Raw genomic sequence first — 55,615 nt, 5'->3', positions numbered from 1 at the left:
ACGCCGTCGACCCCCGCTACGGCTCCGTGCCGCAGCGCGCCGCCGCGACACCGGACCCGGTCTCGCTGATCGGCCTGCTCACCGAGGTCGAGGGCATCCTCGGGCAGAGCTGCGCCCGCTACGCCGCGCTGGCCGCCGACGGCGCCGTCCGCTCACTGTTCGTCAGCGTCGCCTCCGTCGAGGCGCAGCACGGCTCGGAACTGCTGCTCGCCCGGCTGCTGCCGACCGATGGCGCCACCGCGCTCGCCCTCCCGGAGTCGACCGGCACCGCCGGCATCCCGCACACCGCCTACCCCACCGCGCAGGCCTCCGCCATCGGCGAGGGGGCGGTGCGGTGAGCGGGCCCACCCGGCGCACGCTGCTGCTGGGCCTGGCCGGTGCCGGCACCGGCATCGCGGGCACCGGCCTCGGCCTGTACGCCTTCGGCCGGGCTCCCGGCCCGGGCGGCTCGGCCCGAGCCCCGCAGCGCTACTCGGGCGAGCTGCGGACCGTCGCCCTCGCCGCCGCCCTGGAGAACCAGGCGGTGAGCGTCCATCAGGCCGCCCGCGCCGCCCTGCACTCCGGCCGGCTCGGCCCGCTGCCCCCGGCGCTGTCCGCCTTCGTGCAGGCCGCCACCGCCCACCACACGGCGCACGCGGCGACCTGGAACGCGATCCTGCGGGCGGCCGGCGAGCCCCCCGTCACCACCGTCCCGCTCACCACCCACGCGCAGGCGCTGGACGCGGTCCGGGCGGCCCGGAGCCCCGCCGAGCTCGCCGCCGCCCTGCAACGCACCGAGGCCCAGGCCGCGCAGACCCACACCCTCGCCGCCGCCGGCCTGCCTCCCGGCACCCCCGCCCTCACCGCCGCCGCCACCATCGCCCCGGTCGAGGCGATGCACGCCGCCACGCTGGCCTGCCTGCTCGGCGGCCGCTCCACGGTGGCCGACTTCCTGGCCACGGAGGACGCGGTGCCGGTGACGGCGCTGACGGTGTGACAGCCCAGCACCACCTCCGCCCAGGAAGGGAACCCATGAAGCAGGAGTTCGTCCCCGCGATGCGGGCGTTCAAGAAGGTCATGACCGAGCAGCCGACCGCCGACGCGCTGCGCCTCAAGCAGCAGCTGGCCGGTCCGGTGTTCGGGGGCGACACGGGGTGGACCACCCGGCCCGACGACTGGGTCGCCGAGCGCGTCTCCGACTGGGCGGACCGCGGCGAGAAGGGGAACACGGCGGCCGTGCAGGCGTTCGCCTTCCTGCTGGGCGCCAACGGCAGCGCGGCCGGCGAGGCGCGCTTCGTCGAGTTGTTCGCCGGCCTCGCCAAGAACTGGCGCGCGCGGGCCGAGCCCGCCGGCGGCGACAAGGCCACGGCGAAGCCGACGGCGGCCACGGACGCCGACCTCCAGAAGCAGGCCGAACAGCTGCGCAAGGAGATAGCCGAGGTCTACCTCCAGACCATCAAGGACACCACACAGGTCCTCGTCCAGATGCTCGACCACATCAAGAAGTACGAGGAGCTGGAGTTCGTCCGGAGCACCGTCGGGATCGCGGACTTCGGCTTCCTGCTGCACCGCAGCGCCCTGAAGGACCTGGGCAAGGCCATGGTGCAGCACGAGGCGGCGCTGGGTGCCGCCGTCAAGGAGCTCCAGGACTCCGCGGCCGCGGGGAAGCCCCGGCTGGAGAAGGCGGTGGCGGCGGCCGCGCTCGCCCTCAAGAAGTACCTCGCCGACCGGGGCGAACTCGCCAGGGCGACCAACGCCGTGCAGGGGCGGATGACGGCCACCATCACCGGCAAGATGCTCGACGCCCACGCCTTCGGCGAGGTGCACGAGATCCGGAAGAACATCAAGGAGGCCCAGGCGGTGGCCGGCTTCGGCCTGCAGCTCACCGAGACGCTGGCCAAGTCCAGCGTGCACATCGGGACCTTCGTGCGGCTCGGGGAGTTCCTGAGCGTCCTCGTCGGCAAGGTCGACACCGAACTCGCCGTCCGCAAGGCCGAGAACGCGTTCGACCGGGAGAAGCCGACCGTCGCGCTCTTCCAGGCCTTCGACGCGAAGCCGGAGCTGCTCTACAAGCGGATGCAGGCCAACCAGCGGGTGGCGCTCGAACTGTTCGTCTCCGCCCTGGGAACCACGCTCTCCGGTGCGCTGTCCGTCGTCCCCGGGGCGGGCGAGATCGGCATGGCGGTGTTCGACGGGCTGTCCGGCCTGGTCACGGCGGCCGTCGACGGCTACCTGGCCAAGCGGGCGGACCTCGCCATGGAAGCGATCAAGAAGCTGGGCGACTCCAAGTACAAGGACCAGGAGAAGGCCGGGAACGAGGGCTTCTGGGCTGACGCCGGCGCCCTGTGGGACGCCGGCCTCCAGTCGGCCGGCGACGTCGTGAAGGCGAACCTGGTCGACGGCATCGACAAGCTCGTCCAGCAGGAGGCCCCGGACCACCTGGAGATCGCCGGCCTGCTCCAGCAGTGGGCCGTGCCACCGGTCACCAAGTTCGTGCTGCGCTTCATCCAGATCAAACCGGCGGAGTTCTTCACCGGCGAGCAACTCGCCAAGAAGATCTCGGACATCAACCTCGCCATCCTGCCCCCGAACATCACCGTGGCGGCCCCGGGCGCGAACAAGGTCGCGCCGCCCGTCCCCGTGCGGCGCGAGGGCGGGATGCCGAAGACCGTCAAGGACTGCCCGGTCATCGCCACCGACCGCAACCGCAGCCGGGTCGACGGCGATCCGCGGACCCATGTCGTCCGCGTCGCGCTGCAGTTGAAGAGCGGGGACAAGATATGGGGGGACTGGGCGCCGCACACCGACACCTGGGAGGCCGTCAGCCCGTACGAGTTCGCCGACTGGAGCCGGATCTCGCTGGACGGCAAGACCCAGATCAGCCTCGGCGCCACCAAGCTGACCGGCTCCTGGCACGGCGTGCTGGGCCAGGACGGCGTCGTCTCGGTCGGCTTCAAGACCGCGGGCGGGCGGTGGCTGATGGGCCACCGCGGCGACAAGGTGCAGGGTGGTCCCAGCGGCGCGAACTACCTGCTCGGCGCCCAGACCGAGAAGTTCTGGGGACAGCCCAAGGACATCAGGAACCTGTTCCGGATCTGACGGGCGAGAACGGCAGGGAAGGAGGAGCAGCCTGTGCTGCGCGACGCGGACCTCTCGCTGGCCGCCTGGCTCGCCGGTGTGCTGCCGGCCGGGACGGGGGTCAGGTTCGACGCGCCGGGTGCCGCCTGGGATTCCACGGGGCCGGCCGACGGCCCGTGCATCAGCGCGTTCCTCTGCGAGGTGCGCCGGGACGGGCGGGACGCGGCCCCGGCCGGGTGGTCACAGGTGCGGGACGGGGCGGGACGGCTGGTGGGCCGTCAGCTGCCGACCCGGCACTACCGGCTCCGGTACGCGGTCACCGCCTGGGCGGGCGCCGCTGACGATCCGTCACAGCGGGCGCTCGCCGAGCACGGCCTGCTGGGCCTGCTGATCGACGCCTGCGCCGCCGCCGACACGCTCGGCGACGAGCAGCTGACGGGAGCCCTGGCCGCGGCCGGGCTCCCGGTCCAGGTGCGCTGCGCGGGGGACGAGCCGGGCGGGCCGACGGCGCAGAGCCTGTGGGCCGGGTTCGGGATCGCCCCGCGCGCCGTCCTGCTGCTGGAGCTCGCGGTCCCCGTGGTGCCGCCACTGGTCACCGACCTCGCCGCGCCCGTGCGCGAGATCGTGCTGGGCGGGCACCTGCTGCCGGGCGGCGCAGGGCCACGGGGAACGGTCACCGAGCACTGAGCAGTCGAACAGCCTGACGTGCCGACAGGAGGCACCCCAACCGGGGCGCCTCCTGTCGGCACGTCAGCCCGCCGTCACCACCGTGTTCGTGGTGATGAACCGCGCGGTGCCCGGCTTCTCCAGCACCGGATCCGGCACCGGGCCGGCCGGGGTCGGCTGGGTGGCCGGCGTCTCCACGGTGAACAGCGCGGGAAAGCTGCCACCCCGGACCAGCAGCGGCTTGCCCCCGTTGCGGGTCTGCACGGTGAGGTTGTCGGGGAGCACGGTGACGGTCAGCGTGCCCGTGCCGGGGATCGTGAACGGCGGTGCGGTGTACGGCATCGGCTCGCGCAGTTCCGGCGGCAGCTCGTCGCCCGCGAGGCAGGCCGGCAGGCCGGCGACGGTCACGTCGGTGCTCGACCCCGTCAGCGGGACCGGCGCTTCGAGCAGCGGGACGATCGGCTCGGGAACGATGACCTCCAGCAGGTCACCGGTCCGGATCAGGTAGTCGGGCACGCGGCGGGACCCCTCTCCTAGCTGTTCCGATCGTCAGATCTTCAGGCCGAAGAACTCGACCTCGGCGACGGCCGCCGTGGGGTCGGCGCCGACGGTGTCCGGGTAGAGGCCGTCGACTTCCAGGGTCAGGCTGCTCACCGGGGTGAGGTGATCGATGTGGATGGTCTGCGCCTCGCCCGTGTTCTGCGGCGTGATGACCCGGGAGTTGCCGTCCGAGTACCTCAGCTTCAGCACGCTCGGCCGCGCGCCCGGCTGGCAGGCGCCGTCCGTGCGCAGCGTCAGGATCAGGTCCTTCACCACCATCCGGGACGAGAAGGTGAACGTGAGCGTCGGCTTCGGCGCGTCCGGCGCGGCGGGCACCGGGGCCAGCCAGCAGGTGGTGCTGATCCCGTCCGTGGCGTTGGCCGCGGGCCCGGCGGGGAGCGAGGAGTTGGCGGTCGTGGTGGCGGCGTAGAACTGGCCCGGCTTGACCAGCCACTCGGTGACCCGGGTCTGCAGAGCGCGCTCACGGTGGTCGACACTGGTGCGGAAGGCCGGGTAGACGCCGTAGAGCGCGCCGCTGGCGAGGACCAGGACCCCGACCACGACGCGGGCCTTGCGGTAGAACTGCCGGAGCCTGAACCTCAGATCGAGGCGGGACCGCCCGAGCCGGGCACCCTTCGCGCCGTCCTTCCCACCGCCCTTGCCGGCGCCCGGCGCGGCCTGGTCGAGGCGGACCACCTTCGGGCCGCGCCTGGGCACGAGCCGGCGCAGCAGCCGGCGCCACCACCGCTCCCTGACCACCGCGGCCCGCACCAGCGAGGTGCCGCAGCGGCTGCAGAACTTGCGGGCGCCCGGGTTGCCCTCCCCGCACGCGTCGCACACCAGGTCGCCCGGCAGCAGCCGGCGGCTCGGCGCGGTCCTGGTCACCGGGACGGCCCGGGCCCGGGCGGCGCGCGGCGCCTGCTCCTGGATCTCCACGGGGGCGCGGAGCTCGGCGGGTTCGTCCAGCGGCTGTTCTGGCGGCTCCGACGGCTCCGGTTCGCCAAACTCCTCGACCGGCGCGACCAGCGCCGCGGCGTCGCTCAGCCGGGGCGGCGGCGGATCCTCCGCGAACCCGGCGGTGTCGACGGGCTCGGCCGGCTGCGTCAGTTCGGCGAAGAGCTTCGCCAACTCCGCTTCGCTGTCGTCGGCTTGACCTTCCTCCCGGGTGACGTCGGCCGGCTCGGCGTCGTCGGACCCGAAGTAGTCCAGCTCGAACGCCGGCGGCGAAGGCTCGGGCGCCGCCGCGAAGAAGTCCTCCAACGGCTCCCCCGGCTCGTCCTCCTCCTGCTCCGCCTCCGTCTCCACCTCCTCCTCAGCCGGCTCGGCATCAGCTGACTCACCGTCAGCTTCCGCCTCCGGCTGCGGCCCGGCGATCAGGTGGTTCGCCGCCTGGATCGCCCGCTGGACCAGGCCGGCCCGCGGCGCGGCGGCCGCCGCCCGCCGCTCCTCCTCGACCTGCTCGACGACCTTCCGGGCGACCTTCGCGGGCTGCTTCTCCCCGGTCCATTCGAGGAAGCTCCCGCAGGAGCCGCAGAACGCGTCGTCCTCCAGGTTCCGGAACCCGCACTTGCGACACACGATCACTGTTTCACGACCTCCAACCGGTGCGGGACGTGCGCGGGCTTCTCCGCGCTGATCAGCTCCTCCAGGGCCGCAACGTCGACGGCCGAGGGGTCCGGGACCGCGACCTTGACGGAGAACCAGGCCCGGTCCTCGCCCGGCAGCGGGGTGTTCGGCGCGGCGGACCAGCGGATCCCGCCGCTCTCGGCGAGCTCCACCCGGCCCTCGGTGACCAGCTCGATCAGGGCCCGCAGGCCCTCGACGGTGCCGCGACCCCGGTACAGCCGCACCGAGTGCGCGACGGCGGCCCGTTGTCGCTCCAGCGGCCAGTTCTCGTCGAGCACGGTTCCGAGCCAACCGGCCAGCCAGCGCACGAAGTCGGCGGGTGCCAGCAGCGGGTCGGTGTAGGCGTCCAGGCAGTCCAGGGTGGAGATGACGGGGGCCAGCACCTCGTCGAGGGCGGCGGTCCACCGCATCGCCAGCCGGTCCTCCTGGAAGACCGCCGGCAGCAGGCCGCCGATCGGGTAGGGCGTGTCCAGGTCCGCCACCGCGCGGCGCATCAGTGGGCCTCCACCCTGACCTGGTGCTCGTAGGAGAAGACCAGGCTGTTCGGGTCCAGGTCGATCCGGCCGACCTCCCGGCCGCGCGCGCCGGTGACCGGGTCGGCGGTGAACAGCCGCACGTCCTCGACCAGTTCGACGCCGGACACCTGCTGGAGGCGGCCGAAGACCTCGCCGGCCTGCACCGGGCGGCCGAACGGCCAGCCTGCTCCGTCGGGCCCGCCGCCCGGCAGCGGGCTGAGGTAGCGGTAGAGGGCGCCGAGCGCATCCTCCCGCACCCGGTCGGCGTTCACCCGGGGCCGGGCGACCAGCCGCGCGACCACGGTGACGCCCCGGTAGAGCGGCGGTTCGAGCACCACCCGGGTGCCCACCACCCGGACCCGGTCCAGGCCGGCGGCGATCCGTTCCAGCGTCCGCTCGGCCGGGACCAGGTTCTCGAACGGGATCCGGCCGTCCACCACGGCCGCGGCCGGCACGATCAGGATCCGCACTCCCCCGGCTCCGACCCCGGCCCCCTCGCCGTCGCGGCCGGCCGGCACGCAGCGCGCCCGGGCCAGCTCCGGCGCCACCTCGCGGACCAGCACCTCGTAGTCCTCGACGGTGACCGCGCGGCTGCGGCTGCGCACCAGCAGCGGCCCCCGGGCCTTGGCCTCGGCCAGGCTCTCGCCGTCCACCCCGCCCTGGGCCGGGCGCCGGTTCTCCACCGAAGTGACCGACGGGACGGACGACTTGAGCCGGCACAGGGCCCCGGCCGGCACGTTTCCCCGGGCGCCGCCGCCGGTCGCGTAGCCGCGGATCCGCACCTCGGCGCCCTTCTCGGGCGCGGCCCCGTAACGGCGCAGCGCGCCGTCCGGCTCGCGCACCGCCGGGCCGAACAGCACCAGGCCGGAGACCGGGTCGAGGCCGAAGTGCCGGTCCTCGGGCCCGCTGCCGGCGAAGCTGTCGACCAGGGTCCACTCCTGCCAGCCGTCCGCCGAGCTGGTCTCCACGACCGGCGGCCCGTAGCCGGCCAGCACCGGGGCGTGCCGCAGCGGGAACCGCTGCCCGGGCACGCCCTCGCCCTGGCCCAGCACCTCGCGGTCCACCGGCTCGGCGTGCACGGCCTCGGTGCTGGCGCCGACCGTGCAGGCGGTCAGCCCGTCGACCACGGGCGAGTCAGTGTACGGGGGTTGGCCCTCCTCGGGTTCGGTGACGACGGCCCGCAGCCAGCCGGCGCGGTCGCCACCGAGCACGCTCGCCGTGTGCGCGGGCGGGACGTGCAGCACGATCGCGCCGGAGGCGTTCAGCCCGCCGGTCCCGTCCAGCCCCACCTCGCACGCCGTCCAGCCCTCGCCGGTCCAGGCCTCCCAGGCCAGCGGCGGGTGCTTCGGGTTGACGCCCACGCCCTCCACCCGGCCGCGGAAGCCGATCCGGACGGCGCAGCCGGGCACCGGGTCGCAGAGCCCGAGCAGCAGCGCGTCCCCGGGCCGGGGCCGGGGCCCGAACGCCGGGAACGGGCGGCCGTCGGCGAGGTGCCGGGAGCGGTCCGTGCCCTCGGCGTCCGGCCCGTCCCCGGCCGGGTCGGCTGCCCGCGCCGGGTCCGGCGGGCCGAGCCTGACCCTGGCGAGGGTGCAGGGCACCACGTCCAGGTCGGCCACGGTGCTGAACACCACCGACTCGGCGGTCGCGGTGCGCTGGGTGCCGACCCGGGTGCCGGCGGCGATGGTCAGCCGGGCCCGGGCCGGGCTGGACAGCCAGAAGGTGACCGGCGCCCGCGCCGGGGTGGGCGGGAGCACCTGGAGCCCGATCAGGTTGAGGAAGCTGACGTACAGTCGGTCGGGCACCTGGTTGAGCCGGAACAGCAGGTGGTCGGTCAGGTGCGCGAAGGTCTCGATCAGGGTGACGCCCGGATCGGAGACGTTGTGGTCGGTCCACTCGGGGCAGCGCCGCATCACGAAGCGCTTGGCCTCGTCGACCAGGTCCTGGAACCGGCGGTCGTCCAGATCGGGGGCCGGCAGCGGCATCAGTACTCGCCTTCCTCGCGCTCGGGGATGGTGTAGAAGGGGAAGACCAGGTTGCGCGGGCTGTTGGTGCCCGGGACCTCGTAGCGGATGTCGATGTACAGCAGGCCGCTGCGCTCCCCGTCCGGGTACACGGCCACGTCGGTCACGGTGACCCGCGGCTCCCACTGCTCGATCGCGTCGCGCACCACGGCGGCGATCTCGGCGGTCTTCTCCGCGCTCGCGCCGTCGAAGACGTAGTCGCGCAGGGTGCTGCCGAAGAGCGGCCGCATCGGGCGCTCGCCCGGGTACGTCCGCAGGATCAGCGCCATCGCCTGCTCCAGTCGGGCCTCCCCGGAGACCATCGCCACGCCGCCGGCCGGCTCCACCGCGAACGGGAACGCCCAGCCGGTGCCGATGAAGTCGGCCGTCACCGGGCCCTCACCCGCCCAGCGCGATGGACGGGGCGGAGACCGAGACGGTGCCCTGGCTGCGGATGGTGAGCGAGGCCGCCGCCGTCAGCGTCAGCTCGTCGCCGCCGTCCACCGTCACGGTGCCGCCCGGGCCGGTGACGATGTTGACCGTGCCGGCCTCGCCGCACCTGATGGTCAGTCGGCCGCCCGGTTCCGGGGGCGAGCAGCTGAGCTCCAGCGAGCCGTGGACGGTGTCGATGCCCAGGCCGAACGCGCCGTCACCGGAGCCGAGCAGGATCTGCGCGCCCTCGGGCTCGGGCGCCTCCCCCATCTCGTCCAGGAACACCAGCCGGTTTCCCGAGGCCGACACGAAGCCGCGCCGCGCCACCGAGGAGTCCGCTCCCCCGGGCCCCCGCCGGACCGCCTCGCCGCCCAGGCTGTAGCTGCTGTCCTCGGTGACGATGCCGCCGAGCACGTACGGGCGCCGCGGATCGCCGAACTCGAAGCCGACCAGCACCTGGTCGCCGACCTCCGGCAGGAACATCGCCCCGCTGCGCCGGCCGGCCCCGAACTGCACCACCGGCGCCCAGTCGGTGCGCACGTCCGGGGAGAGCCAGGGCAGGGTGAGCCGCACCCGGGCGTGGCCGTCGCCGATGTCGTCGACCAGCGCACAGACCAGGCCCGGGATCCGCACGGGCTCGCCGCCGCCCGGGGCCGAGGCCGAGGCCAGCCCCAGCAGCGAGCGGTCGCGCACGCCGCCGGCGGCGAACTCGGTGCGGTAGCCGCCCGAGGTCAGGTCGAACACGTGCCGGGAGCGGTTCACCAGCCAGACCTCCGGGAAGCGGTTCGGGATGCCGGAGATCCGGACCGAGGCGCCGGGCCGGATCGCGCCGTCGCCGAGCGCCTCGCCCTCGGCCTCGGCGAAGGTGCCGCCGACCGAGGCGGCCAGCGCCGCGGCGGCGGCCTCGGGCCCGGCCACCGGCAGGGTGCTCACGACGTGGGCGGTCGGGCTGGGCGGCGGCGCGGTGTCCGGGCCCGCCGGGTCCGACGGACCGGTCGGGACCGCCGCCCGCTCCTCGCCCGGGTTGCCGTCCCGGCCGGTGCGGAACAGCTCGGTGACCTCGGCCAGTTGCTGCCGGCGGGGCGCGGATGCGCCGGTCGCCGAGGCCGGCACCGGCGCGGCGGCCGAGAGCGCGGCCCGCAGCGGGTCCCAGACCCGCACCTCCACGTCCGGGGTCAGGTTCCCGGCCGTCACCCGCGGCTCGAAGCGCAACAGCGAGCCGGGGACCGTCAGTTCGGGCAGGTCCTGCGCCGACTGCGCGAGCACGGCGGCCCGGCGGTAGTGGAAGCGCCCGTCGGCCATGCCGAACTCGAACCCGGTCTCGGCGGCCCGCTGGGCGAGGAACTCCCAGTCGGTCTGGTTGCACTGCAACAGGTGCTCGTGCACCACCTCGGTCTCGGTGATCTCGCCGACCGGCAGCCGCGCCTCGGCGGCGATCCGCCGCGCGATGTCGGCGTCGGTGGCGTCGTCGAACGACCTGGTCCGCCGGGCCCGTTGCAGCCGGTGGCAGAGGTCGTAGCCGCGCACCACGGTCTGCCCGGCGAGCCCGTGGTACGAGCCCTCGACGGCGGTCACCTCGCCGACCACCAGCCGCTGGTCCCGCCCGGCGCCGACCGACACCTGGACCCGCGCGCCGATGTCCAGCCCCGCCTCGTCCAGCGCCCTCCCGGTGAGGTCCTCGAAGCAGAGCACGAACATCGCCGGCAGCAGCAGGTGGGTGTCCACCTCGACGTGCGCCAGGCACCTGGCGGCCACGCCGGACAACGGCCGGCCCGGGCCCTCGCCGACCGACACCGTGGGCCACACGATGCCGCCGTGGAGCTGATTCGCCGTCATCCTTCGCTCTCCTGAGTGCTCGGCAGGTACAGGCGGGTCCCGGGCGGTACGCGCAGCGGGTCGTGGATCCCGTTGGCCGTGGCGATCTCGCGCCACCGGCTCGCGCTGCCGTAGGTGCGCAGCGCGAGCTGGGGCAGGTTCTCGTCGCCGGTGACCAGGTGGGTGCGGCGGCCGGCGGGGCCGCCGGAGGTCGGGTTGGTGCCGGGGCGGTCCTGCGGGATCACGTGCATGGTCAGGTCGACGGCCGCCCGCACCGGAGTGCCGGAGCTGGTGAACCTGGTGAAGTTGACCGTCACCCGATCGAGCAGGACGTCGTGGCCGAGCAGCACGTCCGGGCCCTGCGCCCAGGTGAAGCGCAGGAACGGCAGGACGGCGTTCTCCGGCTTCTCCGTCCGCTCCTTGACGGCGTAGCTCCAGTTGAGCAGGCGCAGGCAGTCGCGGGGCACGGTGTCGCCGTTGAACACCGCCCTGCTGATGGTGATGATCGTCTTTCCGTTCAGCAGCTCCAGGTCCTTCGGCCCGCCGAGGACCGGCGAACCGTGCGGCTCGGCGAGCTTCGAGGCGGACAGGTCCCGCCCCGTCATGCCGTGCACGATCGAGACCGCGCTCGGGTTGTAGCGGAAGACCACGCACTCCGTCATGCCCCGGTCCGAGACCGGGCCCAGTTTCGCGTTCCCCGTCGGCTGCTCCTCCGCCGTGGGCAGCGCGGGTCGGGGGATCTCCACGGTCATCGCGCCGCCTCCTCCTGCCCGACGGGGGCGGTCGGCGGCAGGAAGCCCATGTGCCGGAGCGTCAGCGTCTCGGTGGCGACGGCGTTCGAGGTGGCCCCCAGCTCCGGTCCCTGCCAGGAGACCGGGAGGGCCTCCCGCAGCACCCACGTCGCGACGCGTTCCTGGTGCACGTCGTGCAGTTCGATCTCCACCGTCCCCGCGAGCTTGGCGAGGGCGTGCTCACCGCCGTCCGCCCAGGCGGCGACCAGGCTGTTGAGCCACACCTGGAGCCGGTGCGAGTCGGTCGTCCCCACCGCCCGCTTCAGCACCACCGGGGAGTACTCCACCCGCAGCGGCAGTTGGACAGCGCCGTCGTAGTGGCCGCCGACCTCGATCGGCTCGGTCTTGAACTGCACGTCCAGCCCCGTGCACGAGGCCCACTCACCGAGCCGGCTGCTGATGCCGCCGGCCGTGAACGTGACGGCGAAGCGCATGGCCAGGCCGAGGCGGTCGAACGACCCGTCACCCGCCGCCCGGCCGCGGAGCGCCGACACGCCGGTCGACAGACCGGTGCCGACGGCCGGTGCCAGGGACTGCGCGAGCGCGCCGCCGCCCTGGCCGTCGGCCGCGACGAAGGACGCGATGCTCATGGGTGGACCGCCTTTCTGGCTTTCTGGGTTTCTGGTTCTCGGGAACTGGGGTCCGCCCGGTCAGATCGGGGAGAGCATCGACAGGTCGTCGTCGAGGAAGCCGTGGTGGGCGAGTTCGAGCGTCTCGATCGCCGGACGGCCGCCCTCCGCTCCGAAGTCCTCGACGGTCCACGCGATCGGGAAGAACTCGTTGAGCCGCCACTGCACCAGCGGGGTCCCGGCGAAGTCGACGAGCTGGATGGTGCCGCTCTGCGGCTGCGGCTTCTTCGCGGTCTGCGCGAGCCAGTGCTGCACGACCCGCGAGTACGGGCCGGCCGCCCGGCTGAGCTTGATCGGCTGGTACTCGGTGAGCCCGGGGAACAGCCGGACCTGGTTGCCCTGGCCGCCGACCCGGTACTTGATCGGCTCCCAACGCACCGTCAGGCCGCTCACCTTGGCCCAGTCCCCGAAGTGGTACTTGACGTTGTCGATGAGCACCGCGTACCGGTGGCTCATGGCGACGCCGACCCCGCCGGCGAGGCCCTGGGCGTTCTCCGCGGTGTCGAGCGCGTCAGTCATGGCGTGTTCCTGTTCCCGTCCATCTCGTCCATCTCGCCTATCGCGTCTATCGCGTCCAGCCGAACGGTCCGCCCGCGCCGAGCCGGCCCGTGCGTTCGCGGTGGACCAGCAGGTCGCTCCGCAGCCAGCGGTGGACCCGCTGGTACACCTGGATCGCCAACTCCTCGATCTGCTCCTCGTCGTCCAGGTCCAGCGGACGCCGGGCGCCGGGCGCGGTGGGCCGCTCCCCGGACGGGGTCGGCTCCGGGTCGCGGGCCACCGGGGGTGCTGCCGGCGGTAGTTGGGGCGGGTCCGGGGTGCTGTCGGGCAGCGCGGGTGCGGGCGGGCGCGGTGTCGTGCCGTCCTGTTGCCGCTGCGCTCCGCCTGTCGACGGCCCTCGGACCGTCGGCGGGGCGGCCCACGGAGCGGTCCACGAGGTCGTCCGCGAGGTCGTCCGCGAGGTCGGCGGTGGCGCGCCGACCTGCTGCCGCTGTGCTCCGCCCGTCGACGGCTCCGGGACCATCGGCGGGGTAACCCACGGGGCGGTCCACGAGGTCGGCGGTGGCGCGTCGGCCGGTGTCGGAGCCGCTCCCGCCACGCCGACTGGTGCCCGGCTCGGCACGCCCAACTGGCGTTCTGCGGCCTCCGTCTCAGCAGGGTGGGGACGTTGCGGCGCCAACCCGATCGGCGCGGCGTCGAACGGTCCGACCAGCACTGGCGGGTCCACTCCGAGGTCGACCGCCTGCGCCGCTGCCGGAACCGGCAGCGGCTCTGGCGGTGGCGGTGGCGGGCTGGTCGGGACAGGTGAGGTCGGCAGCGGCAACGCCACCATGGGTGGCTGGGCGCTCGGTTGAGCGGCCGGTCGCGGATGGATCAGCGGTGCCTCCGCCGGGCGCCGCACGGACCGCGCCGTCACCGACGCCAACCGGGCGCGGGAACGGGGATGAGCTCGGACCGGCGATGCCACTGGCCGCAGCGGCGCCGGGGCCCGGGCCGGCGGTCCGGTCGCGGGTGCCGCCGGCTCAGGCAGCGCTGGTGCAGGCACCGTCGGGACCGGGGCAGCGGCACGATCGGTAGCCTCCGGCTCGGGTGCCTGCCGCACACCAACCTGCGGACGCGGTTCCGGCACCTTCGCCTCGACCGGAACCACATCCGTCCGAACCGGCTCGACCGGTTCCAGCTCCGCTTCCCCCTCCGCGTCCGGTTCCTCCTCATCAGCCGCCCCCGGAGCGGTCCGGCGGATCGGGGTGCCGAGTCCGATCCTGCGGCTCTCCGCCAACGAGGCTCGCCTTGGAGTTTCCTGACGATGCGTCGGCTGCTGTCGCGGGGGCGGCGGGGCGGTCACCTCGCTCGCCCATGACCCCCCTTCAGGAAGCAGCGGCGGAAAGCCCACCGGTGCCACCGCGCCGTCCGCAGCACCGTCGTCGGCCCAAGGCGGACGGTAGGACTCGATCATGCGCAGCCAGGCCGAGGACGCGTACTGGTCCGGCTCCGCGACCGGCTCCCCCACGTACTCGGCGTCGGCCCGGACCAGGCTCGGCCGGGGCGCCGTGGGCCTCGCGAGGACGCGCGGAGTGCGTCGCGCAACGACGGGCGGCAGCACGGGCGTTGGCGGCTCGGGCTTTGGCACCTTGGGCATTGACGGCTCGGTCACCGCCGGCTCGGGCCCTGTCGGTTCGGGCCCTGTCGGCTCGGGCGACACCGCGGGCGCCGCCCCCTCAGGAACCGCCACTCGCTGCGACGACAGGCGCCCGCCCCACGCACTCACCTCCTCCCGCACCACCGCCAGACCCACCACCCGCCCCACCGCCGGCGCCACACCAGGCACCGCCCCGCCCTCGGCAGCCGCCCGACCGGCCCTCCGCCGCCGCAAGCGCGGCGCCAGGATCAGCGGTTGGCTCGCGGCGTCCGTGAGCACGCCCAGCGAGGACCCCATGGTCAGCCTCGCCTGACGGACGGTCGGCGACACCGGCGACAGCCGCCGCCAACTCCCATCATTACCTGACGACTCATCAGCCACACCAGACTGCCTAACACTTGACGACGGCACGGGCCGACCCCGGCGCCGCCATCGCGACAGCCACCGCATCTCGCTCTCCTCTCCGTCCGTCCGTCCGTCCGGCTCCGGTCACGTCACGGGCTGGTCAGCGGCCCCGGCCGGCCGCCGCATCCGTCTCCAGGCGCTGGTGGATCCGTCCGACCTCCGCGATCACCCGCGCCCGGACCGGGTGCGCGAGGTCGAGCAGGTCGCCCGGCGACCAGTGCAGGTAGTAGGCGAGGTACACCACCTCCTCCCACAGCCGGTCGGCCGGGTAGGTCAGGATTCCCCCGGGGCATCACCGGCGACGTCCACCGCGAACTCGTGCCCGCACGCGGGGCAGTTGACCTCGGCCTCGGTGTGCCCGTCCTGGTTGATCCGCCGGTAGAGGTCCTGGAGGAAGGCCAGGTCGGAGGCGAAGAGGTTCTCGATCACCAGGGCGTCCACGGCCGGGGCCGCGCCCAGGCGGGTCACGGTCCGGGAGAGCAGCAGGACGCTGAGGTACACCGGGTTCTGCCGGACCCGCGGGTCGCTCTGGCTGCTGATCTCGTCGCGCGCCGTGGCCAGGCGCATGACGCCGTCCCGGTGCACCCGGCCCTGCTCGTCGACGTAGCCTCGGGGCAGCGTGAACGGGTAGGTGGTCGTCAGCGCGGCCGGTTCCGCCGGCGGGGCGCCGGGCGGGGCGGCGGGTACGTGCTGCGTCGGCATGGGTCCCTCGTTCCTCATCCGGTCGGCTGCATCAGGATCTGGTCGCAGTACAGCGTCACGGTCTCGTTGATCACGTCCGTGGACCCGGCCCGCATCGCGCCGATCTCCAGCCGCGACGGCCAGGCGTTCTCCAGGACGTAGGTGATGATCGGCGTGGCGGACTTCGGGGAGGAGCCGGCCGCGAAGAGCTGGAGCGAGCAGGTCTTGCGCGCCGCGGGGTCGCCCATCAGCACCGCCTGGTGCCAGGCCCACATGTAGGTCTGGGTGTCGAGGCCGCGCGCGAGGGTCACCGCGGGCGGCTTGGTCTTGCCGTACTGCTTGGTGTGCACGATCCCCCCGACGCCCGAGGAGATGTACTCGACCGGTTCGACCTCGGTGTTGATCCCGCTCAGTTCGCTGAACGAGGCGACCTGGATCCCATCCACCTGGATCACGAAGGTCGACGCGCTCATCACGGTCGGGTTGCCGTCGGCGTTCGCCATCTGGCCCATCACTCCTTCCTGTTGGGGCTGCGCTGCGGCCGCTCTGTGTCACCGCGTCGGCGGCAGGGTCGGCGGGGGCGCGGTGAGGTGCGCCGGGCCCCGGCCGTCGCCGTGGCCCTGGGCGATCTGGTCGCAGACGATCGTGACCTCCTCGGTCACGATGCCTTCGCCCGCCTGGGCCGATCCGATGGCGATCCGTGAACACCAGGCGTTCATCAGGGTGTAGCTCGCGATCGGCGCCGTCGGCTGGTACTTCTGGACGCCGGGGAGGTTGCTGGTGCTGGTCGGGGCACCCGGGCCCCAGGCGGGGTAGATGTCCAGCCCCACGCAGTCGACGCGCGCCTTGGGGTTGCCGTCCAGGGCGAGTTGGTGCCACTGCCAGAGCGCCAGGTTGTTGTCCAGGCCGCGCCGCAGCGTCACCGTCGGCGGCTTGGTCATGCCGAACTGCTTGGTGTGGTTGACGTATCCGGTCGGGTCCACCGAGATGTACTGCTGGACGTCGATCTCGCTGTTGATGCCTTCGAGCTCCCGGAAGGCGATCTTCTGCAACTGGCTGCTGCCGAAGGGGGCGGCCCAGGAGATGATGAAGACCGGGGCTGAGGCGAGGACGGGGGGAGCTGAATCCGGGTTCGACATGTCACTCCTCCAGGGCCGTGCCCTGCGAGTACTGCGAGACCCGGAAGACGATGAACTCGGCGGGCTTGACCGGGGCGATGCCGATGTCGACGGTGAGGATGCCGGCGTCCCGGTTCTCCGGCGGGTTGTTCTCCTCGTCGCACTTGACGAAGAACGCCTCCTCCGGGGTGCGGCCGAACAGCGCTCCGCTGCGCCATACCCGGCGCAGGAACATCGTGATGGTGCGGCGCACCGCCCCCCACAGGAAGCGGTCGTTGGGCTCGAACACCACCCAGTTGGTGCCGTCGAGGATGGACTTCTCGACGTAGTTGAAGAGTCGTCGCACGTTCAGGTAGCGCCACTCGGGGTCGCTCGACAGCGTCCGCGCTCCCCAGATCCGGATGCCCTGGCCGGGGAAGGAGCGGATGCAGTTGACCGCGATCGGGTTGAGCAGGTCGTGCTCACCGCGGGTGATGTTGGTCTCCAACTGGAGCACTCCGCGCAGCACTTCGTTGGCCGGTGCCTTGTGCACGCCCCGGTTCGCGTCACTGCGCGCCCACACCCCGGCGACGTGGCCGCTGGGCGGCATGGGCGCCGGTCGGCCCTGGGCCGGGTCCATCACCTTGATCCAGGGCCAGTACAGCGCCGCGTACTTGGAGTCGTACCCGGCGAAGTCCGTGCGCCACTCCTGGACTTGCTGGGCGCCCAGGCCCGGCGGCGGGTCCAGGATCGCCACCCGGTCGGCCATCAGCTCGCAGTGCGCGATCATCGCGAGCTGCACGGCCTTGACACCGTCGAGGTCGACCGAGCCGTTCTGGTAGGCGGCCATCAGGTCGGGGACGCAGAGCATGGTGACGTTCTCGACCGCCTCCAGGCCGGCGAAACCGGTGCGGTCGGCGGTGTCCCCGACGTAGTCGGCGGGGGTGATCCGGGCCGGCGCCGCCCCGGTCGCGGCGGGCGCGACGACGGCCGCCCCGGGCACCGCGACCCGGACGCCCTTGGCCGGGACCAGCGCAGCCGCGCCCTTGACCTCCTCCAGGGCGAGCAGCCGGGAGGACTCCTTGACCACCGTGGCGGCGTGCCGGGGGCCGCGCCGCAGCGAGAGGTTGTCGAACACCTCGGCCTCGCGCTCGCCCTGACGGATGATCAGCTTGAACAGCCCTTCGTCCGGCTCGCCGGCGTCCGCGACCTCGACGCTCAGCTCCGCACCCGGCTGCCCCGGGGCCGCCGGCAGCGCCTTGGCGCGCAGCACCGGGCGGTCGTCCGCACCGGCGGCGGGCAGTTCGCCGTGCGCGGCGACGGGCGGCGCCGCGCCGTCCTCGCCCGGCTCGGCCCCCACCCGCACCACGTACGCCGCACCGCCCCCGTTGAGGAAGTACCCGTAGACCGCCTGCGGCAGGTAGGCGCCCTCGACGAAGCCGCCGAAGGCCTTCGTGTACTGCGTCCAATTGGTCACGAGCGTCGGCTGGTTGGACACCCCGCGCTCGGCGAACCCGACGAACGCGCACACCGCGGTGCCCACGCCCTCGATCGGCCGGGAGCCCGAGGAGACCTCCTCGACGTAGACCCCCGGGGATTGATACGTAGCCACCTGTCCTCCTTCGCGACCGCCCCGCACGACGACGTCGGGCCGGCGCCGATCAGTCTCGGCCGCCCGCACCGGCGCCGACTGCGCGGTCCGGTGGCGAAAAGCGCACCCCGGACTGCGTGATCGCGCAGCTCGCTCATTCGATGATCGCCTGGAAGAAGACCACGGCGCCCGCGAACGCGGCGCCGGCGGTCAGGAAGCCGGTGGCCGGGGCGGCGCCCGCGAGGACGGTAAGGATCCCGGCGGCGGCCGCGCACAGGACGCCGAGGAGGAGGATCACGGCGGCGCGCTGGCCGAGGAGGGGGCGGGCCGGTTTGTTGCTCATGTCGACTCCCGGTGGATGAGTGGCTGAGTGGATCGGTGGGGCGGTGCGCTGGTGCGCGGTGCCCGTGCATCAGGGGTCTAGGTGGTTGACTGGCCATCACCCCTCGCGTGACGTAGGTCACTTGGGAAAATCGGTGTCGGGGCGCGGGGCGGCCGGGGTCGGGGGCCTAGAACGGGTGCGAGGGGCCGTCGGGGGGTCGGCACAGGACCGTCGAGGAGGAGCAGGTGTGGAACACGAGCTTGCGGGGCCCGGAGGCCCCCGGTCTGCCTCGGGCCGTTCGATCATCCGGCCCGGTGCCGCCGCGGAGCACGGGGAGCGGCTGGCCGCGCTCGACGAGGAGCTCGTCCGGGCCGGCGGCGGAACGGCCGGTGACCGTGCGGCCAGGCTCGCGGCGGACGCGGAGGTCGTGCGGCGGCTGCGGCAGGTCGGGTTCGCCGGGCCGCTGTACCAGCAGGTCATGGGTCAACTGATGCAGTACGGCTGGAACGTGCTCACCCCGTGGTGCGGCTCGGGCATCGTCTTCGCCCAGGCCCGCGCCGCCGGGCGCCCCGTGCCGGAAAGCATGATCGTCACGCCGTGGGAGCGCGACGACCGCCACGAGGTCGCCACCGAGACGATCCTGGCCGGCGCCCGGCTGTTCCACCGTCAGGCCCTGGTCAACGGCCGGTGGAGCCCCACCGGCGGGGCGAGCCTGACCACCTTCTACCTGGGTGCGTGCCTGCTGTCCTTCAAAGGCGAGTACCAGCGCTGGCACCGCAGCCGCACGGCCGCCGCCCGGCAGGTGAGCGAGGACGCCGACGAGGTGCTGGCCGCCCTGCCGGACCAGCGCGCCGTCGATCCACTGGAGGCCGTCGTGCTGCGGAGCCAGGTGGCGAGCGTGCTCACCGCCCTGCCCGACCCGAAGCTGCGCGAGGCCCTCGTACTGCGGGGCGCCGGATACAGCCAGGCCGAGGCCGCCCACCGCGTCGACCTCAGCACGAAAGCCTTGGAGAGCCGGGTCGGCCGGGCCCGCACCAAGCATCGCAACGACAATTCCGACTCCGTCACGAACTGACGAGGGGGGACGATGACCATCCGGAAAGACCTGACCCCGGCGGGACCCGCCGCCGACCCGGCCGTCCCCGACCCGGCCGAGGGATTCGCCGACCTGCTCGCCGCCTCCAGCCTGGGCGCCCCGCACGTGCGGCCCTTCATGGCACCGCTGCCCGAGGCGATCGGTGCGCGCGTGGCCGAGCACCTCGGGCTCGACGCCGCCGGTCCGCCGTGCGAGGCGGCGCTCCCGGAGCAGGCCCACGCCCTGGTGATCACCGTCGCTGTCCAGGGGGGCGACGCCGACGACGAGGCCACCCGGGCGCGGACGCGCGCGGAGCTCCGCACGGTGCTCTACGGGGCCTTCGCCGACGTCGGCGTCCCCGAGGCCGCGCTGTATTGGGAGGAGCGCGGCGACGGCGTGCTGCTCGCGATGCACGGCGACGTGCCGCCGGGCCGGTTGCTGGGCTCCTGGCCGGCCGCGGTGCACGAGCGCCTGCGTCGCGCCAACGCGGGGCGACGAGCTCCGCTGGCCTTGCTGATCGGGATGGACGCCGGCCCGGTCTTCTTCACCATGACGGGAATCCACGGGACCGCGGTAGCCATCAGCTGCCGACTGTCCATCGCGCGCCCGACCTGGGAACTGCTCGACCGGGAACGGGCGGACATCGCTCTGGCCGCCTCCAATCAGCTCTTCGAGGAGGCAACCCGGTACGGCGGGCCTTCCTTCGACCCGGACGCCTTCACCTGCGGGCGGGTGGGCCGGCGAACGGGGGCGGCCTGGTTCCAGCTGCCCGGACGCCCGCGCCCACTCCTGGACACCCGCTGGACGCGCAGCACCGCAGTGACGGCCCATCAGCCCGGCACCAGCATCCACGCGGCCGCCCGCATGTTCACCGGAGCGGAGCACTCCCGACCCTGGTAGACGCCGCCGGACCGCACCCCACGCACAGCACACCCCACTGACTCCTCGTCACCCCCTCCCACCTCGCCAAACCCCCTCCCCCCGCCGGTCACGCCACCGGTCGACTTGACGTGCCGTCATCCCCTGCATCACCATTCCACTAATGCCTTAGTGGAATGGTGATGCAGGATGGACTACCGCATCGACCGGCACAGCGGGGTGGCGACGTACCTGCAGATCGTGCAGCAGACCAAGCACGCCCTGCGGCTGGGTCTGCTGCTGCCGGGAGACAAGCTGCCCACGGCCAAGGAGGTGGTGGCGGCGACCGCGATCAACCCGAACACGGTGCTCAAGGCCTACCGCGAGCTGGAGCGCGAGGGCCTGGTCGCCCCGCGCCCGGGGCTCGGCACCTTCGTGCTGCGCTCGCTGGCCCGCGAGGAGGGCGCGGCCGACTCGCCGCTGCGCGCCGAGCTGGCCCAGTGGGCGGCCCGGGCCAGGCGGGCCGGGCTCGGGCGAGAAGACGTCGCGGCCCTGGTGGCCTCGGTGGTGGAACAGGAGTTCGCCGAGAGCGGCGGCTCCGGGAGGGGAAACGATGACTGAACCAGGGACAGCCCTGGCCGTGACAGGGTTGGGCAAGCGGTACCGGCGCGGCTGGGCGCTGCGGGAGTGCTCGTTCGCGCTGCCCGCCGGGCGGATCTGCGCCGTGGTCGGGCCGAACGGAGCGGGCAAGTCCACGCTGCTGGCCATGGCGGCCGGGTTGCTGGCACCCAGCGCCGGCACCCTGGAGCGGGCCGCCGAACGGGTCGCCTACGTCCCCCAGGACCGGTCGCTCTACCCGCGCTTCACCGTGGCCGACGTGCTGCGGCTGGGCCGGGAGCTCAACCCCGCGTGGGACCAGGCCAAGGCCGAGCAGGTGCTGGCCTCGGGCGGCTTCCCGACCAGCGCCCGGATCGGCTCGCTCTCCGGCGGCCAGCGCACCCGGGTGTCGCTCGCCCTGGCGCTGGGCAAGCGGCCCGACCTGCTGCTGCTGGACGAGCCGATGGCGGATCTGGACCCGCTGGCCCGGCACGAGTTGATGGGCCTGCTGCTGGCGGAGGCGGGCGAGCAGGGGACCACGGTGGTGATGTCCTCGCACGTGATCGCCGAACTCGCCGAGTCCTGCGACTTCCTGGTGCTGCTGTCCGGCGGCCGGGTCCAGCTGGCGGGCGACGTCGAGGAGTTGCTGGCGCTGCACCGGATCGTGGTCGGCCCGGCCGACGCGGCCGGCACGCTGGCCGACCATCTGGTGGTGGCGCGGCGCGAGTCGGGCCGGCAGCTGACCGCGCTGCTGCGCACCGGCGCTCCGGTGCCGCCGCCCTGGCAGGCCACGGCGCCGAACCTGGAGGAACTGGTGCTGGAGCACCTGCGCGCGCAGGGCGCCCCGCCCCTGCTGACCGACGAGGCACGTGTCGCGGAACTGGTGGAGGTGGGCGGATGACCGCCGTGCTGGAGGCGCCGGTGCGCCGCACGTTCGCACCGAGCGGCCTGCGCTGGCTGATGTGGCGTCAACTGCGCCCGGCCGTGTGGGGGGCACTGGTCCTGCTGCTGGCCGCCGGGGTCGGCGCGCTGTGGTTGCACGGCCAGGAGGTCGACTTCATCCGCAGCCACGGCATCGCCGGCTGCGCCGAGATCAGCCTGGACCCGAACTGCCAGCAGCCCGGCGTCCAGGAAGCGGTGCTGGAGTTCCGGAACGGCTACGGGCGCCTGCTCCAGCTGACCGGCATGCTGCTGTTGCTGCTGCCGGCCGTGCTGGGCGCGGGTCTCGGAGCGCCGCTGCTGGCCCAGGAGTGGGAGCAGGGCACCTGGAAGCTGGTGCTGAGCCAGTCGGTCACCCGGCGCCGCTGGGTGCTGGCCAAGCTCGCGGCCGCCGGGCTGCTGGTCTCGGTGCTCGCGGGGGCGCTCGCGCTGCTGTACCGGTGGGCCTGGCACCCCTCGGCCAACGACGTCTCCGGCATCGCCTGGTACAGCAAGTTCTTCTTCAGCACCGGCGGCCCCGACCTGGCCGCGACGGCTCTGCTGGCACTGGCCGTGGGCGCCCTGGCCGGAGCGCTGCTGCGGCGCACGCTGCCCGCGATGGCGGTCACGGTGGTGCTGGTCGGCCTGCTGCAGGCCGCCCTGACGGCGGTGCGCCCGCACCTGTGGGGCTGGCACACGGTGATCGTCCCGCGCTCCGAACTGCCCAACAGCACCTGGGGCTTCGCCCAGGGCTTCATCCGTCCGGACGGCACCAAGCTGCCCTACGACGGCTGCGGGCTGCCGGCCCCGGCCGACTGCGCCGCCAAGTACGCCGGCTCGGCCGAGTACACCGACCTGCACCGCGCCACCGACTACTGGCCGTTGCAGGCGGTCGAGACCGCCATGTGCCTGGGCCTGGCCGTGCTGCTGGCGATGGTCACCGTCGCCTGGGTGCACCGCCGGCTCGCCTGACCGACCTGCCCGGCGCCACCACGCGCCCCCGCCGCCCGGTGTCACGCACCGGGCGGCGGGGGCGGCGGCGTGCCCGGTCTCAGGCCACCAGGTCGGTGTGGTGACGGCGGGTCACCTCGGGGTGGGCCCGGGTGTAGCCCTTCCACTCGTTCAGGCCGAAGTCGGCGAAGAGCGGGTTGTCCGGGTCCTCGGTGACACCGGGGGCGTGCTGGGCGTGCGGGAAGTCCAGCGGGGCGATGTGGGCGTCGAGGCGCGGGTTGTAGAAGAACGGGACGGAGTAGCGCTCCCGGGCCCCGGCCGGGCTGACCACCCGGTGGCTGGTGGCCTTCAGGTAGCCGTCGGTGGCGACCTCCAGCAGCTCGCCGAGGTTGACGACGAAGGCGCCCTCCATCGGCGGGACGTCCAGGTAGCTGCCGTCCGCGCGCTCGACCTGCAGTCCGCCCACGGTGTCCTGGAGCAGCAGGGTGATGAAGCCGTAGTCCTTGTGGGAGCCGACGCCCTGGGCGGCGCCGTCGGGCGCGGTGCCGGGGTAGCGGACCAGCTTGAGGCGCAGGTGGGGGTTGCCCTCGAAGGCGTCGTCGTAGAAGTCGGGGCGGGCGCCGATCGCGCCGAGCAGCTCGTGCAGCAGCCGCTGGGCGACGTCCGAGAGGCGGTCGATCCAGCCGAGCGCGGCGGTGCGCAGCTCGGGGAGCGCTTCGGGCCACTGGTTGGGGCCCTCCAGCCACCAGTAGGCGGGCTCGCTGGCGCCGGGCACGTGCGGCGGCCGTTCGGCGCCGATGTCCAGCTGGTCGCGCCAGTCCCGGCTGCCGGCCGTGCGCTCGTCGCCCGTGCGGGTGTAGCCGCGGTAGTGCGGGGAGTTGAGGTTGCTGACGGCGAGTCGGTCGGCGTCGGGGAGGGCGAAGAAGGCCCGCATGGCCGCGCCTAGCGCGGCGGTCTCCTCCGGGGTGACGCCGTGGCCGACGAGTTGGAAGAAGCCGACGTCGGTGGCCGCGGCGCGCAGCTCGTCGTGCAGGCGCCTGCGGTCCTGCGGGCTGCCGTCGGCGAGCGTGAGGTCGATCACCGGGAGGGCGTCGGCCTCGGAGCGGGGGGTGTGCTTCTGCGTCATGTGTGGCATCCGTCGGGTCGCGTCCCGACCGGTCCCGGTGGTCGACCGGGGTGGCCGGAGCTGCGCCTGGTGCGGCGGGTGCTCCGGGGTCGGGAGATGGGGGCGGTCGCGTGGGGCCGCCGTTGAGGGTGGGTTGCGCGAGGTTCAGCCGGAGCGTCGACAGGACATGCTGGTCACGCGGAGCAGGTCCACGTGGCGGCGGCGAACAAGGATGAGCACGTCGCCCACCATAAATGACCCGTTCGGCGGCCGGTAGCCTCTCGTTCGGACTCGTGATCGAGGAGACAGGAGAACGCTGTGCACGCGCTGGTGGCTGAGGTGTGGCGGGGGGACTTCCTGGAGTCGGTGCACCACGGGACGGTGCTCGCCGTCGGCCCGGACGGGCGGACCGTGCTGGGCGTCGGGGAACCCGACCGCCCCATGTACCCGCGCTCCTCCAACAAGCCGCTCCAGGCGCTCGGCATGCTGCGCGCCGGACTCGGCCTGGACGGCGAGCTGCTGGCGCTGGCCTGTGCCAGCCACTCCGGCGAGGCCTTCCACCTCGACGGCGTGCGGGCGGTCCTGCGCGGGGCCGGCCTGGACACCGGCGCGCTGCGCTGCACGGCCGCGCTGCCGATCGGCGAGGCCGCGCTCCGCGCGCACCTGGCGGCCGGCGGCGGCCCGACCGCGCTGACCATGAACTGCTCCGGCAAGCACGCCGCGATGCTCGCCACCTGTGTCGCCAACGACTGGGACACCGCGAGCTACCTCGATCCCCGGCACCCGCTCCAGCAGGCGCTGCGCGGGACCGTCGAGGAGCTGGCCGGCGAGCGGGTCGCCGCGACCGGCGTGGACGGCTGCGGGGCGCCGCTGTTCGCCCTCACCTACGGCGGCCTGGCCCGGGCCTTCGCCGCCCTCGCGACGGGCCCCGACGGCTCCCCGGAGCAGCGCGTCGCCCGGGCGATGAACCGGCACGCCGAGTACGTCGGCGGGACCGGCCGGGACGTGACCCGGCTGATGCGCGCGCTGCCCGGCTCGGTCGCCAAGGACGGCGCGGAGGGCGTCTACGCGCTGGCGCTGCCCGACGGCTCCGCGGTCGCGCTGAAGATCGCGGACGGCTCCGCCCGGGCCCGCCCCGTCGTCCTGGTCGCGGCGCTGCGCCGGCTCGGCGTCGTGGTGGACGCCGACGCCGTGCTCGCCGAGCTGGCCACGGCGCCGGTCCTCGGCCACGGCGAGCCGGTCGGCGCGGTGCGCCCGGCCCGAACCCTGCTGGACGGCTAGCCGGCCCTTCGCCCTGCGTAGTCGCTGCGCCCCGGGCGGAGCACGGATCCGACGGTCCGTCAGCCGAGCCGGAGTCAGGCCCGGCCGGGGCCGTGCGGGCCCGTACCTGACTGGCCGACACCGGGCGCCCCGCCCCCGCCGGAGCAGTCCGAGCGGCACGAACGCGATCAGTCACTTAGCGTCGCCTCAGGTGCACCGGGGTGCACCGCGGCACCCCCGGGTGCTCGGGTCCGGCCGATCGACGGAGACGTGGGGCATGACCGGGAACAGCGCTTCGACACCGCGACGGGGCTCCCCCGCGCCCCCCGCAGTGCTGCTCTCGGAGCTGGCGCGGCTGTGGCCGGGCGCCGAACTGCGCGGGGGCGACGCGGCGGTGGTCGACTGCACGCACGACAGCCGCCAGGTGCGGCCGGGCTGGCTGTTCTGCGCCATGGTCGGCGCCCGGCACGACGGCCACGACCACGCGCCGGCGGCGCTCGCGGCCGGCGCCTCCGCGCTGCTGGTGCAGCGCTTCCTCGACCTCGCGGTGCCGCAGCTGCGGGTGCCGAACGTGCGCTGGGCGGTCGGCCCGGCGGCGGCCGCGATCCACGGCCGCCCCGCCGACCGGTTGGCGATCGTCGGGATCACCGGCACCAACGGCAAGACCACCACCAGCTACCTGCTGCACTCCGTGTTCGTGGCCGCGGGTCGCCCGGCCGGGCTGCTGGGCACGGTCGAGACCCGGATCGGCGCGCACCGCTGGAGCTCCCCGCTGACCACGCTGGAGGCGCCCGACCTGCAGCGCGCGTTCGCCCGGATGCGCCGCGAGGGGGTCCGCTCGGCGGTGATGGAGGTGTCCTCCCACGCGCTGGACCAGCACCGGGTCGCGGGCGTCACCTTCGACGTCGGGATGTTCACCAACCTGTCCGCCGAGCACCTGGACTACCACGGCACGGTCGAGCAGTACTACCACGCCAAGTCGCTGCTCTTCACGGCCGAGCGCTGCCGGCGGGCGCTGATCTGCGTGGACGACGAGTGGGGGGTGCGGCTGGCCGCCCAGTGCGACGTGCCGGCGCTCACCTTCGGCCACAGCGGCCGGGCCGAGGCGCGGATCACCGCCGCCGTCACCGACCGGCGCGGCACCCGGATCCGGCTGCGCTGCCCGGACGGCCCGGTCGAGCTGACCGCCCCGCTCGTGGGCCTGTGCAACGCGGCCAACCTGGCCGCCGCCTACCTCGCCGCGCGGGCCGTGGGCGTGCCGCGGGAGGAGGCGGTCTCCGGGATCGCGCTGTGCGACTCGGTGCCCGGCCGCTTCGAACCGGTCGACGCGGGCCAGCCGTTCCTGGTGGTGGTCGACTACGCGCACACCCCCGGGGCGATCGGCGCGCAGGTCGCGACCGCGCGCTCGCTGGCCGGTCCGGCCGGCTGGGTGCACGTGGTGGTCGGCTGCCGGGGCGGCCGGGACCGGTACAAGCGGCCCGAGGCCGGGCGGATGGCGGCCACCGCCGACGTCGCCTTCCTGACCAGCGACAGCCCGGGCCACGAGGACCCGGAGGCGATCGTCGCCCAGATGCTCACCGGCACCCTCGGGCTCCCCCGCCGGCAGGTGGTGGTCGAACTCGACCGGGCCGAGGCGATCCGACTCGCCGTCACCGCGGCGCGCCCCGGCGACGTGGTGCTGATCCTGGGCCGCGGCCACGAGACCTGCCAGCAGGTGGCGGGCCGCGCCCTGCCGTTCGACGACCGCGGCCGGGCCCGCGCCGCGCTGCGGGCCCTCGGCTGGACCGGCGCGCGGGCACCGGCCCGCTCGCGGCGCCGGCCGTCCCCGGCGACCGCCCCGGTGCGGCCGTCGTGACCGGCGTCCTGACCGCCCCGGCCGAGCGCACCCGCCGGCCGCGCCCCGAACTGCTGATGGCGGTGGGCACGGCGCTGTCCCGGCTCACCGGCCTCGGCCGGGTCTTCGCCCTCTCCTACGCCCTGGGCATCACGCCGCTGGCGGACGCCTACAACATCGCCAACACCACGCCCAACATGGTGTACGACCTGGTGCTCGGCGGGGTGCTCTCCGCCACCCTGGTGCCGGTCTTCGCCGCCCTGCTGCACCGGGAGGAGGAGACGGAGGCCTGGGCGGGCGTCTCGGCCGTGGTGACGGTGTGCACGGTGCTGCTGGCCGTGGCCGGGCTGCTGGTCGCGGCGGCGGCCGGGCCGGTGATGCGCGGCTTCACCGCGGTCAGTCCGCTGGCGAGCGCCGGGGCGCAGCGCGCCACGGCGGTGCTGCTGCTGCGGCTGTTCGCCCCCCAGGTGCTGGTCTACGGCCTGGTCGCGCTGGGCACCGCGGTGCTGAACACGCTGCGCCGCTTCGCCCTGGCGACCTTCGCGCCGATCGCCAACAACCTGGTGCTGATCGGGCTGCTGCTGGCGCTGGCCGGGCCGCTGCGGCGGGCCGCCCAGGCGATGGCGAGCGGCCCGGGCGCGCCGACCGGCCTGCTGGTGCTGCTGGGCGTCGGCACCACGGCCGGGGTCGCGGCGCAGGCGCTGGTGGTCGCGGCCGGGGTGCGCGGTGCCGGTGCCCGGCTGCGCTGGCGCTGGGCGCCCCGGGACCCGGTGGTGCGCCGGGTGCTCAAGCTGTCCGGCTGGACCTTCGGGATGGTCGCCGCGAACCAGGCGACGGTCTTCGCCGTGCTGCTGCTGGCCAACAGCCGGCCCGGCGGGGTGAGCGCCTACACCTACGCGTACACCTTCTTCCAGGTGCCGTTCGGGGTCGTCGCGGTGTCGATCACCGGCGCCCGGCAGCCGGGCTGGGCGACCGCCTGGGCGGCGGGCGAGGTGCGGGCGCTGCGCGAGCGGGTGGCGGACGGGCTGCGGCTGCTGCTCTGGCTGATGGTGCCGATCGCGGCGCTGATGGCGCTGCTGGCGGACCCGCTGGTGCGGCTGCTGCTGGGGCACGGCGCGACCAGCGGCTCGGGGGCGCTGCTGACCGGCCAGGTGCTGGCGGTGCTGGCGCTGGGGCTGCCGGGGTTCTCGGCGTACCTGTACTTCGTGCGGGTGTTGCAGGCCTTGCAGGACCTGCGCTCGGCGTTCGGGCTGTACCTGCTGAACAACGGGGTGACGGTGGTGCTGGCCCTGCTGGTGTACCGCTCGGCGGGGGTGCAGGGGATCGCCGCCGCCGTGTCCGCGGGCTACCTGGCCGCCGCGGTGGGCGCGGCGGCCGTGGTCCGGCGCCGGCTGGCGGTGGCGCCGGTGACGGTGGCTCAGCCGGACGGGGTGTCAGGGCTCCAGTAGCCTGCGGTGGGGCGCTGACCTGCCGAAAAGGGTCGCACGCAACCGGATTCGCCATCCTCGCGTCTGGGCTATGGTCGTACTCCTGACTCGGGGGATGGGGGAACTGCCATGGCGATCGAGCTGCCTGGCCCGGTGGTGACGATGCTCCAGTTCATCGGCGTGAACTGGCCGAACGTGAACGAGGACAAGGTCCGTGAGCTCGCCACGCACGTGCGCGAGTTCGCGGACAACGTGGACGGCACCCACCAGAAGGCCACCACCACGGTCAACAACATGGCCGACCACTACCAGGGCGGCTCCTACGACGCGCTGGTGGCCAGTTGGGCGCACCTGTCGTCCAGTCACATGACGGACCTGGTGAACACCTGCCACACGGTGGCCACCGCGCTGGACGCCGCCGCCGACACCATCGTGGCGATGAAGTGGCAGGCGATCGGCGAGCTGGGCGCGCTGGCCGTGACGTTCGCGGCCGACCAGGCCGCCTCGGTGATGACCCTGGGCCTGGCCGAGGCCGGCATGGCGCTGATCGTGGACGGCGCCGAGCAGATCACCGACTACCTGGAGCAGCAGCTTGAGCAGTACATCATCGGGCAGGTGATCGAGGCCGCGATCGGCCCGCTGGTCGCGGTGGTGGAGAAGGCCGTCGGCGGTCTGGCCTTCGAGGAGGTCGCCGGGCTGCTCGGCGTGAACGGCACGGCCGGGCCCGGCGACTCGTTCCTGATCGACCCGAAGGCCCTGGAGGACCACGCGACGACGATGGCCGGCCACGCGCAGGAGGTCTCCGACCACGCGCGGGCGCTGGGCGGCAAGGTGGCGGGAGTGGACTTCACGTGAGCAACCGGATCGTCAAGGCGATGGAGGACGCCGCGAAGAAGATCGGCAAGTCCCTCGCCCAGGACGCCGGCAAGGCCGTCAAGGACTTCTACCACTCGGCCGGCACGAAGCTGAAGACCGTCGCCAAGAACACCGCCGAGGCCGACGCCAAGCACAAGGGCGCGCTCGACGACATCCTGAACGGCGCGGAGAAGGACGCCGGCAAGGACCTGCCGCACGACCCCGAGCTCCCCGGCCAGAGCCTGCCCGGTGAGACCGGGCCGAAGCTCGCCGGGGCGGACGAGGGCGGCCAGCCCTCCGAGGGCAACGGGGGCTGCACGACCGCCGGTGACCCGGTCGATGTGATCTCCGGTCAGATGATCATGTCGGTGGTGGACCTTGAGCTGCCCGGGCTGCTCCCCCTCGTGCTCGGCCGCTCCTACGCCTCGGGCTACCGGCACGGACAGCTCTTCGGTCCGGGCTGGGCCTCCACGCTGGACCAGCGCCTGCGGGTGGACGCCTCGGGCATCCACTACGCCGGCGAGGACGCGCAGCTGCTGCGCTACCCCCTGGCCGTGCCCGGCAGCGGGCCGGTGCTGCCCGCGTACGGCGCGCGCCGGCCGCTGGTCCGGGACGAACACACGGACGAGATCCGGATCGAGGACCCCGAGACCGGCTGGACCCGGCACTTCGCCGCCGCCGACGGGGCCGCCTCGCCGACCCGCTCGCTGGACCGGATCACCGACCGCAACGGCAACCGGATCGACTTCCTGCGCGACGAGAGCGGCCTGCCCACCGAGATCCGCCACTACGGCGGCTACCGGGTGGCCGTGGACGTGGTCCACACCGCGGCCGGTCCGCGGATCGAGGCGCTGCGGCTGCTGGACGGCACCTGGCACGGGCTCGGCACCACCGTCCTCGGCTGCCGCTACGACATCCGCGGCCGCCTCGTCGAGGTCAAGAACTCCTCGGGCCTGGCCGAGGTCCTCGCCCACGACGCGGCGGACCGGATCACCTCGTGGACCGACCGCAACGGCTTCTGGTACGCCTACGAGTACGACGCCGACGGCCGGGTGGGCCGCGGCCACGGGTCCGACGGCGTCCTGGCGACCGCCTTCGAGTACGACGACGCGGCGCGGGTCACCACCGTCACCGACAGCCTCGGCCGGCGCACCCGCTACCACTACGACGAACACCGCCACCTCACCGAGGTGGTGGACCCGGCCGGCCACACCGTGCACACCGAGCACGACCGCTACGGACAGGTCCGCTCGGTCACCGACCAGCTCGGCCGCACGACCCGGTACGACCACGACGCGCACGGCCGGGTGGTCCGGATCGACCACGCCGACGGCGCCGTCACCGCCGCCGAGTACAACCGGCTGGGCCTGCCCACCGAGATCACCATGCCCGGCGGCGCCACCTGGCGCTACGAGTACGACGAGCGCGGCAACCGCCTGGCCGTCACCGATCCCGCCGACGCCACCACGCGCTACGCCTACGACGACGCGGGCCGCCTCGGCACCGTCGTCGACCCGGCCGGCCGGACCACCACCGTCGAGTCGAACCCGGCCGGGCTCCCGCTCGCCGTCACGGACCCGCTCGGCCACACCACCGGCTACGTCCGCGACCCGTTCGGCCGGATCACGGCGCAGACCGATCCGCTGGGCGCGGTCACCCGGTACGAGTGGACGGTCGAGGGGCGGCCGACCCGCCGCGTGCTGCCCGACGGTAGCCACGAGCTGCGCCGCTACGACGCCGAGGGCGCGCTGGTCGAGCACCGGGACGCGGCCGGCGGCCGCACCCGGTACGAGGTGGGCTGCTTCGGGCAGACCACCGCCCGCGTCGACGCGGCCGGGCGGCGCTGGGAGTACCGCTACGACTCCGAGCTGCGGCTGGTCGAGGTCGCCGACCCGGCCGGGCGCTCCTGGCACTACCGCTACGACCCGGCCGGCAACCTCGAATCCGAGACCGACGGCAACGGCCGCACCGTGCGCTACCAGCACGATGCCGCAGGGCAGTTGACCAAGCGGACCAACGGCGCGGGCCAGAGCGTGGCCTACGAGTGGGACGCGGCCGGCCGGATCGTCGCCCAGACCACCGGTGCCGGTGCCCGCGCCGAGTTCCGCTACGACGCGGTGGGCAACCTGGTGCACTCCCACAACGGCGAGGTCGTCCTGGAGTTCACCCACGACGCGGCGGGCCGGGTGCTCACCGAGGCCGCGGACGGCCTGACCCTGGTCAACCGCTACGACGAGGCGGGGCGGCGGGTGGAGCGCCGCACCCCCGGCGGCACCGTCACCCGCTGGGAGCACGACGCGAACCACCAGGTCACCGCCGTGGACACGAGCGGCCTGCGGCTCCTCTTCGGCTACAGCCCGGCCGGCCACGAGACGGTCCGCGCCATCGGCGCGGACCTCGCGCTGACCAGCATCCGGGACAGCCGGGGACGGCTGACGGCCCGTCAGCTCCGGGTGGCCCCCGGACGCAAGCCGGTCGGCGGGCCGACCCCGCTGCCCGAGCGGCACTGGACGTACCGCGCCGACGGCGCGGTGACCTCCCAGTTCGACGGCGACGGGGTCCGGCACTTCGAACTCGACCCGCTGGGCCAGGTCACCGCCTCCCGCTCGGCGGAGTGGACCGAGGAGTACTCCTACGACAGCACCGGCAACCTGCTGCACGCCGCGCCGGGCGAGGAGCCCGCAGCCGACTCCTCGGGCGACCGCACGCTCGACGGCATGCTGCTGCGCCGGGCCGGCCGCTGCAGCTACGAGTACGACGAGCAGGGCCGGTTGACCCGGCGTCGGGAGCGGACGCTGTCCGGCCAGGAGCGGAGCTGGCAGTTCCGCTACGACGCCCACGACCGGCTGACCGACGCCCGGGTGCCGAACGGCGACCGCTGGCACTACGTCTACGACCCGCTGGGCCGCCGCACCGCCAAGCGCCTGATCGGCGCCGACGGCACGGTCCGCGGCGAGACCCGGTTCTGCTGGGACGACCAGGTGCTGGCCGAGCAGGGCGAGCACGTCGTGGGCCGGACCACGGTCACCACCAGGACCTGGGAGTACGAACCGCAGAGCTGGGCACCGGTGGCGCAGGTCGAGCGGACCCGCGACGCCGACGGCACGGTGACGGAGCGCCACCACGCGGTGGTCACCGACCTCGTCGGCACCCCGACCGAACTGGTCACCGCGGACGGCACCGTGGTGTGGCAGCGGACCGCGACCCTGTGGGGCGGGACCGTCCGGATCGCGGGCGACGGCTCGACCGACTGCCCGCTGCGCTTCCCGGGCCAGTACCACGACGACGAGACCGGTCTGCACTACAACCTCCACCGGTACTACGACCCGCAGAGCGCGCGGTTCACCGCGCCCGACCCGCTCGGGCTGGCCCCCGCCCCCAACCACTACGCCTACGTCACCAATCCGCTGGACGAGATCGACCCGCTCGGGCTCGCCAAGAAGAAGAACTCGGGCGGGGGCGGCGGGTCCGGCGGCGGCAACAGCGGCGGCGGCACACCGAGCACTCCGGCCCCCGGCAGCCGGGCCATCCAGCCCCGCCAGCCACCGCCCAAGGGCGGCCTGCCCGGCTTCCCCAACGCCCGCCGGGTCCCCCCGAAGACACCGGTGCAGCGCGGCGGCGGCCTGCGGCCGCGCTGGGAGGACAAGAACAACATCTACGAGTGGGACTCGCAGCACGGCGAGATCGAGATGTACGACAAGCAGGGGAAGCACCTGGGAGCGTATGACCCGAACACGGGGCAACCGCTCAAGGGCCCCGTCAAGGGAAGGACGTGTGTGAAGTGATCTGGGTGGTGCTCGGCTTCGACCGCAGCGACGACACGTTGGCCGTCGAGTGGGAGCTCCCGGCCGACTTCACCGAGGCGGACGCGGCCCGCCTGGTCGGACCGTTCCCGGACTTGATCGGGTCGAGTTTCCCGCTCTCGGACGCCCAGTTGGCCGAGGTCGAGCGCCTGCTGTCGGTCGAGGCGGACTCCACGGGGTACTCCTACTTCCTGGAGGCCCAGGACGACTCCTGAGCCCGGTGGCGGGGTGCGGGCACGAGACCCGCACCCCGCCGACGGCTAGGCACCGGGTCGCAGGCGGCGCAGCGCGCGGCCGCCGAGGAACGGCACCAGGTGGCGGACGGTGGCGGCCGGCACGTGCCGCAGCAGTCCGGCCAGCCGCAGCTCGCGCGCCACCTCCCCGACCTGCCGGTGCTGCCCGGCCAGCACGAACGCCACCGCGAACCGCAGGTGGTGCCAGGCCATCACCTGGGCGAAGGCGCCCGCGGTGAGGGTGTCGCGGGTGCGCGGGCGGGCCTGCTCGCGGTGGAGCATCGGCAGCATCCGCCGGTAGAGCCGGACCAGGTCCTTGCTGTAGCCGGTGGGCTCGTCCCGGTAGACCACCAGCGGGACGTCCAGCTTGAGCACCGGGCCGAGCCGGGCGCAGCGCAGCCACAGGTCCCAGTCCTCCGCCCCGTCGAGCGAGGGGTCGAAGCCGCCGGCCCGGTCGAGCACGTCGGCCCGGACCAGCACGGTGGAGGTCTGGAAGCGGTTGAGCAGCAGCACGTCCCGGTAGCCGGGCCGGCTGACGGGGCCGGCCGGGACGGCGGTGGCCGCCCGTTCGTCGCGCACCCAGTCGCCCGCCAGCAGCACGGCCTGCGGGTCGCGTTCCAGGGCGCGCAGCTGGCGGTCCAGTTTGCCGGGCAGCCAGAGGTCGTCGGCGTCGAGGAAGGCCACCCAGGGCTGGGTGGCCCGGGCGATGCCGGCGTTGCGGGCGGCCGACGGGCCCTGGTTGCGCTGCCGCAGCAGCTGGACGCCGGGGTGGGCGGCGGCGATCCGGGCGGTGCCGTCCAGTGACCCGTCGTCGACGACGATCACCTCGGCGGGCCCGGGGTCCTGACGCAGCGCCGACTCCAGCGCGGCGCCGAGGGTGCGTTCGGCGTTGTAGGCGGCGATCACCACGCTGACGGGTGCCACGCGGTCGGCCATGCTGTGCTCCTCACCTGTGCCCTGACCCGTACCCCCGGCCATCGTGGCAGTCCGGACGGCTGTTCCCGGGGAGCCCGGGCCGCGTGGCGTGCCCCGGGCGCGCCGGGGCGCCGATACCGTCGGCCGCATGGTTCCCATGACGCTGCATCAGATCGCGCAGGCCGTCGGGGGCCGGCTCGTCGACGTCGCCGACCCGGCGGCGACGGTGGACCGGCCCGCGGTCATCGACTCGCGGCTGGCCGAGCCGGGGGCGCTGTTCGTGGCGCTGCCGGGGCAGCACACCGACGGCCACCGGTTCGCCCGCCAGGCGGTGGCGGCGGGCGCCGTGGCGGTGCTGGCGGCCCGTCCGGTCGGGGTGCCGGCCGTGGTGGTGCCCGACGTGCTGGCGGCGCTGACCGTGCTGGCGCGCACGGTGGCGGCGCGGCTGAAGTCGGCGACGGTGGTCGCACTGACCGGTTCGGCCGGGAAGACGAGCACCAAGGACCTGCTGGCCCAGCTGCTGGCCCCGATGGGCCGCACGGTGGCGACGCCGCTGTCCTTCAACAACGAGATCGGCCTGCCGCTGACCGTGCTGCGGGCCGACGGGGCGACCGACTACCTGGTGGCCGAGATGGGCGCCAGCCGGGCCGGCCACATCGCCCACCTGACCGGCGTCCTGCCGCCGTCGGTCGGGCTGGTGCTCAACGTCGGCACCGCGCACATCGGGGAGTTCGGCGGCAGCAAGGAGGCGATCGCCGCCGCCAAGGGCGAGCTGGTCGAGGCGCTGCCGGCGGACGGGCTGGCGGTGCTCAACGCCGATGACCCGTACGTGATGTCGATGGCCGTACGGACCGCCGCCCCGGTGCTGACCTTCGGCCTGGGCACGGGCGAGGTGCGGGCCGCGGACGTCGCGCTGGACCGGGCCGGGCGCCCGTCGTTCACGCTGCGCCGCGGCGGCGCGGCGGCCCGGGTGCGGCTGGCGCTGCACGGCGAGCACCAGGTCGCCAACGCCGCGGCCGCCGCGGCGGTCGCCCTGGGGCTGGGCGGCGAGCTCGGCCGGATCGCCGAATCGCTGTGTGCGGCACGGCTGTTGAGCCCCGGTCGGATGGCGGTGACGGAGCGTCCGGACGGGGTGACGATCGTCGACGACGCCTTCAACGCCAACCCCGACGCGATGGCCGCCGCCCTGCGCACCGTGCTCGCGATGGCCGGCCCCGACGGGCGGCGCGTCGTCGCGGTGCTCGGCGAGATGGCCGAGCTGGGCGCCGACTCGCCGGCCCACCACGCGGAGGTGGGCCGGCGGGCCGCCGCCCTCGGGATCGGCGAACTGGTCGCCGTGGGCGGTGCGCAGGCCGAACTGATGCACCGTCAGGCCGAGGCCGGCGGCGTCCCCAGCACCCTGCTGCCCGACGGCGGCGCGGCGCTGGAGCACCTGCGGGGGCGACTGCTGCCGGGCGACCTGGTGCTGGTCAAGGGCTCGCACAGCACCGGCCTGGCGGAGACCGCCCGGCTGCTCGGCCAGGCGGGGTGAGGCCGACCGCTCCGACCTCGCGTCAGCCCTGGGTGACGCAGCTGTCGGTCGCGTTGGACCACAGGCCCTGGAGGTCGAAGGTGCCGGTGGAGAGGGTGACGTAGGCGTCCATGTCCTGGCACTCGTCGCCGATCTCACCGTTGTTGCCGTTCCAGCCGATGCTCGGCCAGAAGTCGGTGACGGTCTCGGCGTACTCGTGCGTCTCGGTGGACTCGATGCCGGAGAGCAGGCGGCCGTCGGTGAAGGTGGTGCAGGCGCCGGCGCCGCTGTCCGGGATGTACGGCATGTTGGTGTAGGCGAGCGTGCCGTACGGGCTGGAGGTCTGGTCGTGCCAGGCGCAGAAGCCCGAGTCGGGGAAGCCGTCGGGGTGGGTGCCGGTGGGCGAGAGGATCACGTACTGGGCGTCGAGGTTGGGCGTCTGGGTGGTGTTGCCGAAGTGGGCGGCGGCGTTGGCGGCCTCGCCCGCGAGGTCGCTCGCGGCGGCGCTGTCCGGGGCGGCAGCGGAGTTGTCGAACCAGACGCCGGCCAGCGGGCTGCTGCTCGGGTGGCTGATGGGGGTTCCGCCGCCGGCGCAGTCGGTGGTGCCGGTGGGGACGCCCTCGCAGTACTGGTCGAGGATGGTGCCCCAGGTGTCCTGGCTGCCGTAGAGGCCCTTGAACATGGCCTGCATGTCGGGCGCCACGCCGGCCGGGTCGTTGGCCCACTGGGAGCCCCAGAAGACCAGGTACACGCGCGGGTTCGGCGAGACCACGCCCTGGCTGCCGCTGGACTGGACGCTGAGCGTGTTGTCGTCCTGCGGCGCGCGGGCCAGCCGGCCGGCGGCGCCGGCGCCGGTGGTACGGCCGAGCGGCTTGACGCCCGCGTGCTGGTGGGCGGCGTGCTGCTCGGCGGCCGGGGCCGGGCGGGCCTCGGCGCCGGGCGCGACCAGGGCGGTCGCCAGCGCGGCGAGGGCCAGCGCGGCGGTGAGCCGGGCGGGGGTGGCGGGCCTGAGGATGCGCATGAGTTCTCCTCGACAGAGGTGGGGGTCAACTGCGTGCGGCGCACCGGGGCATGACTGAGACGGCCCTGACGGGTTGTGGGGCCCCGCCGGATGACCGTGGACAGACAAGTGCGCGGAGCCATGATGGCCCCCACCGGAGCCCTTGGGAACCCCGCGTGCGGCCTACTTGCCGCCGTACCGCTTCGCCAACTTGGGGTCGGACTCCCACCAGAGACCGGACCCGGTAGCGGCGGAGGCCTCCTCAGCAGCCGCGACGGACTCCGCGGCCGGAGCCTCCGACAGCGGACGCAGCCGGTAGATCAGCCCCGGGATCAGGCCCAGCAGACCCAGCACCGGCAGGATCGCGCCCATCGTCGACAGGCCCGTGCTGAACACGGCCAGCCGCACGGTGCCGCCCTCGGCGACCTCGACGGTGCTGGTGTTCGAGCGCCAGCCCCGGGCGCCGACCCGCACCGTGTGCCGGCCCGGCGCGAGCGGGAACGGCGCCGCGGTGCCCTGCATGACCGTGCCGGCCTTGGCGCCGTCGATGACGACGGTCAGCTCGCCCGCCGTGCGCAGCGGCGGGGCCTCCGCCCACACCATCAGTTCTCCGGCCACCAGGCTCCCTCTCGGTCCACACCCAACGAATACCGGACGAAGCGTACGTGCCGATCGCCCGCCGCCGATCGGCGGGGCGGGCTGCGCCTCGCCCGGGTCCGCGGCCACGATGGGTGCCGCCAGCGACCTCCGGACGAGGAGCGCACCGTGAACCCCAGCGTCGCCGACCTGATGCGTGCCAACCTGCTCGACGTCTTCAACGAGCCCGACCCCGGCCGGCTCGCCGCGGCCGTCGCCACCACCTACGCCCAGGACGTCGTCTGGTACGAACCCGACCGCGTCGTCCGGGGCCGCGAGGCCCTGCTGCTGCGGGCCCTGGAGCTGCGCGAGCAGTCGCCGGACTGGACCTTCCGCCCGGACGGGCCGGTCTCGGTCAACCACGACCTCGGCCACCTCGGCTTCCGCTACGGCCCGGCAGGCGGCAACCCGGTGGTGCGCGGGATGGACATCGCCCACTGCCGGGACGGCGTGATCGTCGAGCTCTACACCTTCGTCACCGAGGGCGGCCCGGCCGCGTAACGCCGCCGAGAGCGCTACCCCTGCGGGTAGAAGACGAACAGCGTGCAGCCCGTGCTGGTCGAGGGCAGGTGCCAGGAGCCGGCGGGGGCGTGCAGGAAGGTGCCGGCGGGGTGGTCGACGGCGCCGTCGTTGAAGGTGCCGGAGACCACGTAGACCTCCTCCGGGCCGGGCTCGTGGACGTCGCGGCGCGGCCAGCCGCTGCCGGGCGCCATCTCCAGGAGGTGGGCGTGCGCGCCGGTCGGACCGCGCCACAGGTCGCGCAGCTGGATGCCGGGGAAGAGCTCGCGGGTGGGGGTCCGATCGGCGCGGACGGCGGTGTAGCCCTGCTGGGCGAGGATCTCGGGGTGCATGCCCACCACGGTGCCGGGCGCGGGCCCGGGCCGGTGAGGGCCCGGGCTGACAGCATGGGGTACTTTCCTGCCATGCATCGTGTGGTGGCCCTGGTACGCCCGGTGCAGTCGACGTTCGAACTCGGCTGCGCCGTCGAGGTCTTCGGCACCGAGCGGCCGGGCATGCCGCGGCACTACGCCTTCGAGACCTGCACCGAGACGCCCGGCCAGGTGCCGACCACCGGCGGGTACGCCATCACGGTGGCGCGCGGGCTGGAAGCTCTGGAGACCGCGGACACCGTGATCGTGCCGGGCTGGCTGCCGGTCGAGGAGCCGCTCCCCGAGCGGGTGCGGGAGGCGCTGCTGCGGGCGCACGCGCGCGGGGCGCGGCTGGCGGCGATCTGCTCCGGGGTGTTCGCGCTGGCCCGCACCGGGCTGTTGGACGGCCGCTCGGCGACCACCCACCGGGCGCGCGCCGAGCAGTTGGGGCGCGAGTTCCCGAACGTGCGCGTCGAGCCGCGGCACCGCTTCCTGGACCACGGCGACGTCGCCACCAGCGCGGGCGCGGGGGCCGGCCTCGACCTGTGCCTGCACCTGGTGCGCAGCGACCACGGCGCCGCGTTCGCCGACCGGCTCGCCCGGCACATGGCGGTGGCGCCGCATGACGAACCCTCACCAGTGCTGGACGACGGCCCCGACGACGGCCTGGCCGGCCTGCTCGCCTGGGTCGAGGAGCGGCTCGGCGCGCCGCTCTCGGTGGACCTGATGGCGGGTCAGCTCAACGTCTCCCCCCGCACCCTGGCCCGGCGCTTCGCCGAGCAGCTCGGCACCAGCCCGGGCGCCTGGCTGCTCACCCGCCGACTGGCCGCCGCCCGCACCCTGCTGGAGCGGACGGACCTGCCGGTCGAGGCGATCGCGACCCGGGTCGGCCTGGCCTCCGCCGTCAACCTGCGCCGCCGCTTCCGCGCCGCGCTGGCCACCACTCCCGGTGCCTACCGGCAGGCCTTCCGGGGCCGCTGATCCGCCGACCCGGCGCGGTCCGCCAGGTCACGCCTCGTTCCCATCCGGCGCTGCTTCGTCCACCATCGGTGGGGAGGACTGTCACGCGACGGAGGGACCCCATCGTGTCCATGACCTTCAGTCACCGCACCCTGGGCCAGCGGGTGCTGTCCGGTTCGGGGCAGGCGGCGGCGCACCTCGCGGCGGAGTGCGAGCGGCTCGGCGCCACCCGGGTGATGGTGCTGGCCTCCCCCGGCCGGCGGCAGCTCGCGGAGCGCGTCTGCGCGGGCATCGAGGTCGCGCTCCGGTTCGACCGGGTGGTCGAGCACGTGCCCGTCGAACTGGCCGAGGCCGCGCGGGCCGCCGCCGCGGCGCACGGGATCGACCTGCTGGTGAGCGTCGGCGGCGGGTCGGCCACCGGGCTGGCCAAGGCGGTCGCGCTGACCACCGGCCTGCCGATCGTGGCCGTGCCGACCACCTACGCCGGGTCCGAGGCCACCGACGTGTGGGGCCTGACCGAGGGGCGGACCAAGACCACCGGCAGCGACGACCGCGTGCTGCCCGTCAGCGTCATCCACGACGCCGAGCTCACCCGCACCCTCCCCGTCGGCCTCTCGGTGGCCTCGGGCCTCAACAGCCTGGCCCACTGCGTCGATTCGCTGTGGGCCCCGCGCGCCGACCCGATCAACCGGGCGCTGGCCCTGGAGGGCGCGCGGGCCCTGGCGGCCGCCCTGCCCGCGATCGTGGCGGACGGCGGCGACCTGGCCGCGCGGGAGCAGGCGCTGCACGGCAGTTACTCGGCCGCGGTGGCGTTCGCGTCCGCCGGCTCCGGCCTGCACCACCGGATCTGCCACGTGCTCGGCGGCACCTTCGGCCTCCCGCACGCGCAGACCCACGCGATCGTGCTGCCGTACGTGCTGGCGCTCAACGCGCATGCCGTGCCCGCGCTTTCGGCCCGGCTCGCCGCCGCCCTCGGCCACCCCGGCCCGGCGGACGGCGACCCGGCGGTGGCCGCGGTGGCCGCTCTTGAGCGCCTGCGGGAGGCGCTCGGCGCCCCGCGCCGGCTCGCCGATCTCGGTCTCACCGAGCGGGACCTGCCCGAGGCCGTGCGCCGGATCCTGGCAGCCGCACCCGCCACCAACCCCGTGCCCGTCACCGAGCAGGACCTGATGGCCCTGCTCACCGCCGCCCTGACCGGCAGCGCCCCGGCCGCCACCGACCGCGACCAGAGCGCCCGTGAACAGGAGCTCCGCGAGAGCGAGTTGGCCGACCGCGCGGTCGCCGGCTTCGCGGCCTGCCCCGACCCGCGGCTGCGCCGGCTGCTGGAGTCGCTGACCGGGCACCTGCACGCCTTCGTCCGCGAGGTCCGGCTGACCGAGCGGGAGTGGCGGGGTGCCGTCGAGTTCCTCGCCGAAGCCGGGCACCGCACCGACGACAAGCGCCAGGAGTTCGTCCTGCTCTCGGACGTCCTCGGCGTCTCGATGCAGACCGTCGCCGTCAACAACGAGGCCTACCGGGACGCCACCGAGGCCACCGTGCTCGGCCCGTTCTTCGTCGCCGACTCCCCGGAGGTCCCGCTCGGCGGCGACCTCGCGGGCGGCGCGCCGGGCACGCCCTGCTGGGTCGAGGGCACCGTGACCGACACCGACGGGAAGCCGGTGGGCGGCGCCCTGATCGAGGTGTGGCAGGCCGACGAGGACGGCCAGTACGACGTCCAGTACCCCGACGGCCGGGTCGCCGGCCGTGGCCGGCTGCGCGCGGACCGGGACGGCGGCTACCGGTTCTGGGCGCTCAAGCCCACCCGCTACCCCGTCCCGGACGACGGGCCGGTGGGCCGGCTGCTGGCCGCGGCCGGCCGGTCCGCGATGCGGCCCGCGCACCTGCACTTCATGGTGACCGCGCCCGGCCACCGCACCCTGGTGACCCACATCTTCGTCGAGGACGATCCCCAACTGCTTTTCGGCGACGCGGTGTTCGGCGTACGGGACGGGCTCGTCAAGCGCTTCGCCGACCAGCGTCCCGGCACCCCGGCACCCGACGGCCGGGAGCCGGGCAGCCTGCAACCGGGCGGTCGGGCCTGGTCCCGGGTGCGCTTCGACATCGTCCTCGCTCCCGGGGAGTGACCTCAGGCCGGACCGAGCAGGGGCAGCCCCAGGCGCTCGGCGAGTTCCCCGACGGTGGTACCGAAGGTCTCGTGCACCCGCACGCCCCGCGGCGTGAGGTCGAGCACGGCGAAGTCGCTGTAGACGCGGTCGACGCAGCCCGCCCCGGTCAGCGGGTAGGAGCAGCGCGGAACCAGCTTGGGCGCACCGGACTTGGTGAACAGCGTCATCATCACGAAGACCCGCTTGGCGCCGATCGCCAGGTCCATCGCCCCGCCCACGGCGGGGATCGCGCCGGGTTCGCCGGTGTCCCAGTTGGCGAGGTCGCCCGCCGTGGAGACCTGGAAGGCCCCCATCACGCAGATGTCCAGGTGCCCGCCGCGGATCATGGCGAAGGAGTCGGCGTGGTGGAAGTAGGCCGCGCCGGGCAGTTCGGTCACCGGGGCCTTGCCGGCGTTGATCAGCTCGGGGTCGGCCTCCGCTCCCCCGGCGGCGGGACCCATGTGGAGCATGCCGTTCTCGGTGTGCAGCACGACGCCGGAGTCTTCCGGCAAGTGGTCTGCGACCAGGATCGGTTGGCCGATGCCGAGGTTGACGAAGGAGCCGGGCGGGATGTCCTGGGCCAGCCGGGCAGCGATCCCTTGCTTGGTCAGCGGGCCGTTCGCGGCCTCCCTGCAGGGGTGTTCGGGCTTCACTCGGCCGCCTCCAGGACCACTCGGTCCACGTAGATCCCCGGCGTCACCACGGTCTCGGGGTCGATCCCGCCGGCGTCGACGACCTCCCGGACCTGCGCGACCACGGTGGTCGCGGCGGTCGCCATCACCGGCCCGAAGTTGCGGGCCGTCCTGCGGTAGACCAGGTTGCCCGCCCGGTCCGCCCGGTGGGCGCCGATCAGCGCGACGTCGCCCCTGATCGGGTACTCCAGCACGTGACTGCGGCCGTCGATGACCCGGACCTCCTTGCCTTCGGCCAGCGGCGTGCCCGCCCCGGTCGGGCAGAAGAACGCGCCGATGCCGGCCCCCGCCGCCCGGATCCGCTCGGCGAGCGTGCCCTGCGGCACCAGCTCCAACTCGACCCGGCCGGCCCGGTAGAGCGCGTCGAAGACGTACGAGTCGGCCTGTCGGGGGTAGGAGCAGACCACCTTGCGCACCCGCCTCTTGGCCAGTAGCGCGGCGATCCCGGTGTCCCCGTTGCCCGCGTTGTTGGACACCACGGTCAGATCCTTGGCGCCCTGGCGGACCAGCGCGTCGATCAACTCGACCGGCAGGCCCGCCGTTCCGAAACCGCCGACCAGCACCGTGGAGCCGTCGGCGATCCCTTCGACCGCCTCGTCCGTGGTCGCGCACAGCCGCGCGGTCATCGACTCACCTCCCGTTGGAATCCGGCCATCATCCACCGTACGGCTTCTGACGGTCCGTCACTCGCCTTTCACCAACGCAGCAGTCGGCCGGTGGCGGCGAGCCGGTCCAGCACCTCGCGGGTGGTGGCGCTGGTGCGCAGGCGGTCGCCGTGGGTGAGGTGGGCGATCTCGGCGATCTCCCCGCAGGGGGTGGGCGTGCCGCTGTGGTCGGCGGTGAAGCAGGTGGTGCGGACCAGGGTGCCGGCGGGCTTGCCGTCCGCCGGGGCCTCGATGCACACCACCGGCAGGACGGTTGCCGGGTCGAGGGTGACGCCGAGTTCCTCCCGGATCTCCCGGACCAGGGCCTCGGGGTGCGTCTCGCCGGGCGCGGGCTTGCCGCCGGGCAGGTAGAACAGGTCGCGGCCGTGGGTGCGGGCCGCGAGGAGGCGGCCCGCGTCCAGCTGGATCCAGGCCACCTTCTCGATCACCCGGTTCACGAGACGGTCGGGGAGGTCGGGGAGGTCGGGGAGGTCGGGGCGCCGGCCACCCGGCGCTCGCCGCCGTTGCGCTGCTGCCAGGACCGGTAGACCTCGACGGCGTCCTCGCTCGGCCGGTGCCGCATCGGCAGCCGCCGCTCCTGCCAGGGCTTGGCGAACTCGTCGTAGAAGGTCGCGAGTTCGAAGTACCTGCGGTCGTCCACGTAGTGCGGCTCGTAGGCCTCGCGGGTGGTGAGGAAGACGACCTCGTCCGGCGAGCAGTAGTACAGCGCGCCCAGGCACATCGGGCAGGGGTGGGCCAGCACGTAGATGGTGGCGCCGGTCAGGTGCTCGGTGCCGAGCCTGGTGCAGGCCTCGCGGACGGCGAGGATCTCGGCGTGGGCGGTGGGATCGCCGGTCTGGGCGACCCGGTTGGGGCTCTCGGCGAGGATCTCGCCGTCCTTGACGATGACGGTGGCGAACGGGCGGCCGCCCTCGGCGACGTTGCGCCGGGCGAGGTCGATGGTGCGCTGGGCGAAGTCCACGGGGGCCTCCGGAATCGGGAGTGAAGGAGTGAAGGGGTGAAAGGTGCAAGGTGCAGGGTGGAGCGGGCGGCGGCGGGGTGGCCGCCGCCCGGCCTGACCAAGCCTCAGAAGGGCTTGGTGGGCAGGTACTTGCCGTCCAGGGTGATCACCGCGCGCTCGCCGCCCTCGGGGTCGGCGACCTTCTGCACGTCCAGCCTGAAGTTGATCGCGGAGATGATGCCGTCGCCGAACTCCTCGTGCACCAGGGCCTTGAGGGTGGTGCCGTAGACCTGGAGCATCTCGTAGAAGCGGTACATCGTCGGGTCGGTCGGGACCCGGTCGGGCATCGAGCCGCGGGCCGGGATCGTCTGCAGCAGCAGGGCCGCGTCCTCGTCCAGGCCGAGCAGGTCGGCGACGGCCTCGGCCGACTCGCGCGGCAGGGCGTGCTGGCCGAGGACGGCGGCGGTGGTGAAGGCCACCGACAGGCCGGAGGCCTCGGCCATCTGGCGCCAGGTCAGGTCCTTGCGGGTCTTGGCCTCGACGGCGGCGGTGGCGAGGGCCTGGCGGGCGGCGGGGTCGAGCTGGGCGTGCACCATGGGAGGGGCTCCTGTTCGGGGTGGGCCGCCTCACGGGCGGCGAATCGAGGGGTGGCGGTCGGGTCGGGTCAGGCAGCGAGCGCGGGGTCGGCCGGGGTCAGGTCCTCGACCCGGCCGGTCGGGATGTCGTAGACCCAGCCGTGCAGGGCGATCCGGCCCTGCGCCAGGGCTCGGGCGACGGCGGGGTGGGTGGCGAGGTTCGCCAGCTGGGCGAGCACGTTCTGCCGCACCAGGGCGGGCACGTCGCCGTCGGCGGTGGTGCGGGCCAGGGAGGCGTCCGCGTGGCGCAGCCAGGCGGCGACCGCCGGGGCGCCGCTCAGGTCCTGCCCCCGGGCGAGGGCGGTCATCGCGCCGCAGGCGGAGTGGCCGCAGACGACCACGTCCGTCACCCCCAGGACGGCGACGGCGTACTCGATGCTCGCCGTCACGCCGTCGGCCTCGGGGCTGTGGGCGGGCACCAGGTTGCCGGCGGTGCGGATGACGAACAGGTCGCCCGGCTCGGTGCCGGTGAGCAGTTCGGGGACGACGCGGGCGTCGGAGCAGCCGATGAACAGCGTGTGCGGTGCGTGGTGGGTCGCCAGGCGGGCGAAGAGCTCCGCCTTGGCCGGGAAGACGTCCCGCTGGAAGCGGGCGATGCCCTCGGTGAGGTCCTGCATGGTCCGGTCACTCCCTCCGGTCGGCCCCTGTGGGCTGGTGAGATCCACCATGCCTGAGCTGTGCCTATAGCGTCCAAGAGTTGCTGGGCATGCGAGCCATTGGTGCCATCTATGGTTGCTCCATGGCCGCTCTCGAACTGCGTCACCTGCGCTACCTGCTCGCCGTGGCCGACCACGGCAACTTCACCCGCGCCGCCGAGGAGCTGCACGTCTCGCAGCCCACGCTCTCCCAGCAGGTCAGGCAGCTGGAACGGACCCTGGGCGTGCAGCTGCTGGACCGCAGCGGCCGCACGGTGCGGCTCACCGACGCCGGCGCCGTCTACGCCGACCACGCCCGGCGGGCGCTGCGCGACCTGGCCGCCGCCGAGCGCGCCGTCCACGACGTGCGGGAGCTGACCCGCGGCCACCTGCGCCTGGGCGTCACCCCCACGTTCACCGCCTACCTGGTCGGCCCGCTGGCGGCCGCCCTGCACGCCCGCCACCCCGGCGTCGGCCTGACCCTGGTGGAGACCACCCAGGACCGGATCGAGGCGGCCCTGCTCGCCGACGACCTCGACCTGGGCATCGCCTTCGCCGGCCCGCACCCGCCCGGTGTCGCCGCCACCGCGCTGTTCACCGAGGCCCTGGGCCTGGTCACCGGCCTCCCGCGGGCCGGCCGGGCGCCCGGCCCGCTCCCGGTCAGCTCCCTCCAGGACGAACAACTGGCACTGCTCAGCGGCGACTTCGCCACCCGCGGCCACGTCGACGACTACTTCGCCCGGCACCGGGTCACGCCCCGCATCGCGGTCGAGGCCAACTCCGTGCAGGCGCTCACCGAGATCGTCCGGCGCACCCCGCTCGCCACCGTGCTGCCCGACGCGATCACCCACGACCACCCGCACCTCACCCCCGTGCCGCTGGATCCGCCGCTGCCCACCCGCACCGTCACCCTGTTGCACCGTCAGGGCGCCTACCGCAGCGCCGCCGCGCTCGCCGCCACCGAGCTCGTCCACGAGCTGGCCCGCACCCGCGGCTACACCCCACCCCGGTGATCCGGAAGCGTCGGCGGGGTGTGGCAGAGTCTGCGCATGCTCGACATCGTGGTGGAGACGGAGAACTGGCAGCGGCACGTCCGCGCCTCGGCGGAGGACCTGGCCGCGCTGGTCGGGCGGATCGGCGGTGCCGACGACCGGTACCTGGTGGTGCAGCGGGTCCCCGACCTGCCCGACGACTACGCCCAGGTCTGGCACGCGGACGGCGAGGCCTACACCCTGGAGTACCGCGACGGCTCCGCCGACCGGCACTTCCAGGCGCACACGGACCGGCCCGAGGTGGTGGCCGCGGTGCTCACCGGCTGGGCCCGCCGCCAGGACGGCTGGCAGGCCGACCTGGCCTGGTCGCCGCTGGACACCGGCCCCGCCCCCGAGGTGCCGCCGATCGACCTCGACGACACCGAGCGCGGGGAGTTGGAGGCGCGGCTGCGCGCGGAACTCGCCGTCGGCTACACCACCCGGGCCCAACTGGCCGAGCTCGCCGAGGAGTACCCGGCCACCGCCGACCGGCGCCCGCTCTCCCGCGCGCAGGCGGTGGCGCTGGCCGACCGGCTGTGGCTGGAGCGGGTCGCCGCGCAGTCCGAGTGGCAGGGCGGGACCGACCCCGAGCGGCTCACCCGCGCCTTCACCGCCCTCCAGGACTCCGGCATCACCGCCCGCGAGCACTTCACCTGCTGCCACAGCTGCGGCCAGGCGGAGATCGGCGGCGCGGGCGAGCCCGACGCCCGCGGGTTCGTCTACTTCCACACCCAGAGCACCGACCACGCCGCGGCCGGCCACGGCCTGACGCTCCATTACGGCGGGTTCGACGGCACGGAGGCGACCACCGCGGCCATCGGCCACGAGGTGGTGGCCGCCCTCGCCACCGCCGGCCTCCCCGCCGACTGGGACGGTGACCCGGGGCGCTCGATCACCGTCACCCCGCTGGACTGGCGGCGCCGCCTGGTGGGTTAGAGGCGGGCGCCGTCCGGGACCGGCATGGCGCGCCAGTCGTCGGCGAGCACCTCCAGGGTCACCAGGCGCATGGTGGTGTCGGCCTCGGGGAAGTAGCGCTCGGTCTCACCGGTCGGCCGGAAGCCGAACCGGGTGATCGCCCGGACCGCGTCGGTGTTCTCCACCGAGGCCATGCTCCGCACCCGGGCCAGCCCGAGGTCGGCGAAGGCGAGCTTGAGCATGAGCCAGCCGATGTCCGGCGCGCACCCGGAGCCGCGCAGGCGCCGGGCCATGGTGAAGACACCGGAGTACCCGGTGTCGGCGTCCTCGACCTCCAGGCGGATGCCGCCGACGGGCCGGTCCTCGCCCTGGAGGCAGGCGGCGAGGTGGTAGTGACGGCGCGGCAGCTCGGCGGCGGTCGCCAGGGCCTCGTCGAGCTTGCGCCGGATCCGGCCGTCGTCCATGACCCCGGTCGACAGGTGCCGCATCCCTTCGGCGTCGCCCCAGACCAGGCGCAGCGCGTCGAGGTCGTCGGCGCGGTGGTCCCGCAGCCGGACCCGGGCGGTCTCCAGGACCGGCAGCCTCGCGGGCGGGGGTACGGGTGTGCGATTCATGATCAGCAGTCTACGAACCGGTGCGCGGCCACCGCGGCTCGGGCCCGAGCCTTACCGGTGGCCGCGCCTGTCGGCCCGTCAGTCGGTCGGCTCGTCAGGTCAGCGTGCCGTCAGGTCAGCGTGCCGTCGTGGATCTCGGTGACGAACCCGCCGGGGAACCGGACCACGGCGCTGTGCCCGCCCGCACCGACCTGGCGCACCGCGCCGCCTACGGCGAGCCGCCCCGTAGTGCGCGAAGGGGGCCGGCCTGAACCAGCGTCAGGCCGTGCGGATCCGGTCCCCGATCTCCGGCCTCGCCTCGAACCCGGCCGCCTGGTACGTGGCGATCCCGCCGACGTTGGAGCTCAGGGTGCACACCCGGACGCTCGACGAGCCCAGCTCCCGCAGCGCGGCCGCCCCGGCGAGGGTGATCGCCCGGCCGTACCCGCGACCGCGGTGGTCCTCGTGGACGCCCATCGGCTCGACCAGTCCCGGCTTCCCCGGGCCCGCCGACCAGACCGTCACCACCGCCGCCGGCCTGCCCTGGTCGTCGTAGGCGCCCAGGCAGCGGGCGTCGGAGGAGAACGGCCCCGCCGACATCGCGTGCCGGTACGCGCGCGTGGGCCGCGTGGTCTTGAACGCGGACCGCAGCACGTCGGCGAAGTCCTGGGCCTGCTCCGGGCCGATCACCCTGATCGGCACACCGGGGTCCTCCACCGCGTCCGCGAGGTCGCGGAAGAGCGGCGTCCACGGTTCGTCGACGCCCCAGCCCTCCTCGGTCAGCAGGTCGTGGAGCAGCAGACCGACCGGCGCCTCGATGGACACCGCTCCGCCCGGCAGCACCCCGCGCTCGGGCAGCGAGAAGTCCTCGACCAGCCGCCGCGCCAACTCCTCGTCCTGGAAGGCGTCGGGAGCGACCGTCATCCGCACCACCGTCGGCGAGTCCAGCATCCCGACAGCGAGGATCCGCCCGCCCCGGCTCCAGGTCCGCACCGCCGCGGCCGTCTCGGCCGTGCCGAACCGGTAGTTCCAGCCGATGTCCCCCGCATGCAGCTGCATCGGCGCCCCGTCGTCCTGCCACTCCCGCAGCGCGCCCATGGCCTCGCGCACCCCGGCCGCGGTCGGCGTTCCCAGCACAATCGTCATAGCCGGGATCTGACACCCCGCCCGGGAGCCCCGCAACCCATTAACCGGCTGGGCGGGTCAGCCGCCCCGGAGGAAACCCTGGGGCCGACCGGGCCTGCGCTGCGACACAATCCCAGGATGATCGGCAAACGGATCACCCATCGCACCGCGGACGGCGTCCGCATACCCGGAACCTGGCGGCACGTCTTCATCCGCAACGGCGGCCACTACTTCCTCACCGACCTCTTCATCTACGCTGACGGGCTCATCAACTGCTGGGGCCTGGTGACCATCGAGGAGTTCGAGGAGAAGCTGCGCACCGGCTGGGTGACCACCAGCATCCCCGAGGGCGCGGAGGCGTCCGCGCACGACCTCGCGGAGTGGAAGTTCAGCGAGCCGCGGAGCTGGCTGACCCCCGAGCTGCTGCTCGCCGAAGTCCGCGACACCATCGACCAGCTGAACCGGCGGCCGGACTCGACCGGCCGCTGCCTGGCCGCCGTCGACGCCTTCCTCGCCGACCGGACCGAGGAGAACCGGGCCGCCGCCCATGCCGCGTTCCTGGCCATCCCGGCCTCGCGGCGCCGCTACGCGCTGGGAGACATGGATCGGAAGGACGCGCCGCTGCGAGTGCTGCTGGCAGGGCCCGGCGGCCGAACCTACGTAGCGGCCGATCCGCCGATCACGCAGGAGGTCTACGACAGCGCCCTCGCGTATTTCGAGGAGCGGGCCCGCCGGCGCGCCGAGCGGGCCGAACGCGTCCCCACCGACGGACCGGCGGCGTCCCACGCCCCTGCGGTGCACCTACACCAGACGTTTCCGAAGGAGCCGCTGGACGATCCCGGCACGGTCGGCCTGCGCACCGAGTACCCCGCCCCGATCACCATCGGAGAGGCCGACTACCCCTCCGTCGCCCATGCCTACTGGGCCCTGTCGGTTGCTCAGCCCGAGCTCCGGGCCGCGATCGCAGCGGCGGATTCCGCCTTCACGGCGCGCAAGCTCGCGGCCGGGGCGCCTCGCCGCGAGGGCTGGGAGCAGGCCCGGACCGCCGTCATGACGCGCCTGCTGCGCGCCAAGTACGACCAGCACCCCGAGCTGGCCGAGATCCTGCTGTCGACGCAGGACGCCACCTTGATCTACGACGACCTGGAGTCCGCCTTCTGGGGCGACAACGGTGGCCGGGGCCGCGGCTGGACGGGGCGCCTGCTCGAACTGGTCCGCTCCGAGCTGCACGCGCGGCGGACCGGGATCCCTGAGCTGTGACGGGATCGGGCTCGCAAGGGGCGGGCCCGGCTTGGTGCGGACCCGCCCTCCCGGTCAGGGCCCGCACGAGAGGCGAGGCCGGGATCAGCTCGGCTGGTCGCCGGTGTAGCGGTAGATCTCGCCGGCGCTGTTGACGTGCCACACGGTGCCGTCGGCGCCGGCGGCGATGTCGCTGGCGGTACCGGGGATCTTGATCCACGGGTTGGCGTCGTGGTTGGTGTAGCGGTAGATCGCGTCGGCGGAGTCCACGCCCCACACGTTCGTCCGGGATCCGGCGTCGATGCGGACGAGGACGAGGGGAAGTGCGGCCGAACCCCCTTGGCCACAACCCGCGTCCCACCCACGCGGGATCGAAAGCTGCCGCGAACTGTGCATCCGGGCCGACAAGGTGACGGTGCGGCAGGCCGGACACCCCTGGCAACACTGCCACCCTGGACCCCGGACGACGAGTCGAGCCCGCCCGCCCCTCGACCTGACGCACCGTCAGGACAGCAGCAGCGCCGGCCGTTCGGCGTCGAGGCTGCCCGGCGCCGCCGTGCCCACCAGGAGGTGGCGGCCGGGGCGGCCTGGACGTCGAAGGTCTGGTAGCTGAGCGTCAGTTCGCCCACCCGCGGGTGCCGGAAGGCCTTGCTCCGGCTCCCCAGTCGGCCCACGTCCTGACGGCTCCACAGCTGCGCGAACTCCGGGCTGTCCGTCAGCAGGCCCTCGATCAGGGCGGCCGTGCGCGGGTCGTGCCGGTCCCGGCCGTGGGCCGCGCGCAGTGCCGCGACGGTGTCCCGGGCCACGGCGGGCGGGTCGACGTGCTGGTCAACAACGCCGGGGTGATGCCGCGGTCGCGGCTGGATGCGCTGCGGGTCCAGGAGTGGGACCGGATACCTGCACGGCATCGCCGCCGTGCTGCCGGTCATGCGGGCGCAGGGCAGCGGACACCTCGTCACCGTCTCGTCCGTCTCGGGCCTGCGGGTCGACCCGACGGCGGCCGTCTACAGCGCCACCAAGCACGCCGTCCGCGCGCTGTGCGAGGGGCTGCGCCAGGAGAGCCGGGAGCTGCGGGTCACCGTGGTCAGCCCGGGCCTCACCCGCAGCGAGCTGACCGGGACCATCGCCGACGGCGCGGTCCGGGAGGCGGTGGAGGCTCGGATGGGCATCGCGATCCCGGCCGCCGCGATCGCCGAGGCGATCCACTTCGCGCTCACCCAGCCCCCCGAGGTGGACGTCAACGAGATCGTCGTCCGCCCCACGGCGCAGGACTGACAGTGAGGATGGGCGGTGGCAGTCTGGCAGTGCACCCGACCCACCGCCGGCCGAAGGGCACGCACCCATGAACAGCACCCCCGCGAGCGTCATCGAGGCGGCGTTCCGCTGCTACCGGTCGCAGGACCTGGCGGCGGCCCTGCCGCTGTACGCCGAGGACTTCACCTTCACCAGCCCGCAGGACGACCGCATCGACAAGGCCGCGTTCTTCGAGCGCTGCTTCCCCACCGCCGACCGGTTCACCCGGCAGCGCCTGCTGCACGTCACGCCCGCCGACGGGGAGTTGGTGTTCGCCTACTACGAGTACGAGCTCGCCGGTGGCGATCGGTACCGCAACGTCGAGGCGATCACGGTGCGCGGCGGGCTGATCCGCGAGGTGCGGGTGTTCTTCGGGGGCCGCGAGTAGCCGGGTTGAGGAAGAACTCATCCTCGTCTTACGCGAACGGTACCGACCGCTGGGCATCATGGAGTTGAAGGCCGCCCGACCTGCACGATCAGGGCCGGGGCGGCGCTGGGTCAGCTTCTCGACACGCACCAGAAGCGGGACTGTGATGAGCGCACACGAGGAACCCGGGGCCCCGTCCCCGTCCGACAGGTCAAACAGCGGCGGCCAGGACGGCCCGTCCGGCGGCTGGGGTCCGCCGCCGGTGCCCGGACCGCCCCCGGCCGGGCCGTACGGCCCGCCGCCGTCCGACCCCTACGGTCCGCCCCCGGCCGGGCCGTGGGGCGCGCCGTCCGCCGGCCACCACGGGTCGGTGCCGCCCGGGCCGTACGGTTCGATGCCGCCGCCGCTCCCCCCGTACCCGCCCTACCCGCCGCACCTCGGCTACGGTCCCCCGCCGCCGCACCGGCACCGGGCCCGCAAGTTCCTGGTGCCGCTGGCGGTGGCCGCCGTGGCGCTGGCCGCCGGCATCGGCATCAACCGGACGTTCTGGCAGCCGAACGGCTCCCAGCCCGCGGCCGGCCCGGCCGCGCCGATCGCGCCCTCCGGCAGCGGCGGCGGCAGCACCGGGGCCACCGACGTCTCCTCCGAGGTCGACCCGACCCTGGTGGTGATCAACACCGTGCTCGGCTACCAGGACGCCCGCGCGGCCGGCACCGGGATCGTGCTCAGCTCCACCGGCGAGATCCTCACCAACAACCACGTGATCGACGGCGCCACCTCGATCACCGCGACCGACCTCGGCAACGGGCGCACCTACACGGCGAGCGTGGTCGGCTACGACAGCGCCAACGACCTGGCCGTGCTCAAGCTCAGCGGTGCCTCCGGCCTGGCCACGGCCAAGACCGCCGACTCCTCGAAGGTGCAGGTCGGCGACCAGGTGACGGCGATCGGCAACGCGGGCGGCACCGGCAGCGCGACGCCGGCCTCCGGCACGGTGACCGGGCTCGACCAGTCGATCACCGCGAGCGACCCCGGCGCCGGCACCTCCGAGCAGCTCAGCGGCATGATCCAGGTCAACGCCGACGTGCAGGCCGGCGATTCGGGCGGCTCGCTGGTGAACTCCAGCGGCGCCGTGATCGGCATCGACACCGCCGGGTCGGACGCGGGCAGCGGCGGCGCCGGGCAGCAGGCGGACCCGCAGGGGTTCGCGATCCCGATCGACACCGCCCTGCCGCTGGCCAAGCAGATCATGGCGGGCAAGTCCGGCCCCGACGTGCACATCGGGCAGACCGCCTTCCTCGGCGTGCAGGTGGCGACCGGTTCGGGCTACGGCTCCGGCTCGGGCGCACCGCTCGCGGGCGTGATCACCGGTTCGCCGGCCGCCCAGGCGGGGCTCGCCGCGGGCGACGTGATCACCGCTGTCGACAGCCAGTCGGTCAGCAGCCCCGCCGCGCTCACGGCCATCATGGCGAGCAGCAGTGTCGGCCACCCGCTCACCGTCGAGTGGACCGACGCCGCCGGCACGCCGCAGAGCGCGACGATCACCCCGATCAGCGGACCGGCCGGCTGACCCGGCCACACCTGCTGGTTGTTCTGTGGCAGACAAAACTTCTGCTTATGCAACGGACTGTGGCGTAGCCACGACTCCACGTGACGCCTGTCCCGCCCGGGCCGCCGCCCCACCGCCCCGCCGATCCATAAGTCCCGCTTGGTCAATGGCTTATGAATCATCGTTGGACAACAGGGCACGGTCGGCTCGATGTTGGCAGCATGACGCCTCCCCCTGCACCCGAAGCGGTGATCGCCCGGGTCACGGCACCGATCGGCGAACTCATTGCCGGCCTCCGTACCGTGATCCGGCGCGGTCTGTCACCGGAGTTGACGGCCCATCTGGTCGGCGAGCTGCTCGCACCCACGCTCGGCAGCGCGGACCTGCTCACCGCCCCGCAGCGCGAGGGCGACCCCGACACCTACCGGCAGCACGTGCTGCACGCCGAACCGGACGGCAGCTTCTCGCTCGTCGCCCTGGTCTGGCTGCCGGGCCAGCGCACCCCGATCCACGACCACGTCTCCTGGTGCGTCACCGGCGTCTACGAGGGCCAGGAGCACGAACGCCGCTACCGGCTGCTCGCCGACGGGCCGACCTCCCGGTTGATCCCGATCGGCGACACGGTGAACCCGGCCGGCTCCGTCGCCGCCTTCGCACCGCCCGGCGACATCCACCGGGTGAGCAACTGCGGTACGGACAAGGCGATCTCGATCCACATCTACGGCGCCGACATCTCCCGCCTCGGCACCAGCATCCGCCGGACCTACCACGCGCCCGAGGGTGAGCGGTGAACCAGCGCGACACGGTCCACGACATCGCCGTCGTGGGCGGCGGCGCCGCCGGCACCCTGACGGCGCTGCGGCTGCTCCACCACGCGGCGGTGCCGGTGCGGATCTGGCTCATCAACCCCGGGCCGGCCGGCCGCGGCCTGGCCTTCGGCACCGAGGCCCCGCACCACCTGCTGAACGTCCCGGCCGGGCGGATGAGCGCCCACCGGGACGACCCCGGCCACTTCACCCGCTGGCTCGGCGACCGGGCCGGCGAGCACGACTTCGTGCCCCGGGGCCTGTTCGGCCGCTACCTCGCCGACAGCCTGGCCGAGGCCGGCCACCGCGCCGACGCGCCCGACCTGATCCGCGTGCACGACCGGGTCGTCGGCCTCACCCACCGCCCGGCGGCGACCGGCGCGCCGCTGCGCCTGCGACTGGCCGGCGGACAGTCCCTCGACTTCGCCGCCGCCGTGCTGGCCCTCGGCAACTTCGCGCCCGGCACGGCCTGGGCGCCGCCCGCGCTGCGCGACTCCGCCGCGTTCCTCGCCGACCCCTGGACGCCCGGCGCGCTCGACGCGGTGCCCGAGGACCGCGACGTCCTGCTCGTCGGCACCGGCCTGACCATGGTCGACATGGCGCTCAGCCTGCGCCGCCCCGGCCGGGTGGTGCACGCGCTGTCGCGGCACGGCCTGGTCCCCCAGCCGCACGCCACCGTCCCGGTGCCCACCGTGGCCGCCCCGGACCTCGACGCGCTCGCCGCCGGCGCCGGGCTGGCCGGGCTGCGCCGGGCCGTGCTGTGCCACATCGCCCGCTGCCGCCGGGTGCACGGCGACTGGCGGGCGGGGGTGGACAGCCTACGGTCCGTCACCAGCGCGCTCTGGCAACAGCTGCCGCCCGCCGACCGGGCCCGGCTGCTCGCCGAGGACCTGCGCCTGTGGGAGACCCACCGCCACCGCATCCCGCCGGTCAGCGCGAACGCCCTGCGCGCCGCCGTCGACGCCGACCAGGTCCGCACCGGCCGGGGCACCGTGGCCGGCGCCGAACCGGCCGGCCCGCCCGGCGGCGGGCTCGACGTCCGGCTGGACGACGGCCGCCGGCTGCGGGTGGGCGCCGTGCTGAACTGCACCGGCTCCGAGGTCAACCTCACCCGGGTCGACGACCCGCTGGTCACCGAGCTCCTCACCACCGGCCTCGGGACGCCCAACCCGATCGGCGGCGGCTTCCTCACCGACCCCGACGGCCGCCTGCGCCCCGCCGACTCCCTGACCCCGGCGCCGCTCTGGACGCTCGGCTCGCTGCGCCGCGGCAGCCTGCTGGAGACCACCGCCATCCCGGAGATCCGCTGCCAGGCCGACGACCTCGCCCTGCTCATGCTGGACCGCGCCGCGCTGGCCCTGGCGGGCGAGGGGGCGCCGGCACGCTGAGGCTCGCGGGAGTGGTCGGGGTGCCTGGGGTGCGGAAACGTCGCGCCCGAGGCGCCCGTCGAGGTACGGCACGCTCCGGCCGCCGCGGAGCGCGCCACGGCGGCATCGGCGGGCCAGGCAGCGCCGGCACGCTGAACCCCGTTGGCGTGGCCCGGCGCTGCTCAGGCGGCGCCGGGCACGTCGACGTCGCGCCTCAGCCGCCCGTCGAAGTACGTCACCCGCCAGCCGCCTCCGAGCTCCTCGGCGAGCCGCTCGGCCAGGGTGCGGCCCAGGGCGTAGAACGCCTCCTCGGCCTCCGGCTCGGCGAACGCGCTGGACGCCGGGTCGTCCCAGTCGAGGATCGCGTCGTACTCGGCCGCCCAGTCGGCCAGCCGCCCGGCCAGGTCGGCGCTGAGGCCCAGCGACGGATCCTCCGGGGAGAGGTCGCCGGCGTCCGGGTGGACCAGCCACAGCGGGTGGCACTGATAGTCCGCCAGGACCCGGATCCC

At 74.3% G+C, this 55,615-nt stretch carries 58 protein-coding genes and 1 pseudogene (2 of these 59 running past the window's edge); 27 read left to right on the top strand and 32 right to left on the bottom strand.

Going from position 1 to position 55,615, the window contains the following annotated elements:
• The 4 genes in view from FHX73_RS44960 to FHX73_RS27810 are tightly spaced (at most 35 nt apart) and all read left to right on the top strand, a layout consistent with a single transcriptional unit that may run on beyond the window.
• On the top strand, positions 1-338 hold the 3' portion of the coding sequence (locus FHX73_RS44960) for a ferritin-like domain-containing protein (protein ID WP_170305103.1). Its footprint begins 226 nt before the window's first position; only the last 338 of its 564 coding nucleotides appear in the window; its start codon lies off the left edge, out of view; the stop codon is at positions 336-338.
• Positions 335-976 (top strand): ferritin-like domain-containing protein, encoded by a 642-nt coding sequence (locus FHX73_RS27820; protein WP_170305102.1) that lies wholly within the window; start codon positions 335-337, stop codon positions 974-976. The genes FHX73_RS44960 and FHX73_RS27820 overlap by 4 nt, the downstream gene beginning before the upstream one ends.
• Before the next feature lie 35 nt (positions 977-1,011).
• Positions 1,012-3,078, top strand: a complete 2,067-nt coding sequence (locus FHX73_RS27815) for a hypothetical protein (RefSeq protein ID WP_145908653.1) — start codon at positions 1,012-1,014, stop codon at positions 3,076-3,078.
• Between the two features lie 33 nt (positions 3,079-3,111).
• Positions 3,112-3,744, top strand: coding sequence for a Pvc16 family protein (locus FHX73_RS27810; RefSeq protein WP_145908652.1), 633 nt, complete (start codon positions 3,112-3,114; stop codon positions 3,742-3,744).
• 63 nt (positions 3,745-3,807) lie between these two features.
• On the opposite strand, the gene FHX73_RS27805 is transcribed toward FHX73_RS27810, so the two are convergent.
• From FHX73_RS27805 to FHX73_RS27735, 16 genes are all read right to left on the bottom strand, one after another.
• Positions 3,808-4,239 carry a hypothetical protein gene (locus tag FHX73_RS27805; RefSeq protein ID WP_145908651.1) on the bottom strand — a complete coding sequence of 144 codons (432 nt, stop codon included), beginning with the start codon at positions 4,237-4,239 and terminating at the stop codon, positions 3,808-3,810.
• A 33-nt stretch (positions 4,240-4,272) separates the two neighbouring features.
• Positions 4,273-5,841 (bottom strand): zinc ribbon domain-containing protein, encoded by a 1,569-nt coding sequence (locus FHX73_RS27800; RefSeq protein ID WP_145908650.1) that lies wholly within the window; start codon positions 5,839-5,841, stop codon positions 4,273-4,275.
• Between the two features lie 2 nt (positions 5,842-5,843).
• Positions 5,844-6,383, bottom strand: a complete 540-nt coding sequence (locus tag FHX73_RS27795) for a phage tail protein (protein ID WP_145908649.1) — start codon at positions 6,381-6,383, stop codon at positions 5,844-5,846.
• Complete coding sequence (locus tag FHX73_RS27790; RefSeq protein WP_145908648.1) at positions 6,383-8,386, bottom strand: putative baseplate assembly protein; 2,004 nt, start codon at positions 8,384-8,386, stop codon at positions 6,383-6,385. The genes FHX73_RS27795 and FHX73_RS27790 overlap by 1 nt, the downstream gene beginning before the upstream one ends.
• The gene (locus tag FHX73_RS27785; RefSeq protein ID WP_145908647.1) at positions 8,386-8,796 is read right to left on the bottom strand and encodes a GPW/gp25 family protein; all 411 of its coding nucleotides are present in this window, start codon (positions 8,794-8,796) and stop codon (positions 8,386-8,388) included. The genes FHX73_RS27790 and FHX73_RS27785 overlap by 1 nt, the downstream gene beginning before the upstream one ends.
• 7 nt (positions 8,797-8,803) lie before the next feature.
• On the bottom strand, positions 8,804-10,672 hold the full coding sequence (locus FHX73_RS27780; protein ID WP_145908646.1) for a phage baseplate assembly protein V: 1,869 nt from the start codon (positions 10,670-10,672) through the stop codon (positions 8,804-8,806).
• Entirely contained in the window at positions 10,669-11,403 is a 735-nt protein-coding gene (locus FHX73_RS27775) for a hypothetical protein (protein WP_145908645.1), read from the bottom strand. The genes FHX73_RS27780 and FHX73_RS27775 overlap by 4 nt, the downstream gene beginning before the upstream one ends.
• On the bottom strand, positions 11,400-12,032 hold the full coding sequence (locus FHX73_RS27770) for a phage tail protein (protein WP_145908644.1): 633 nt from the start codon (positions 12,030-12,032) through the stop codon (positions 11,400-11,402). The genes FHX73_RS27775 and FHX73_RS27770 overlap by 4 nt, the downstream gene beginning before the upstream one ends.
• A 60-nt stretch (positions 12,033-12,092) precedes the next feature.
• On the bottom strand, positions 12,093-12,590 hold the full coding sequence (locus FHX73_RS27765; RefSeq protein ID WP_145908643.1) for a phage tail protein: 498 nt from the start codon (positions 12,588-12,590) through the stop codon (positions 12,093-12,095).
• Positions 12,591-12,636: 46 nt separating this feature from the next.
• Positions 12,637-12,849, bottom strand: coding sequence for a hypothetical protein (locus FHX73_RS27760; protein WP_145908642.1), 213 nt, complete (start codon positions 12,847-12,849; stop codon positions 12,637-12,639).
• Between the two features lie 1,864 nt (positions 12,850-14,713).
• Positions 14,714-14,890 (bottom strand): DUF6760 family protein, encoded by a 177-nt coding sequence (locus FHX73_RS44955; protein ID WP_342795336.1) that lies wholly within the window; start codon positions 14,888-14,890, stop codon positions 14,714-14,716.
• The gene (locus FHX73_RS27755; RefSeq protein WP_145908641.1) at positions 14,887-15,315 is read right to left on the bottom strand and encodes a phage tail assembly protein; all 429 of its coding nucleotides are present in this window, start codon (positions 15,313-15,315) and stop codon (positions 14,887-14,889) included. The genes FHX73_RS44955 and FHX73_RS27755 overlap by 4 nt, the downstream gene beginning before the upstream one ends.
• A 14-nt stretch (positions 15,316-15,329) precedes the next feature.
• Entirely contained in the window at positions 15,330-15,797 is a 468-nt protein-coding gene (locus FHX73_RS27750; RefSeq protein ID WP_170305100.1) for a phage tail protein, read from the bottom strand.
• A gap of 48 nt (positions 15,798-15,845) precedes the next feature.
• Entirely contained in the window at positions 15,846-16,433 is a 588-nt protein-coding gene (locus tag FHX73_RS27745) for a phage tail protein (RefSeq protein ID WP_145908639.1), read from the bottom strand.
• Between the two features lies 1 nt (position 16,434).
• The gene (locus tag FHX73_RS27740) at positions 16,435-18,003 is read right to left on the bottom strand and encodes a phage tail sheath family protein (RefSeq protein WP_145908638.1); all 1,569 of its coding nucleotides are present in this window, start codon (positions 18,001-18,003) and stop codon (positions 16,435-16,437) included.
• A 133-nt stretch (positions 18,004-18,136) separates the two neighbouring features.
• The gene (locus FHX73_RS27735) at positions 18,137-18,325 is read right to left on the bottom strand and encodes a hypothetical protein (RefSeq protein WP_145908637.1); all 189 of its coding nucleotides are present in this window, start codon (positions 18,323-18,325) and stop codon (positions 18,137-18,139) included.
• 226 nt (positions 18,326-18,551) lie between these two features.
• Here FHX73_RS27735 and FHX73_RS27730 point away from each other — a divergent pair, with 226 nt between their 5' ends.
• The 5 genes from FHX73_RS27730 (at position 18,552) to FHX73_RS27710 (ending at position 22,724) form a co-directional block, all read left to right on the top strand.
• Positions 18,552-19,379: an RNA polymerase sigma factor gene (locus FHX73_RS27730; RefSeq protein ID WP_145908636.1), complete on the top strand. Its 828-nt coding sequence runs from the start codon at positions 18,552-18,554 to the stop codon at positions 19,377-19,379.
• Positions 19,380-19,391: 12 nt separating this feature from the next.
• Positions 19,392-20,279 carry a hypothetical protein gene (locus tag FHX73_RS27725; RefSeq protein WP_145908635.1) on the top strand — a complete coding sequence of 296 codons (888 nt, stop codon included), beginning with the start codon at positions 19,392-19,394 and terminating at the stop codon, positions 20,277-20,279.
• 168 nt (positions 20,280-20,447) lie between these two features.
• Entirely contained in the window at positions 20,448-20,858 is a 411-nt protein-coding gene (locus tag FHX73_RS27720; RefSeq protein WP_145908634.1) for a GntR family transcriptional regulator, read from the top strand.
• Positions 20,851-21,735, top strand: coding sequence for an ABC transporter ATP-binding protein (locus FHX73_RS27715; RefSeq protein ID WP_145908633.1), 885 nt, complete (start codon positions 20,851-20,853; stop codon positions 21,733-21,735). The genes FHX73_RS27720 and FHX73_RS27715 overlap by 8 nt, the downstream gene beginning before the upstream one ends.
• On the top strand, positions 21,732-22,724 hold the full coding sequence (locus tag FHX73_RS27710; RefSeq protein WP_145908632.1) for an ABC transporter permease subunit: 993 nt from the start codon (positions 21,732-21,734) through the stop codon (positions 22,722-22,724). Before FHX73_RS27715 ends, FHX73_RS27710 begins: the two co-directional genes overlap by 4 nt.
• A gap of 79 nt (positions 22,725-22,803) precedes the next feature.
• Here FHX73_RS27710 and FHX73_RS27705 read toward each other — a convergent pair whose 3' ends face one another.
• Positions 22,804-23,829 carry an isopenicillin N synthase family dioxygenase gene (locus FHX73_RS27705; protein WP_145908631.1) on the bottom strand — a complete coding sequence of 342 codons (1,026 nt, stop codon included), beginning with the start codon at positions 23,827-23,829 and terminating at the stop codon, positions 22,804-22,806.
• A 297-nt stretch (positions 23,830-24,126) separates the two neighbouring features.
• Here FHX73_RS27705 and FHX73_RS27700 point away from each other — a divergent pair, with 297 nt between their 5' ends.
• The 6 genes from FHX73_RS27700 (at position 24,127) to FHX73_RS27675 (ending at position 33,202) form a co-directional block, all read left to right on the top strand.
• Positions 24,127-25,089, top strand: coding sequence for an asparaginase (locus FHX73_RS27700; RefSeq protein WP_145908630.1), 963 nt, complete (start codon positions 24,127-24,129; stop codon positions 25,087-25,089).
• Positions 25,090-25,345: 256 nt separating this feature from the next.
• Positions 25,346-26,923, top strand: coding sequence for a UDP-N-acetylmuramoyl-L-alanyl-D-glutamate--2,6-diaminopimelate ligase (locus FHX73_RS27695; protein ID WP_145908629.1), 1,578 nt, complete (start codon positions 25,346-25,348; stop codon positions 26,921-26,923).
• A complete protein-coding gene (locus tag FHX73_RS27690) occupies positions 26,920-28,350 on the top strand; it encodes a lipid II flippase MurJ (RefSeq protein WP_145908628.1) in 1,431 nt (476 codons plus the stop codon). The genes FHX73_RS27695 and FHX73_RS27690 overlap by 4 nt, the downstream gene beginning before the upstream one ends.
• 108 nt (positions 28,351-28,458) lie before the next feature.
• Positions 28,459-29,184 carry a WXG100-like domain-containing protein gene (locus tag FHX73_RS27685; protein WP_145908627.1) on the top strand — a complete coding sequence of 242 codons (726 nt, stop codon included), beginning with the start codon at positions 28,459-28,461 and terminating at the stop codon, positions 29,182-29,184.
• Positions 29,181-32,969, top strand: coding sequence for a colicin E3/pyocin S6 family cytotoxin (locus FHX73_RS27680; protein WP_145908626.1), 3,789 nt, complete (start codon positions 29,181-29,183; stop codon positions 32,967-32,969). The genes FHX73_RS27685 and FHX73_RS27680 overlap by 4 nt, the downstream gene beginning before the upstream one ends.
• Positions 32,957-33,202 (top strand): DUF7683 domain-containing protein, encoded by a 246-nt coding sequence (locus FHX73_RS27675; protein ID WP_145908625.1) that lies wholly within the window; start codon positions 32,957-32,959, stop codon positions 33,200-33,202. The genes FHX73_RS27680 and FHX73_RS27675 overlap by 13 nt, the downstream gene beginning before the upstream one ends.
• Before the next feature lie 45 nt (positions 33,203-33,247).
• Here FHX73_RS27675 and FHX73_RS27670 read toward each other — a convergent pair whose 3' ends face one another.
• Entirely contained in the window at positions 33,248-34,156 is a 909-nt protein-coding gene (locus FHX73_RS27670; RefSeq protein ID WP_170305099.1) for a glycosyltransferase family 2 protein, read from the bottom strand.
• A 127-nt stretch (positions 34,157-34,283) separates the two neighbouring features.
• Between FHX73_RS27670 and FHX73_RS27665 the strand changes: the two genes are divergently transcribed.
• Positions 34,284-35,666 carry a UDP-N-acetylmuramoyl-tripeptide--D-alanyl-D-alanine ligase gene (locus FHX73_RS27665; RefSeq protein WP_145908623.1) on the top strand — a complete coding sequence of 461 codons (1,383 nt, stop codon included), beginning with the start codon at positions 34,284-34,286 and terminating at the stop codon, positions 35,664-35,666.
• A gap of 22 nt (positions 35,667-35,688) precedes the next feature.
• Here FHX73_RS27665 and FHX73_RS27660 read toward each other — a convergent pair whose 3' ends face one another.
• Entirely contained in the window at positions 35,689-36,666 is a 978-nt protein-coding gene (locus tag FHX73_RS27660) for a hypothetical protein (protein WP_145908622.1), read from the bottom strand.
• Between the two features lie 162 nt (positions 36,667-36,828).
• Complete coding sequence (locus FHX73_RS27655; protein WP_145908621.1) at positions 36,829-37,263, bottom strand: hypothetical protein; 435 nt, start codon at positions 37,261-37,263, stop codon at positions 36,829-36,831.
• 147 nt (positions 37,264-37,410) lie between these two features.
• Here FHX73_RS27655 and FHX73_RS27650 point away from each other — a divergent pair, with 147 nt between their 5' ends.
• Entirely contained in the window at positions 37,411-37,782 is a 372-nt protein-coding gene (locus FHX73_RS27650; protein ID WP_211786351.1) for a nuclear transport factor 2 family protein, read from the top strand.
• Positions 37,783-37,796: 14 nt separating this feature from the next.
• On the opposite strand, the gene FHX73_RS27645 is transcribed toward FHX73_RS27650, so the two are convergent.
• Complete coding sequence (locus FHX73_RS27645) at positions 37,797-38,132, bottom strand: cupin domain-containing protein (RefSeq protein WP_145908620.1); 336 nt, start codon at positions 38,130-38,132, stop codon at positions 37,797-37,799.
• Positions 38,133-38,204: 72 nt separating this feature from the next.
• On the opposite strand from FHX73_RS27645, the gene FHX73_RS27640 reads away from it, so the two are divergent.
• Both FHX73_RS27640 and FHX73_RS47525 read left to right on the top strand, forming a co-directional pair.
• Positions 38,205-39,131: a GlxA family transcriptional regulator gene (locus FHX73_RS27640; protein WP_145908619.1), complete on the top strand. Its 927-nt coding sequence runs from the start codon at positions 38,205-38,207 to the stop codon at positions 39,129-39,131.
• Positions 39,132-39,241: 110 nt separating this feature from the next.
• On the top strand, positions 39,242-41,233 hold the full coding sequence (locus FHX73_RS47525; protein WP_342795329.1) for a maleylacetate reductase and hydroxyquinol 1,2-dioxygenase domain-containing protein: 1,992 nt from the start codon (positions 39,242-39,244) through the stop codon (positions 41,231-41,233).
• A gap of 2 nt (positions 41,234-41,235) precedes the next feature.
• On the opposite strand, the gene FHX73_RS27630 is transcribed toward FHX73_RS47525, so the two are convergent.
• From FHX73_RS27630 to FHX73_RS27605, 6 genes are all read right to left on the bottom strand, one after another.
• The gene (locus FHX73_RS27630) at positions 41,236-41,907 is read right to left on the bottom strand and encodes a 3-oxoacid CoA-transferase subunit B (RefSeq protein ID WP_145908618.1); all 672 of its coding nucleotides are present in this window, start codon (positions 41,905-41,907) and stop codon (positions 41,236-41,238) included.
• Positions 41,904-42,572 (bottom strand): 3-oxoacid CoA-transferase subunit A, encoded by a 669-nt coding sequence (locus tag FHX73_RS27625; RefSeq protein WP_145908617.1) that lies wholly within the window; start codon positions 42,570-42,572, stop codon positions 41,904-41,906. Before FHX73_RS27625 ends, FHX73_RS27630 begins: the two co-directional genes overlap by 4 nt.
• Positions 42,573-42,640: 68 nt before the next feature.
• The gene (locus FHX73_RS27620) at positions 42,641-43,039 is read right to left on the bottom strand and encodes an NUDIX hydrolase (RefSeq protein WP_145908616.1); all 399 of its coding nucleotides are present in this window, start codon (positions 43,037-43,039) and stop codon (positions 42,641-42,643) included.
• 5 nt (positions 43,040-43,044) lie between these two features.
• Positions 43,045-43,572, bottom strand: coding sequence for a nucleoside deaminase (locus FHX73_RS27615; protein WP_145908615.1), 528 nt, complete (start codon positions 43,570-43,572; stop codon positions 43,045-43,047).
• 104 nt (positions 43,573-43,676) lie between these two features.
• On the bottom strand, positions 43,677-44,147 hold the full coding sequence (gene cynS, locus FHX73_RS27610) for a cyanase (RefSeq protein ID WP_145908614.1): 471 nt from the start codon (positions 44,145-44,147) through the stop codon (positions 43,677-43,679).
• Between the two features lie 68 nt (positions 44,148-44,215).
• Entirely contained in the window at positions 44,216-44,803 is a 588-nt protein-coding gene (locus tag FHX73_RS27605) for a carbonic anhydrase (RefSeq protein WP_145908613.1), read from the bottom strand.
• Positions 44,804-44,925: 122 nt separating this feature from the next.
• Between FHX73_RS27605 and cynR the strand changes: the two genes are divergently transcribed.
• Together cynR and FHX73_RS27595 are read left to right on the top strand one after the other, a co-directional pair.
• Positions 44,926-45,834, top strand: a complete 909-nt coding sequence (gene cynR, locus FHX73_RS27600) for a transcriptional regulator CynR (RefSeq protein WP_145908612.1) — start codon at positions 44,926-44,928, stop codon at positions 45,832-45,834.
• A gap of 36 nt (positions 45,835-45,870) precedes the next feature.
• On the top strand, positions 45,871-46,788 hold the full coding sequence (locus FHX73_RS27595) for a DUF6891 domain-containing protein (protein WP_145908611.1): 918 nt from the start codon (positions 45,871-45,873) through the stop codon (positions 46,786-46,788).
• Here FHX73_RS27595 and FHX73_RS27590 read toward each other — a convergent pair.
• Positions 46,785-47,381, bottom strand: coding sequence for a GNAT family N-acetyltransferase (locus FHX73_RS27590; protein WP_145908610.1), 597 nt, complete (start codon positions 47,379-47,381; stop codon positions 46,785-46,787). The two genes, FHX73_RS27595 and FHX73_RS27590, sit on opposite strands and share 4 nt — an antisense overlap.
• 258 nt (positions 47,382-47,639) lie before the next feature.
• Positions 47,640-48,506 (bottom strand): GNAT family N-acetyltransferase, encoded by an 867-nt coding sequence (locus FHX73_RS27585; RefSeq protein ID WP_145908609.1) that lies wholly within the window; start codon positions 48,504-48,506, stop codon positions 47,640-47,642.
• A gap of 117 nt (positions 48,507-48,623) precedes the next feature.
• Here FHX73_RS27585 and FHX73_RS27580 point away from each other — a divergent pair, with 117 nt between their 5' ends.
• Positions 48,624-49,745: an NADAR family protein gene (locus FHX73_RS27580; protein WP_145908608.1), complete on the top strand. Its 1,122-nt coding sequence runs from the start codon at positions 48,624-48,626 to the stop codon at positions 49,743-49,745.
• 84 nt (positions 49,746-49,829) lie between these two features.
• Here the strand turns inward: FHX73_RS27580 and FHX73_RS47330 are convergent, their stop codons facing one another.
• The gene (locus FHX73_RS47330; protein WP_281292725.1) at positions 49,830-50,120 is read right to left on the bottom strand and encodes a tectonin domain-containing protein; all 291 of its coding nucleotides are present in this window, start codon (positions 50,118-50,120) and stop codon (positions 49,830-49,832) included.
• A 236-nt stretch (positions 50,121-50,356) separates the two neighbouring features.
• Positions 50,357-50,632 (bottom strand): annotated as a pseudogene (locus tag FHX73_RS47685) (MmyB family transcriptional regulator); the annotation flags it as partial.
• Between FHX73_RS47685 and FHX73_RS27570 the strand changes: the two are divergent.
• The 5 genes from FHX73_RS27570 (at position 50,589) to FHX73_RS27545 (ending at position 55,127) form a co-directional block, all read left to right on the top strand.
• The gene (locus FHX73_RS27570) at positions 50,589-50,999 is read left to right on the top strand and encodes an SDR family oxidoreductase (protein WP_425461453.1); all 411 of its coding nucleotides are present in this window, start codon (positions 50,589-50,591) and stop codon (positions 50,997-50,999) included. The pseudogene FHX73_RS47685 and the gene FHX73_RS27570 overlap by 44 nt on opposite strands.
• Before the next feature lie 67 nt (positions 51,000-51,066).
• Positions 51,067-51,405, top strand: coding sequence for a nuclear transport factor 2 family protein (locus FHX73_RS27565; RefSeq protein WP_145908607.1), 339 nt, complete (start codon positions 51,067-51,069; stop codon positions 51,403-51,405).
• A 241-nt stretch (positions 51,406-51,646) separates the two neighbouring features.
• Entirely contained in the window at positions 51,647-52,954 is a 1,308-nt protein-coding gene (locus FHX73_RS44945; RefSeq protein WP_170305097.1) for a S1C family serine protease, read from the top strand.
• A 200-nt stretch (positions 52,955-53,154) separates the two neighbouring features.
• Positions 53,155-53,724, top strand: a complete 570-nt coding sequence (locus FHX73_RS27550; protein ID WP_145908606.1) for a cysteine dioxygenase family protein — start codon at positions 53,155-53,157, stop codon at positions 53,722-53,724.
• On the top strand, positions 53,721-55,127 hold the full coding sequence (locus FHX73_RS27545; protein WP_145908605.1) for an FAD/NAD(P)-binding protein: 1,407 nt from the start codon (positions 53,721-53,723) through the stop codon (positions 55,125-55,127). Before FHX73_RS27550 ends, FHX73_RS27545 begins: the two co-directional genes overlap by 4 nt.
• A gap of 161 nt (positions 55,128-55,288) precedes the next feature.
• On the opposite strand, the gene FHX73_RS27540 is transcribed toward FHX73_RS27545, so the two are convergent.
• Positions 55,289-55,615, bottom strand: the 3' portion of a protein-coding gene (locus FHX73_RS27540) for a hypothetical protein (RefSeq protein ID WP_211786350.1). The gene runs 24 nt beyond the window's last position; only the last 327 of its 351 coding nucleotides appear in the window; its start codon lies beyond the right edge, outside the window; its stop codon occupies positions 55,289-55,291.

This window comes from Kitasatospora viridis, from assembly GCF_007829815.1.
GTDB classification, from domain to species: domain Bacteria; phylum Actinomycetota; class Actinomycetes; order Streptomycetales; family Streptomycetaceae; genus Kitasatospora; species Kitasatospora viridis.
Note: the sequence above shows the minus strand (reverse complement) of the source record. Positions and strands in the feature narration are given on the sequence as shown.

Bases quoted from the DNA above. Each gene is read 5' to 3' on its own strand.
- FHX73_RS27815 (WP_145908653.1), top strand. From the start codon at position 1,012: ATGAAGCAGGAGTTCGTCCCCGCGATGCGGGCGTTCAAGAAGGTCATG.
- FHX73_RS27795 (WP_145908649.1), bottom strand. From the start codon at position 6,383: ATGCGCCGCGCGGTGGCGGACCTGGACACGCCCTACCCGATCGGCGGC.
- FHX73_RS27790 (WP_145908648.1), bottom strand. From the start codon at position 8,386: ATGCCGCTGCCGGCCCCCGATCTGGACGACCGCCGGTTCCAGGACCTG.
- FHX73_RS27780 (WP_145908646.1), bottom strand. From the start codon at position 10,672: ATGACGGCGAATCAGCTCCACGGCGGCATCGTGTGGCCCACGGTGTCG.
- FHX73_RS27775 (WP_145908645.1), bottom strand. From the start codon at position 11,403: ATGACCGTGGAGATCCCCCGACCCGCGCTGCCCACGGCGGAGGAGCAG.
- FHX73_RS27770 (WP_145908644.1), bottom strand. From the start codon at position 12,032: ATGAGCATCGCGTCCTTCGTCGCGGCCGACGGCCAGGGCGGCGGCGCG.
- FHX73_RS27765 (WP_145908643.1), bottom strand. From the start codon at position 12,590: ATGACTGACGCGCTCGACACCGCGGAGAACGCCCAGGGCCTCGCCGGC.
- FHX73_RS27755 (WP_145908641.1), bottom strand. From the start codon at position 15,315: ATGCCGACGCAGCACGTACCCGCCGCCCCGCCCGGCGCCCCGCCGGCG.
- FHX73_RS27750 (WP_170305100.1), bottom strand. From the start codon at position 15,797: ATGGCGAACGCCGACGGCAACCCGACCGTGATGAGCGCGTCGACCTTC.
- FHX73_RS27745 (WP_145908639.1), bottom strand. From the start codon at position 16,433: ATGTCGAACCCGGATTCAGCTCCCCCCGTCCTCGCCTCAGCCCCGGTC.
- FHX73_RS27735 (WP_145908637.1), bottom strand. From the start codon at position 18,325: ATGAGCAACAAACCGGCCCGCCCCCTCCTCGGCCAGCGCGCCGCCGTG.
- FHX73_RS27725 (WP_145908635.1), top strand. From the start codon at position 19,392: ATGACCATCCGGAAAGACCTGACCCCGGCGGGACCCGCCGCCGACCCG.
- FHX73_RS27720 (WP_145908634.1), top strand. From the start codon at position 20,448: ATGGACTACCGCATCGACCGGCACAGCGGGGTGGCGACGTACCTGCAG.
- FHX73_RS27715 (WP_145908633.1), top strand. From the start codon at position 20,851: ATGACTGAACCAGGGACAGCCCTGGCCGTGACAGGGTTGGGCAAGCGG.
- FHX73_RS27710 (WP_145908632.1), top strand. From the start codon at position 21,732: ATGACCGCCGTGCTGGAGGCGCCGGTGCGCCGCACGTTCGCACCGAGC.
- FHX73_RS27705 (WP_145908631.1), bottom strand. From the start codon at position 23,829: ATGACGCAGAAGCACACCCCCCGCTCCGAGGCCGACGCCCTCCCGGTG.
- FHX73_RS27695 (WP_145908629.1), top strand. From the start codon at position 25,346: ATGACCGGGAACAGCGCTTCGACACCGCGACGGGGCTCCCCCGCGCCC.
- FHX73_RS27685 (WP_145908627.1), top strand. From the start codon at position 28,459: ATGGCGATCGAGCTGCCTGGCCCGGTGGTGACGATGCTCCAGTTCATC.
- FHX73_RS27670 (WP_170305099.1), bottom strand. From the start codon at position 34,156: ATGGCCGACCGCGTGGCACCCGTCAGCGTGGTGATCGCCGCCTACAAC.
- FHX73_RS27665 (WP_145908623.1), top strand. From the start codon at position 34,284: ATGGTTCCCATGACGCTGCATCAGATCGCGCAGGCCGTCGGGGGCCGG.
- FHX73_RS27660 (WP_145908622.1), bottom strand. From the start codon at position 36,666: ATGCGCATCCTCAGGCCCGCCACCCCCGCCCGGCTCACCGCCGCGCTG.
- FHX73_RS27645 (WP_145908620.1), bottom strand. From the start codon at position 38,132: ATGCACCCCGAGATCCTCGCCCAGCAGGGCTACACCGCCGTCCGCGCC.
- FHX73_RS27640 (WP_145908619.1), top strand. From the start codon at position 38,205: ATGCATCGTGTGGTGGCCCTGGTACGCCCGGTGCAGTCGACGTTCGAA.
- FHX73_RS47525 (WP_342795329.1), top strand. From the start codon at position 39,242: ATGACCTTCAGTCACCGCACCCTGGGCCAGCGGGTGCTGTCCGGTTCG.
- FHX73_RS27625 (WP_145908617.1), bottom strand. From the start codon at position 42,572: ATGACCGCGCGGCTGTGCGCGACCACGGACGAGGCGGTCGAAGGGATC.
- cynS (WP_145908614.1), bottom strand. From the start codon at position 44,147: ATGGTGCACGCCCAGCTCGACCCCGCCGCCCGCCAGGCCCTCGCCACC.
- FHX73_RS27605 (WP_145908613.1), bottom strand. From the start codon at position 44,803: ATGCAGGACCTCACCGAGGGCATCGCCCGCTTCCAGCGGGACGTCTTC.
- cynR (WP_145908612.1), top strand. From the start codon at position 44,926: ATGGCCGCTCTCGAACTGCGTCACCTGCGCTACCTGCTCGCCGTGGCC.
- FHX73_RS27595 (WP_145908611.1), top strand. From the start codon at position 45,871: ATGCTCGACATCGTGGTGGAGACGGAGAACTGGCAGCGGCACGTCCGC.
- FHX73_RS27590 (WP_145908610.1), bottom strand. From the start codon at position 47,381: ATGAATCGCACACCCGTACCCCCGCCCGCGAGGCTGCCGGTCCTGGAG.
- FHX73_RS27585 (WP_145908609.1), bottom strand. From the start codon at position 48,506: ATGACGATTGTGCTGGGAACGCCGACCGCGGCCGGGGTGCGCGAGGCC.
- FHX73_RS27580 (WP_145908608.1), top strand. From the start codon at position 48,624: ATGATCGGCAAACGGATCACCCATCGCACCGCGGACGGCGTCCGCATA.
- FHX73_RS47330 (WP_281292725.1), bottom strand. From the start codon at position 50,120: ATGCACAGTTCGCGGCAGCTTTCGATCCCGCGTGGGTGGGACGCGGGT.
- FHX73_RS27570 (WP_425461453.1), top strand. From the start codon at position 50,589: ATGCGCTGCGGGTCCAGGAGTGGGACCGGATACCTGCACGGCATCGCC.
- FHX73_RS27565 (WP_145908607.1), top strand. From the start codon at position 51,067: ATGAACAGCACCCCCGCGAGCGTCATCGAGGCGGCGTTCCGCTGCTAC.
- FHX73_RS27550 (WP_145908606.1), top strand. From the start codon at position 53,155: ATGACGCCTCCCCCTGCACCCGAAGCGGTGATCGCCCGGGTCACGGCA.